This window comes from Cupriavidus necator N-1 (assembly GCF_000219215.1).
GTDB lineage: Bacteria > Pseudomonadota > Gammaproteobacteria > Burkholderiales > Burkholderiaceae > Cupriavidus > Cupriavidus necator.
Genome location: NC_015726.1, coordinates 3717733 through 3775403 on the forward strand (window position 1 = coordinate 3717733; position 57671 = coordinate 3775403).

Below are 57671 nucleotides of genomic sequence, written 5' to 3' on the forward strand. Positions count from 1 at the left end.
AATACTGGCCTTCACAGAACGGCTCGCCACTTGCGCACCGGTCGGTGCATCCAGCGCCGCGTAGCCGACACCCGTGGGGGAAGATCATCATGAAGCAATGCCCGCATCGCAAGCTGTACCGTGGCCTCGGCGTACTGGCGGCGGCCATCGCGCTGACCCCGACGCTGATCCCGGCCCAGGCCATGGCGCAGAACAAGCCTATGGCCTATCCGGCCAAGGGCCAGAGCCAGCAACAGCAGGCCAGCGACGACGGCGCCTGCTACAGCTGGGCCAAGCAGCAGACCGGCGTGGATCCGGCACAGGCCGCCAACGCCCCACCGCCGGCCCAGGCACAGAGCGGCCAGCGGGTACGGGGTGCCGCGGGCGGCGCCGCGGCGGGTGCTGTGGTGGGCGCGATGGCAGGCGATGCCGGCAAGGGTGCGGCGGTCGGCGCTGCAGCGGGTACGGTGGGGGGCGGCGTGGCGCACCGGCAGTCGCGCCGCCAGGCGAACGCGGCCAACCAGCAGGCGGCGGCCAATACCAGCCAGGCGATGGGCTCGTACTACCAGGCTTGGGGCGCCTGCATGCAGGGGCGCGGCTACAGCGTCAAATAAGACAGGGGCAGCCCGGCGCAGGCTCAGGCAGCCCACCGGTCACACGCCTTGCGCACCGTTTCACGCTGGCTGCGCGCATCGGCATCGACCTGGCGCAGCCACTCGGCATCGCCGTCGCGGCGCTCGGCCAGCGCGCGGATATTGGCGAGCGCCTCCAGCGAGCCGAGTGCCTCGGCGTGCGGCACCAGCGCGTCGCAGATCGACAGGATATGGTCGGCGATCGGCATGCGCGTCAGTTCGTTGGGATGCACGTACTCCCCCTCCAGCCCGAAACGGCAGGCCTGGAAGCGGTTGAAGGTGTACACCAGGTAATCGTCTTCCTGCGGCATGAAGGGACGCGACAGCAGCAGGTAGCGCGCCAGCATCTGGATATAGGCGGCGATATCGCAGGCGCGCTGCACCGTCAGCGGCGTGTCCATCACGCGGACCTCGATGGTGCCGAACTCCGGCTTGGGCCGGATATCCCAGTAGAAGTCCTTCATGCTCTCGATCACGCCGGTATTGCGCATCTTCTCGAAATACGCGGTGAAGGCGTCCCATGTCAGCAGGAACGGCGCACGCCCGCTCATCGGGAAGGCCGCGACTGAATTCAGCCGCGCCGAGGCAAAGCCGGTATCCACGCCCTGCACATAGGGCGAGGATGCCGCCAGCGCCACAAAGTGCGGCACATAGCGGCCGATGGCGTGCAGCAGGAACAGCGATTCGTCGGCGCTGGGGCAGCCGATATGCACATGCTGGCCGAACACGGTGAACTGCTTGGCCAGGTAGCCGTACAGCTCGGAGATGTACTGGTAGCGCGGCGAATCCGAGATGGTACGGTCGGCCCACTGCTGGAACGGGTGGGTGCCGCCGCCGGCAATGCCCAGGTTCAGCGAGCGCGAGGCCGCCACCATCAGGTCGCGCATCACGGTCAGTTCTTCCAGCGCCTGCTGGTAGCTGTGGCAGATCCCCGTGCTGATCTCGATCATGGACGGGCTGATCTCCGGCTTGATGTCGCCGGCATGCTCGGCGCCCTTGAGCGCGCGCAGCAGGTCGGGCGCGAATGGCGCCAGGTCATAGTCATGCCGGTTGACGAGCTGCAGTTCCAGCTCCACGCCGAAAGTCAGCGCTTCTGAGTGCTTGAACGGTTCGAGCGACATCAGCGCCCTCCTCCATTGGCCCGGATGTCGACGCGGACTTCGCCTGCGTAGCGCAGCGCCCAGGCCGCGATCACCGGACCGAAAAGTTGTTCGATGGCCAGCGCGCACAGGATGATGGCCGCCAGTGGCTGGCCGGTACCGGGGTAGAGGCGCGCCACGTCATGCATCAGCAGGAATGCCAGGCCCGACATCGGCGCCAGCGCCAGCCCCAGGGCCATGCACTGGCGCAGGCTCAGGCCCGAGAACGAGCCCAGCGACACCACTCCCGCCAGCTTGGCCACATGGCGCAGCACCACCAGCGCGATAGCGTAGACGCCGCCCACGGCCCAGTCCTGTGCCGTCAGCGGCAAGCCCAGCGACACCACCATGACGATGATCAGCAGGCTGCCCGCGCTGCCGAAATGCGGCGGCCATACATGCGGCTGGTTGTCCTGGTGCTTGAACACGACACCGGCCAGCATCAGCGTCAGCGGCATCGACAATTTTAGTACCCGGGTCAGCGCCAGCGTGAACAGAACCAGGCCCACCAGCACCAGGAAGCTGTAGTGATCGTCGGCCGACATGCGGTCATAGATGGCATGGCCCAGCTTGCCCACCACCCATGCCAGCAGGCACGAGCCCACCAGCAGGTACAGCGGATGCAGCAGCGCCGCGCCCAGGTTGCCGTATTCCGAATGCAGCCAGCCGGTGGCGACCTGCACGATGGCGGCGGCGTAGATGCTGTTGAGCGCAGCCATCGCCATCAGGCGCTCAGTGACCTGGCCGTCGGCGCGCAACTCATTCTTGAGCTGCAGCACGATGGTGGGCGAGGTGCTGACCGCGATGCCGCCGGCCAGGATCGCCACACCGGGCGAGGCGCCAATCCATTGCAGCACCGCCGCCACCAGGCCCCAGGTCAGCAGGCTTTCAAAGGCACTGGTCAGCAGCAGCCAGCGGTTGGCGCGCAGCCAGGTCAGCGAGAGGCGATGCCCGAGTTCGAACAAGGCCAGCGCCAGCGCCATATCGATCAGGATACGGGTCTGGTTGATCATGTTCTCGTCGACGATGCTGCGCCCCAGCATGCCGGCGCAAAGCCCCGCCGCGGCATACCCGACGATGCGCGGGCAGCGCAGCCAGCGCCGGCTCAGCTCACCGGCCAGGCCGGCGCCGACCAGCGCCAGCCCGACCCAGAACAGGCCGCCGGGCGCGAGCGGGAGGCTTGGAAAAAGTTGGCTCAGTCCATTCATGGCGACATGGTAATGTAAGCACTTCACAATCCATGTCAGTGATTGTCCGACACCGCACAAAACACGCGCACAACTTCTGTCATCTGCATGTAAAAAACGCCATCTACAGATGGCGTTTTTTACATCCCTTACATAGTCAGACCGTTCGCGGGTCCGGAGCGTCGTTTCAGACGCCCCAGACTTTCCACATCGGCCGGGTTGCCTTCAGCGCGGCTTCCACCTGTGCGTATAAAGTGCGCGTCGAGCCCTGCGCGGCACTGCGGGCACGGGCCTTCTCGAAATACCCCAGCGCGGTTTCACGCTGGTCCAGGCCAAGCGCCGACTGCACGGCACGCAGGTACACCTCGGCATCCCAGTCGTCACGCACGGCGAAGGCGGCGACAAAGTCGGCCAGCGCGGCATCGTGGCGCCGCGCTGCGTTGTGGACCAGTCCGCGCTGCACGCGCGGGCCGGCCTGGTCCAGCGGATCGCCCTCGGTCAGCGCCACGGCCTGCTCGAACAGCGGCAGCGCGCGCTCGGGCTCGCCCACGTCGCGCCAGACCTGGCCGAAGCGGTTGTACAGCCAGGCGTCCTCCACCAGCAGCGCGCGGCGCTGCTGGGCCTCGATCTCGGCCAGGGCATCGGTGCGGTCGTGCTCGTCCATGCCGGCCACCTGCGCCTGCAGCAGCGCGGCAAAGTGCGCGCGCGCATGCGCCATCGGGTGCGCGGCCTCGCTGCGGGCTTCCACCGGCAGCGCATCCAGTCGGGCATCCATATGCATCATCGCGGCGCGCGCGGCCTCGGTCGGCTCGGCGCCGCCCATGGCTTTCCAGGCCGCGATCATGCGGCTGAAGGCCCAGGTCACGTCGGCCGGATTGCGCTCCAGCGGGTAGCGGTTGAGCACCTCGCCGGCCAGCTCGGCCACCTTCTGGTGCTGGCCCGCGTCGGCGTGGCAGTCGAGCAGGTCGATCCAGTGGTCGATGAACTCGCTGGCGGCCATGCCCTGCTGGTGCAGCGCGATGCGCTCGTCCACGTGCGCGGCGTCGGCCGGCAGGCTGCGCGACAACAGCCGGCACAGCAGCGAATAGACATGCGGGTCGGCATTGCCGCCGTGCCCCGCGGCATCGCCCTGGCCGGTGGCGAAGTACTGGTCGAAGCGCGCCACGCCGGCACGGCCGGCCTGCACCAGCACCGGCCGCAGCGCGGCCTCGGCGGCCGGCACCTCGTCGATGAACTCGCCCAGCGCCATGGCGGCGCGGTAGTAGCCAGCACCGTCGTCGGACTGGTCAGTCAGCGTGAAGCGCAGCCACGGCTCGCGATCGGCCGGCTGGGTGCTGTCGGCGCGCTGCGCCAGTTGGTGGCGCCAGGCCAGTTCGCGTACCTGGCTCTGCGGGTCGGGTACCTGGCGCAGGTAGACCGCCAGGTCGTCCAGTGCCCCCTGGACGTCGCCCACGCCGTGGCGCAGCGGTGCACGCAGGCGGCGCGCCTCGGGGTGGTCAGGGTGCTCGGCCAGCACACGGGCGGCCTGGTCGGCGGCCACGGTGTCACCGGCGGCGGGATCGAGCTCCAGCAGATGCGGGTTGTCCAGCGCCACGCGGCCCAGGCAGACGCGCATCAGCGGCTCCACCGGCACGCCGGCGGCCTCGGCCCGGGCGATGTAGTCCGTCACCAGCGGTGCGATGTCGTCGGCGCCCAGGTCGGGATTGCGGACCATCAGGTCATGCCAGTAACGCGCCGCGGCGGCCATGTCGCCCATGCGCAGGGCAGCCAGGCCGGCGTGGAAATGCGCGGCCCATTCGCCCGTCAGCAGGCCGCTGCGTTGCGCGGCCTCATGCAGCCACGGGAGCGCCTCGGCATCGCGGCCCAGGCTCATCAGCATGGCGCCGTAGCGGTGCGCGATCACCCCGCGCGAGGCCCAGCGGTGCGGCGGCTGCAGCGGCTGCGTGTCCAGCCGCGCCAGCGCCTCGTCCAGCACCGCCAGCGCGGCGTTGGCGTCACCGTTGTCAAAGTGCAGCCGCGCCCGCAGCGTGACGAAATCAACCACCTCGGGGCGGGCCTGCGACAGCTGGTCGGCAATCTGCAGGGCTTCGGTGAAGCGCCCCTGGTTGGCTAGCCCGATGGCGTGGTCGTAGCTGGCTTCCTGCTCGGACACGTACTGCTCCTATGGATTGAAAAAATGTGCGAGTGCGGGATTATGCGCCAACGGGGGAGATACGGAATTGTTTGGGGGCTTGGCGCCGTGGCGCCATCCCCCCCAAAAGGAAAAACGCCACCCAAAAGGCGGCGTCCCCCATAACCAGCAACAACAGCCAGCAGCTTACTTCCCGCCAACCGTCTCCAGCACCGTCCACTTGCCACCCACCACCTTATAGACAGTGATACCACCATCCTTCAGGTCGCCACGCGCGTCATACGCCAGCATCTTGGTGGTCACGCCCTGCATATTGGTAGCGGCCAGCACCGGCAGGTAACGCACCGGATCGGTCGACCCGGCCTTGACCATGGCGGACATCATCGCGGTGGCGCCGTCATAGGCGTACGGCGAGTAGGTCTGCACCTTCGAGCCGAAGCGCTTCTCGTACTTCTTCTCATACGTGGAGCCGCCAGGCATCTGGTCCAGCGGCAGGCCGGCCAGCGACACCACGGTGCCTTCTGCAGCCGGGCCGGCGAGCTTCAGGAAGTTGTCGGTCTTGGACATTTCGCCCGACACCAGCGGGGCCTTCATGCCCAGTTCCTTGACCTGCTTGGCCATCGGCGCGGACTGGGTCTCGGCGCCACCGTAGAAGATGATGTCCGGGTTGCTGCGCTTGATGTTGGTCAGCACGGCCTTGAAGTCCACCGCCTTGTCGTTGGTGAACTCGCGGCGCACGATCTTGCCGCCGGCGGCCTTGGCGGCCTTCTCGAACTCGTCGGCCAAGCCCTGGCCGTAGGCGGTGCGGTCATCGACGATAGCGATGTTCTTCGCGCCCAGCTTCTTCACCACGAAGGCGCCGATCACCGAACCCTGCTGGGTGTCGGAGGTCATCATGCGGAAGGTGGTCTTGAAGCCCTGCTTGGTGTATTCCGGCGCGGTCGCCATGGCGATCTGCGGGATGCCGGCGCGGTTATAGACCATCGACGCCGGGATGGTGGTGCCCGAGTTGAAGTGGCCGAGCATGCCCTGGATGCCGTTATCCACCAGCTTCTGCGCCACCACCGAACCGGTCTTCGGGTCGGCCTGGTCGTCTTCGGAGACCAGCACGAACTTGACTTCCTTGCCGCCGATCTTGGGCTTGGTGGCGTTCATGTCCTCGATCGCGAGGACGATGCCGTTCTGCATGTCCTTGCCGTACTGCGCCTGGCCGCCAGTCATCGGGCCGGCAAAGCCCAGCTTGATTTCCTGGGCCTGCGCGAACGCGGCCGAGGCGGCGGTCAGGCCAGCCAGGGTCAGGGCAACGGTCATTGCCGTCTTGTGGAATGTCGAGTTCATCAGATCTCCTTGGGTCCCAAATGGTGCCGATGTGGTGCCGTTGCCGGCAGTTATATTGGCGCGGCCTGGCAGTGCCGCGCCTTGCTTCCTGTGCGCAACGGGGCGGGATCGCCGCCACCGCTGCGCGCTTCGACATGACGACGTCCGAGGGTTGCCTCAGCCGATCGTCATCAAACTGGCATTGCCGCCCGCGGCCGCGGTGTTGACCGAGAGCGAGCGCTCGATCAGCAAACGGTCGAGCGCGATATTCGGTTCACCTTGCGCCAGGCCCTGCACGCCGATGATCGGACCGGGGCGCACTGCCACCTGTTCGCACACCGTGCGCAGCTGGTCGGAGTCGCCGTGGTGCAGCACCGCATCGATAGCGATGTCCGCCGCGGTCCAGTCGGCCACCATGCGGACGCGCGATTGTACGCCCTTAGGCAGGCGCGCAAACAGCCCCCGGCTGACAGGGTTTTCCGGCCATACGACGTCGGCGCCGACGGTCAGCACGGCGCCCAGCTGCAGGGCCAGGTCGGCCTCTTGCGTGGCCAGGCACAGCACGCGCTCGCGCGGCAGCAGGGTGTAGGTGTTGCGCTCGCCGGTGGGGCCGGGCAGCGTCACGGTCAGGCCCGAGGGCGATGCCGCGGCCAGGCGCTCGCAGGCGGCGGCTACCACCGGCAGCTCGGCCGCGGCCCAGGCCTGGAAGGCCGCTGCGGCCTCGTCGCGCAGCGTGGCCGCCTCGCCGCCGCCTGCTTCCGACGCGCGCACGCTGCGTACCACCGCATCCTGCGGGCAGACCGACAGCAGGCGGTGCAGGTACAGCGGGCCGCCCGCCTTGGGGCCGGTGCCCGACAGGCCTTCGCCGCCAAAGGGCTGCACGCCCACCACGGCACCGACGATATTGCGGTTGACATACAGGTTGCCCACATGGGCACGGCTGACGATGTGCGAGATGGTCTCGTCGATGCGGGTATGGATGCCCAGCGTCAGGCCGTAGCCGGTGGCATTGATCTGGCTGACCATGGTGTCCAGCGCCGCGCGCGGGAAGCGCACCACGTGCAGCACCGGGCCGAACACCTCGCGCTTGAGTTCCTCGATGCTGTCCAGTTCAATCAGCGTCGGCGGCACGAAGGTGCCGTTGCGGCAGCTGGCGCCCTGCGCGGCGTTGGGGTCGGCCTGGTGGACACGGCGGCCCTTGGCGCGCATGGCGTCGACATGGCGCACGATATTGCCGCGCGCTTCTTCGTCGATCACCGGGCCGACGTCGGTCGACAGCCGGTCCGGGTTGGCCATGTTCAGTTCCTGCATGGCGCCCTTGAGCATTTCCAGCACGCGGTCGGCCACGTCTTCCTGCAGGCACAGCACGCGCAGTGCCGAGCAGCGCTGGCCGGCCGAATCGAAAGCGGAGCTGAGGACATCGCCCACCACCTGTTCAGCCAGCGCCGACGAGTCGACGATCATCGCGTTCTGCCCGCCGGTCTCCGCGATCAGCGGGATCGGGCGGCCGGCGGCGTCCAGGCGGCCGGCGACGTTGCGTTGCAGGATGCGCGCGACTTCGGTCGAGCCGGTGAACATCACACCCTTGACGCGGGCATCGCCCACCAGCGCGGCGCCCACGGTCTCGCCGCGGCCCGGCAGCAGCTGCACCGCGCCGGCCGGCACGCCGGCTTCGCGCAGCAGGCGCACCGCGGCGGCGGCGATCAGCGGGGTCTGCTCAGCGGGCTTGGCCAGCACCGGGTTGCCGGCGGCCAGCGCCGCGGCCACCTGGCCGGTAAAGATCGCCAGCGGGAAATTCCACGGGCTGATGCAGACCACCGGGCCCAACGGGCGGTGGGTCTCATTGTCGAAGCTGCGGCGCACCTCGGCAGCGTAGTAGCGCAGGAAGTCCACGGCTTCGCGCACTTCGGCGATGGCATTGGAGAAGGTCTTGCCGGCCTCACGCATGATGATGCCCATCAGCGACTGCATCTGGGCTTCCATCAGATCGGCGGCGCGTTCCAGCGCGGCCGCGCGCACGTCCGGCGGCGTCGCCTGCCAGATCGGCGCGGCATTGACGGCGGCCTGCAGCGCGGCGTCGACGTCGGCCTGGCTGGCCTCGGTGACATGGCCGACCACGTCGCGGTGGTCCGCCGGGTTCAGCACCGGCGCGGTGATGGCGTCGGCAGCGCGCGGCACCTCGGCGCCCAGCAGCGGCTCGGCCACGGCGCGTTCGCTGGTGCCGGCGAGCAGCGCCGACGACAGCGAGGCCAGCCGGTGCTCATTCGCGAGATCGATGCCGGCCGAGTTGGGACGGCTCTTGCCGTACAGCGTGCGCGGCGACGGGATGCGCGGGTGCGGCAGGCCCAGCACGCCTTCGTCGCGGTGCATCGCCTCGACCACGGCGACCGGGTCGGCCACCAGCTCGTCCAGCGAGATGGTGTCGTCGGCGATGCGGTTCACGAACGAGGTATTGGCGCCGTTTTCCAGCAGGCGGCGCACCAGGTACGCCAGCAGCGTCTCATGCGTGCCGACCGGCGCGTAGATGCGGCACGGGCGGTTGAACTTGCCGTCCGCGGTGGCGCCAACCACCTGGTCGTACAGCGGCTCGCCCATGCCGTGCAGGCACTGGAACTCATACTGGCCGGGGTAGTAGCTATGGCCGGCGATCTGGTAGATGGCCGACAGCGTATGCGCATTGTGCGTGGCGAACTGCGGGTAGATCGCGTCCGGCACCGACAGCAGCTTGCGCGCGCAGGCGATGTACGACACGTCGGTGTAGACCTTGCGCGTGTAGACCGGGTATCCCTCCAGGCCGTCGACCTGGCCGCGCTTGATCTCGCTGTCCCAGTACGCGCCCTTAACCAGGCGGATCATCAGGCGGTGGCGGCTGCGGCGGGCCAGGTCGATCAGGTAGTCGATCACGAACGGGCAGCGCTTCTGGTAGCCCTGCACCACGAAGCCGATGCCGTTCCAGCCGGCCAGCTCGGGCTCGAAGCACAGGCGTTCCAGCAGGTCCAGCGAGATCTCGAGGCGGTCTGCTTCCTCGGCGTCGATATTGATGCCGATGTCGTACTGGCGCGCCAGCAGCGTCAGCGACTTCAGGCGCTCGTACAGCTCGCCCACCACGCGCTCATGCTGCGCGCGGCTGTAGCGCGGGTGCAGCGCCGACAGCTTGATCGAGATGCCCGGGCCTTCATAGATGCCGCGCCCGCGCGAGGCCTGGCCGATGGCGTGGATGGCCTGCTCGTAAGAGGCCAGGTAGCGCTGCGCGTCGGCCTCGGTCATGGCGGCCTCGCCCAGCATGTCGTAGGAGTAGCGGAAGCCTTCGGCCTCGTACTTGCGCGCGTTGGCCAGCGCCTCGGAGATGGTCTCGCCGGTGACGAACTGCTCGCCCATCAGGCGCATGGCCATGTCCACGCCCTTACGGATCAGCGGCTCGCCGCCCTTGCCGATGATGCGCGTGAGCGCCTTGGTCAGGCCCGATTCGGTATGGGTGGCGACCAGCTTGCCGGTCAGCAGCAGGCCCCAGGTGGCGGCGTTGACGAACAGCGACGGGCTCTGGCCCAGGTGCGACTGCCAGTTGGCGCCGCTGATCTTGTCGCGGATCAGCGCGTCGCGGGTGGCCTTGTCGGGAATGCGCAGCAGGGCCTCGGCCAGGCACATCAGCGCCACGCCTTCCTGCGACGACAGCGAGAATTCCTGGATCAGGCCCTGCACCAGGCCCTCGCGACCGGTGCCGACCTTCTGCTCGCGCAGCCGCGTGGCCAGGGTCTTGGCCATCTTGATGGCGGCCTCGGCTTGCTGCAGCGGCAGGCGGGCCTGCTCCAGCAGCACCGGCACGCAATCAGTTTCCGGACGACGATAGGCAGAGGTAATGGCGGCACGCAGCACCGATTGCGGCTGGATGCTTTGGGCGAACTCCAGGAACGGCTGCGGCGCATCGCCATGGACCAGCTCGGCTCCGTCGGCGCCATCCGCGTCGGCGCTACCGGCGGCGCCGGTCTCGTGCGGCAGGTGGCCGCGCTCGATCTGCTCGAGGTAGGTGAAGATGGCCTGCTTGATCAGCCAGTGCGGCGTGCGGTCGATGGATTGGGCAACGCGCTTGAGGCGGTCGCGCGAGGCGTCGTCGAGCTTGACGCCGAGAGTGGTGGTGGCCATGCGGGCAATTCTCCGAAAGACTGGAGCCGCCGCCGGTGCTACCTCGTCCATGCCGGCAGGCACGGGCGCGCGACCGGCCGCAGCCTGTGAGCTGGCGCGATCTTACTCCCGAAAATCATCAAGGTGCAACCTAGTGCAACCCTATCGAAAACCCTAATGCCAGGGTTGCACCTTTTCTTTGCCACGCTGGCCGACTCAGATCCGCAACGGATCGATCTCAAGCTGCCAGCGCACCCCTTTTGCCTCCGTCCCTACATCTGCGAAAGTCTGTACCCACTCAGCCACAAAGCGTTGCAGCACAGGCCGCGAGGTGGCCTCCACCAGCATCTGCGCACGTTCCCGGTTGAAGATGCGCACCATCGACATCGGCACTGGGTCGTGCAGTTGCACCTCGGCTGCCAGCGCGCAGGTTTCGGCATGCCGGCGCGCCACTTCCAGGAACTGCAGCGCCCGTTCCAGCTGGCCGTGCTCGGCGGTCACCAACACCTGGTAGCAGAACGGGGGCAACCCGGCCTGGCGCCGCTCGCGCAACTGGCTGGCCGCGAATCCATCATAGTCGTGGCGCGTCAGCGCCTGCAATGCCGGGGTGTCCGGGTAGCGCGTCTGGATCAGCACCTCGCCCGGCAGGCCGGCCCGCCCTGCCCGCCCGGCCACCTGCATCAGCGAGGCGAACAGGTGCTCGGCGGCGCGGAAGTCGTGGCTGAACATGGCCGCGTCCGGATGGACGATGCCGACCAGGGTCACGCGCTGGAAGTCGTGCCCCTTGGCCACCATCTGCGTGCCCACCAGGATGTCGACTTCGCCGGCATGGACTTCGTCGAACATGGCCTGCGCGCTGCCCTTGCGGCGCGTGGAATCTGCGTCGATGCGGGCGATGCGGGCCTGCGGGAAGCGCGCCGCCAATGCCTCTTCGATACGCTGCGTACCGCGCCCCAGCGGCGCGATGTCGACATTGCCGCAGTCCGGGCAGTGATGCGGCACCGGCGCCTCCAGGCCACAGTGGTGGCAGCGCAGGCGCCGCTCTGGGCGGTGCAGCACCAGGTACGCCGAGCAGCGCGGGCAGCCCGACAGCCAGCCGCAGCTGTCGCAGGCAATCACCGGCGCGTAGCCGCGGCGGTTCAGGAACAGCAGGCTCTGCTCGCCGCGCGCCAGGCGCGCGTCGATGGCTTCCAGCAGCGGCACCGACAAGCCTTCGAACAGCGTGCGCTGGCGCTGGCGCTCGTGGTTCAGGTCGACCAGGCGCACCGTCGGCAGGGTCGCTTCGGCCTGGGCGCGCTCGCGCAGCACCAGCTTGCGGTAAGTGCCCTGCCCGGCCCGCCACCAGGTCTCCATCGACGGCGTGGCCGAACCCAGCACCACGGCAATGCCGCGCTGCTTGGCGCGCCACACCGCCAGGTCGCGCGCGGAGTAGCGCAGCCCTTCCTGCTGCTTGTAGGAGGTGTCGTGTTCCTCGTCGACCACGATCAGCGCCAGCGCCGGCAGCGACGCCATCACCGCCATGCGCGTGCCCAGCACGATGCGGGCCTCGCCGCGGTGGGCGGCCAGCCACTGCAGGCTGCGCTCCTGGTCGGCCAGGCCGCTGTGCAGCACCGCCAGCGGCAGGTGCGGGAAGCGCGCCGCGATGCGAGCCTGCAACTGCGGGGTCAGGTTGATTTCGGGCACCAGCATCAGCACCTGGGCCTGGGTGTCGCGTTCGAGCACCGCCTGCATCGCATGCAGGTAGACCTCGGTCTTGCCGCTGCCGGTCACCCCGTGCAGCAGGAACGGCGCAAAGCCTTCGGCCTCGGCAATGGCCTGCACCGCGGCGCGCTGCTCGTCATGCAGCGGCGGCGCGGCCGATGGCGGCTGGGCGGGGCCGGCCGGCAGCAGGGTGCGCGCGGTGCGGCTGGCGTCGACCCAGCCGGCGGCCTGCCATTCGGCCAGCCGCGCCGGTGCCGCTGCGCACAGCACGCGGGCGTCGGCCAGCGTCAGCGGCTCGGCCGCGGCGGCGCGCTCGGCCAGCGCCTGCGCCAGGGCGCGCACGCTGCGTGCGCGTGGCGGCACGGCAGCCAGCAAGGCCTCTGCATGCCCAGGCAACAGGCGGTATTCGTCGGTGCGGGCACGCTGGGCCAGGCCTGACCAGCTCTCGGCCTCACGCAAGGCCGGCGGCAAGGCCGGCAGCATCACTTCGCCCAGGCGGCGCTGGTAGTAGCGCGCGGCAAAGGCGGCCAGCTCGATCCAGTCGGGCTGCAGCGGCGCCATCCAGTCCAGGCGCTGCGCCACCGGGCGCAGCCGGTCGGCGGGCACATCGGAGTGGTTGGCGTACGCCACCGCCACGCCGACCATGCTGCGGCGGCCGAACGGCACCACCACCAGGTCACCCGGGGCGACCTCGGGCGTGGCGAGATAGTCGAAGCAGTCGTCGGCGGGGGTGTCCAGCGCGACCCGGATGACCGGCTGGGCGGCGGCGGACGGCATCACGGCGCCCTCCGCCGTGCTGCCCTCGACCAGTGGGAGCGCGCCGCTAATTGGCGCCATGGGGCCCTTCCTGGTGCACCGCCTTTGCGCAACCTTTGTGCAACGGGCGGCAGGCGTAATGAGGGTGTAAATCTAGTGTGCGGCGCAACATCAACTTAAAGTAAAACTTCAAATGTGGCCCTAAGTCGATGATAGATGACTGGTTTTCCACTTATTCCACCGCCCCTGTGGATAACTTTGTTGAAAAGTCGCACTGGCTGACCGGAAAGCCCCGAGAAACAAGGGATCCACCGGCATCGGACCTTCCTTTGCAATTCTTCCAAAGCCTTAAAAATCAAAGGCTTGCAAACATCCCCCGGATAGGTTAGGGAATAACCCTGTTCCGCACTGCGGCAAACCTATCGGTGTGCATAAGTCAAGTGCCGCCAGTCAAGTCCGAGCACCTTTTTGGCGAATGCTGGCGAAAAAGTTAACTTGACAGGGTCTGGCGGCGCGGCTCCCGCAGCACTGGGTACGCTGGCGCGCCGGCGCGCTGCAGCGCGGGGCGCCGCAGCAGCAGCCAGGCCTACCGCATCCTGTCACCGTCACTTCTGCTCAGCGCGCAGCTTGCGGCTGTGGCGATGCACTTCATCCACCAGCACCGAGACGTTCTCCGGCGGCGTGAACTGCGAAATGCCGTGGCCCAGGTTGAATACGTGACCATCACTGCCCCCGGCGGCAGCATAGCTGTCCAGCACGCCGCGCACCTGCTCGCGGATCGCGGCCTCGGGGGCGAACAGCACGGTCGGGTCGATATTGCCCTGCAGCGCCACGCGCCCCCCGGTGCGCCGGCGCGCTTCGGCCAGGTTGACGGTCCAGTCCAGCCCGATCGCGTCGGCGCCGGTGTCAGCCAGCGCCTCGAGCCACAGGCCGCCGCCCTTGGTAAAGACGATCGCGGGCACCTGCTGCCCATCGTGTTCGCGCTTCAGGCCGGCCAGCACCCGGCGCATATAGGCCAGCGAAAACGTCTGGTACATGCCATCGGCGAGCGCCCCGCCCCAGGTGTCGAAAATCATCACGGCCTGTGCGCCGGCTTCGATCTGGGCATTCAGGTATGCCGTCACCGCCTGAGCGTTGATCTCGAGAATGCGGTGCATCAGGTCCGGGCGGCCGTACATCATCGCCTTGACCGTGCGGAAGTCGTCCGAGCCGCCACCTTCAACCATGTAGCACGCCAGCGTCCAGGGGCTGCCGGAAAAGCCGATCAGCGGCACGCGCTGGCGGCCGTCCTGGACCAGTGCGCGGCGGATCTCGCTCACCGCGTCAAAGACGTACTGCAGCGACGCCATGTCCGGCACCGCCAGTTTCTGCACGTCGGCTTCGGTGCGCAGCGGATGCGCAAAGCGCGGGCCCTCGCCCTGCGCGAACGACAGGCCCAGGCCCATCGCGTCGGGCACGGTCAGGATGTCGGAAAAGAGAATCGCCGCGTCCAGCGGATAGCGGTCCAGCGGCTGCAGTGTCACTTCCGTGGCGTAGGCCGGGTTCTTGGCCAGCCCGAGAAAGCTGCCGGCGCGGGCCCGCGTGGCGTTGTACTCGGGCAGGTAGCGGCCCGCCTGGCGCATCAGCCATAGCGGCGTGTATTCGGTCGGCTGGCGGCGCAGCGCGCGCAGGAAGGTATCGTTCTGCAGTGCGGTCATGGTCATCCTCGTAAGACCGCCATTCTAAGGGATGGCTGCGGGCGGATGCCGCTCAGACGTCGTCGATCATCCCGGCGAAGGCCGCTGCGGCACGCCGCATCCATTCGCGCGCGCGTTCGGCATCGGGCTGCAGCCGCGCGAAGCCGTGGGTCATGCCGCCGGCCTCGATGGTAATCACCGGGGCGTCGTGGCGCACCAGGAAGTCGGCATAGGCCAGGCCGTCGTCGCGCAGCACATCATGCGCGGCCACCATCAGCACGGTGGCAGGCGGGCGCACCGGCGGCGCGGCCATCAGGTACACACGGGGGTCGGGATGGGCGGCGCCCTGCGCCAGGGCCTTGCCGCCGATGAAATGGGCCCAGAACCAGGCCATCTCGTCACGCGTCAGGCCAGGACCGTCGGCAAAAGCGCGGTAGCTTTCGGTGCTGAGCACCGGCGCCGTCACGGGATAGATCAGCAGCTGCGCATCGACCCGCGCCGCGCCGCCGCTGTTGAGTTGCTGCGCTGCCTGCGCCGCCAGGTGGCCGCCGGCGCTGTCACCCGCCACGGCCACGAAGTCGGTCGCCAGCCCGAGTGCCTGGCGTTGACCGGTGAACCACTGCACGGCCTCGACAGCATCGTCGCAGGGAGCAGGGAACGCGTGCTCGGGGGCGAGGCGGTAGTCGACGCTGGCCACCGCGCAGCCCGTGTCGGCCGCCAGCAAGGCGGCAACCGTATGGTGCGTCTGCGCCGAGCCGATCACCCAGCCGCCACCGTGGAAGTAGACCACCAGCCGCGGCGCGGTCTTGCCGGCCGGGCGGAACAGCCTGGCGCCCAGCGTGCGGCCAGCGAGCGCAAGCTCCAGGTCCTGCACCGTGATGCCTGGCGGATCCGGCAACAGCGACGCCGCCGCAATCTCGGCGAAACGGGCCCGCTGCGCGGGAATGTCGGCCGGCGCGGGCGCATTGGCGTAACGCTCCGCCAGGCGGCGGTAATAGGCAAGCAGTTGCGGATCGATGGCCATGGTTGGCGGCTGAAGGGAAAGCGGAACGTAGAAGCGGTGCCTGACGGGAATCAGTCCAGCCCGAGCTGGTGCGTCAGCTCGACCTTGCTGCAGCAATCCTGCACCGCCAGCAGGCCGGCATCGGAAGCGCGGCGCACTGCCTGGTCGTTGACGATGCCCAACTGCAGCCAGACACCCTGTGCGCCAACGGCGATGGCCTCATCGACCACGCCGGGCGTTTCCTCGGCACGGCGGAAGATGTCCACCCACGCGATGGGGCTGCCTGCTGCCGCGGCAGCGTCGGCGGCTTCGCGCAGCGTGGCGTGGCAGGTCTCGCCCAGAATGCGTTCGCCGGCATGACGCGGATTGACCGGCACGATCCGGAAGCCGTGGTCCTGCAGGAATTCCGCAACCTCATGGCTGGGACGCTCCGGGCGGTCGGACAGGCCGACCACGGCCACGGTCTTCATCGCCAGCATGGCTTGTATGGCTTGCTGCATCTCAGGGCGCATCGCGTCTCCGGGTGGACAAGGGCGGGCCCGCGGACATGCAAAAACGCAACGCGAAGGCCTCAGGCGTCCTGAATCGTAACCGGAATTGTCACGCAGAGATTGGTGGGGGAGCGAACACGTAAATCGCGTCATTAAAGATAATGCAACGGCACCTTTCTGCGGTTAACGTGACGTGAACGCGTGAAAATATGCCGAACACGCCAGATCCCGGCACCTCTGGCTTTCAACTTCTTGCAAAACGATACATTTTGTTACTGCCATGCCGGGGAGTTTCCCCCACAATGCATTGACACACCCGCTGTCCGCGGCGTGTGGCGCCCCAGTGAATAAGGCTGTTCAGACTTAAAGGGGCGTGGTGAAGAAAGCCTTTTTGAAGCAGTAACCGATTTTCCGATCCAGCAGATCGCCGCTGGACCGGAGCACCAGGTAGACCGTTGCAGCGCGTGGCCTTTGCGGCCTCTGGTCGGATATTGGATATCCGTTGCGCCTTGATTGTCGGCCTGGACCGAACCCGTTCCTTCGAATTGACCCCTCGAAGGGATTTTCCCGTCCGCGCGGAGCCTCCCCGGCCCGCGCGCTTTTTTTTGTCCAGGCAGGACAAAAGCATATCGCCACGCCCAAAAAAAAGGCAGCCATGGGCTGCCTTTTTTCATTGTCGCGCCAGAAAAACAACAGCGCGACAACCGACTAATTGCTTACTTCTTACGACGCAGGCGGGCGATGGCAGCCAGTTGGGCAGCCGCCACGGCGAGCTCGCTCTGAGCGCGCGCCAGATCCAGATCGCTGCTCTGGTTCTGCATCAGCTCTTCGGCAGCACGCTTGGCTTCCCGCGCCTTGGCTTCGTCCAGGTCGCCACCGCGGATAGCGGTGTCGGCCAGCACGGTGACGTGCTTGGGCTGGACTTCGAGAATGCCGCCGGCAACGAACACGAACTCTTCGCTGCCGTCTTCCTTCTCGATCCGCACCGCACCCGGCTGGATGCGCGTGATCAGCGGCGTGTGACCCGGCAGAATGCCCAGTTCACCCGACTCGCCCGGCAGCGCCACGAACTTCGCCTGGCCGGAGAAGATCGACGTTTCCGCGCTGACGACGTCTACAAGAATGGTTGCCATATCAGATCCTTTCTCCTGAAAGCTTTGGCTTCCCGTTTCCGGGAAGCAAGTATTTCGCCTTCGTGCCAGGCGCGGCCGCCGCAGACAGTAGATTAACTACGGCAAGGCAGCCGCAACGACGCATGAAGGCGAAAGACGCCGCTTACTGGAGCTTCTTGGCCTTTTCGAAGGCTTCGTCGATCGAGCCGACCATGTAGAACGCCTGCTCGGGCAGGTGATCGCACTCGCCATCCACCAGCATCTTGAAACCACGGATGGTTTCCTTCAGCGGCACGTACTTGCCCGGCGAACCCGTGAACACTTCGGCCACGTGGAACGGCTGCGACAGGAAACGCTGGATCTTACGAGCGCGGTTCACGGCCATCTTGTCTTCCGGCGACAGTTCGTCCATGCCCAGAATCGCGATGATGTCGCGCAGTTCCTTGTAGCGCTGCAGGGTCTGCTGTACGGCGCGCGCAACGTTGTAGTGCTCCTGGCCAACCACTTGCGGGTCCATCTGACGCGAGGTCGAGTCGAGCGGGTCCACTGCGGGGTAGATACCGAGAGCGGCAATGTCACGCGACAGCACCAGGGTCGAGTCCAGGTGCAGGAAGGTGGTAGCCGGCGACGGGTCGGTCAAGTCATCCGCAGGCACGTAGACGGCCTGGATCGACGTAATCGAGCCAGTCTTGGTCGACGTAATACGCTCCTGCAGCTTGCCCATTTCTTCAGCCAGCGTCGGCTGGTAGCCCACGGCGGAAGGCATACGGCCCAGCAGTGCCGACACTTCGGTACCAGCCAGCGTGTAGCGGTAGATGTTGTCGACGAAGAACAGGATGTCACGGCCCTCGTCGCGGAACTTCTCGGCCATGGTCAGGCCGGAAAGTGCCACGCGCAGACGGTTGCCCGGCGGCTCGTTCATCTGGCCGAACACCATGGCCACCTTGTCGAGCACGTTCGAGTCCTTCATTTCGTGGTAGAAGTCGTTCCCTTCACGGGTACGCTCGCCCACGCCGGCGAACACCGACAGACCGCTGTGCTGCTTGGCGATGTTGTTGATGAGCTCCATCATGTTGACGGTCTTGCCCACGCCTGCGCCACCAAACAGACCCACCTTGCCGCCCTTGGCGAACGGGCAAATCAGGTCGATCACCTTGATGCCGGTTTCGAGCAGGTCGGTGGAAGGCGACAGTTCGTCGAACTTCGGCGCCTTCTGGTGAATCGCGCGCCGCTCGTCGGAAGCGATCGGGCCAGCTTCGTCGATGGGGCGACCCAGGACATCCATAATGCGGCCCAGCGTGCCTTGACCCACCGGCACCGAGATCGGCGCGCCGGTGCTCTTCACCGGCATGCCGCGGCGCAGGCCGTCCGACGAACCGAGGGCAATGGTACGGACCACGCCGTCACCCAGCTGCTGCTGGACTTCGAACGTCAGGCCCTTTTCGGCGAACGACGTTTCGCCGCTGTCTTCCAGCACCAGCGCGTCGTACACCTTCGGCATCGCGTCGCGCGGGAACTCGATGTCCACCACGGCGCCGATGCACTGCACAATATTTCCGATACTCATTTCGTATCTCCGATAGCTTGAATTCTTAACGCCTCAGACCGCTGCCGCACCGCTGACGATCTCTGACAATTCCTTGGTGATCGCTGCCTGCCGGGTCTTGTTGTAGTCCAGCTGCAGTTCGCCGATCACGTTCTTGGCATTGTCGGATGCCGCCTTCATAGCCACCATGCGCGCCGACTGTTCGGACGCCATGTTCTCGGCCACGGCCTGGTACACGAGCGCCTCGACGTAGCGAACCAGCAGCTCTTCCACCACGGTCTGCGCGTCAGGCTCGTAGATGTAGTCCCACGAGTAGGCGCGCTTCTCTTCCGCCGTCTGCGACAGCTTGTCGGCGGCGAGCGGCAGCAGTTGCTCAACCATCGGTTCCTGCTTCATCGTGTTGATGAACTTGGTGTACGCGATGTACACCGCATCGACTTCACCATTGGTGAATGCGTCGAGCTGGACCTTGATCGCGCCGATCAGCTTTTCCAGGTGCGGGGTGTCGCCGAGCTGCACCACATTCGAGGCCACCTTGGCGCCGATGCGGCTCAGGAACTGCATGCCCTTGCTGCCGATGGCAGTGGCTTGCACAGCCACGCCGCGACCCTGCAGGCTCTTCAGCTCGTTGGTCACCGCACGCAGCACGTTCGTGTTCAGACCGCCGCACAGCCCCTTGTCGGTCGTGACCACGATCATGCCGACGCGCTTGACTTCGCGCTCCTGCATGAACGGGTGCTTGAACTCGGGGTTGGCCGAAGCCAGGTGCGCCGCGATGTTACGCACTTTCTCGGCATAGGGACGGGCATTGCGCATCCGTTCCTGCGCCTTGCGCATCTTGGATGCGGCGACCATCTCCATCGCCTTGGTGATCTTGCGCGTGTTCTGCACGCTCTTAATCTTGGTTCGAATCTCTTTCGTTCCGGCCATACTTTCCTCTCCGTCCGAACCAGCGCCGCGCCGGCGTTAGCCAGGCGCGGCGGCGGTATCGGAGAATTGCGCGGTTAGAACGCGGCGGACTTCTTGAAATCCTCGATCGCGGCACGCAGGGCGGGTTCATCTTCCTTCGAGAGCTGCTTGGTCTCTTCGATACGGTTGATGAGGTCGGCGTACTTGGTCTTCAGATGGTCGTGCAGGCCCTTCTCGAACGGCAGAATGTCCTTCACTTCCACGTTGTCGAGGAAGCCGTTGTTGGCGGCGAACAGCGACGCGGCCAGCTGCCACACCTGCTGCGGCTGGTATTGCGGCTGCTTCAGCAGCTCGGTCACGCGGCGGCCGCGCTCCAGCTGCTTGCGGGTGGCATCGTCCAGGTCCGAAGCGAACTGCGCGAAAGCAGCCAGTTCACGGTACTGGGCGAGGTCGGTACGGATACCACCGGCCAGGTTCTTCACCACCTTGGTCTGGGCAGCACCACCGACGCGCGACACCGAAATACCGGCATTGATGGCGGGACGGACACCGGCGTTGAACAGGTCGGTTTCCAGGAAGATCTGGCCGTCGGTAATCGAAATCACGTTGGTCGGCACGAACGCGGACACGTCGCCGGCCTGCGTTTCGATCACCGGCAGCGCGGTCAGCGAACCGGTCTTGCCCTTGACGGCGCCGTTGGTGAACTTCTCGACGTACTCGGCGTTCACGCGCGCGGCACGCTCCAGCAGGCGCGAGTGCAGGTAGAACACGTCGCCCGGGTACGCTTCACGGCCCGGCGGGCGGCGCAGCAGCAGCGACACCTGGCGGTAGGCCCAGGCTTGCTTGGTCAGGTCATCATAGACGATCAGCGCGTCTTCGCCGCGGTCGCGGAAGTACTCGCCCATGGTGCAGCCGGCGTAGGCAGCCAGGTACTGCATGGCGGCCGAGTCCGAAGCGGCGGCGGCCACGACGACGGTGTATTCCATCGCGCCGTGCTCTTCCAGCTTGCGCACCACGTTGGCGATCGTCGAAGCCTTCTGGCCAATGGCGACGTACACGCAGTACATGCCCTTGCCCTTCTGGTTGATGATCGCGTCGACAGCCACGGCGGTCTTGCCGGTCTGGCGGTCGCCAATGATCAGCTCACGCTGGCCACGGCCGATCGGCACCATCGAGTCGATCGACTTCAGGCCGGTCTGCACCGGCTGGCTCACCGACTGACGCGCGATCACGCCCGGGGCGACCTTCTCGATCACGTCCGTTTCCTTGGCGTTGATCGGGCCCTTGCCGTCGATCGGCTGGCCCAGCGTGTTGACCACGCGGCCCAGCAGTTCCTTGCCCACCGGCACTTCCAGAATGCGGCCGGTGCACTTGACCGTGTCGCCTTCGGAAATGTGTTCGTAGTCACCCAGCACCACGGCGCCGACCGAGTCGCGCTCGAGGTTCAGCGCGAGGCCGAAGGTGTTGCCGGGGAATTCCAGCATCTCGCCCTGCATCACGCCGGACAGGCCGTGCACGCGGCAGATGCCATCGGTCACGGAAATCACCGTGCCGGTGTTGCGCACTTCAGCTTCAGCGCCAAGGCCCGAGATGCGGGTCTTGATCAGCTCGCTGATTTCTGAGGGGTTCAGTTGCATCACAATGCTCCTAATTCTTCAATCCGTCGGCCGGTGCGGTCAGGCGGTCAGCGTGGCTTGCATGGCAGCCAGGCGCGTACGCACGGAGGTGTCGAGCACTTCGTCGCCGACCTTGACGCTCACGCCGCCGATCAGGGACGGGTCCACCGCCACCTTCGCGTACAGCTTGCGGCCGAACTTGCGTTCGAGTGCAGCGACCAGGTCGTTCAACTGCGAACCTTCCAGCGGGAATGCGCTGGTGATCTCGACATCCGACGACCCTTCGCGGGCGTTCTTGAGCACATGGAACTGCTCGGCGATTTCCGGCATCACCGTCAGGCGGCCGTTATCCACCAGCAGCTTGACGAAGCGGCGAGCCTCGTCATTCAGCGGGGACTTCAGCACCGACAGGAACAGTTCGGCCAGCTTCTTGCCGGGAACGTTCGGATCGCCGGCTACCGCCTTCATGTCGGGATTGGCAGCAACCTGCCCCATCTCCGACACCAGCTCGGACCATGCACCCAGATTGCCTGCGCTCGATTCGCTGGCGACGCGGAACAGCGCCTCAGCGTAGGGACGGGCAATGGTTGCGGTTTCAGCCATGATTAGAGCTCAGCCTTGAGTTGATTGAGCAGGTCGGTGTGGACCTGCGCGTTCACTTCACGCTTGAGGATCTGCTCGGCACCCTTGACGGCCAGCACGGCAACCTGGTCACGCAGTTCTTCGCGTGCACGGGTAACCTGCTGGTCTGCTTCGGCCTTGGCCTGGGCAATGATGCGTGCGGCTTCTGCCTGGGCGTTTTGCTTGATCTCGTCCGCCGTCAGCTGGGCGCGCTTCTCGGCGTCAGCGACGCGTTGTGCACCCTCGGTGCGGGCTTCGGCCATAGCCTGGTCCACACGCTTGTTGGCGAGTTCGAGCTCGGCCTTGCCCTTCTCGGCAGCGGCGAGGCCATCGGCGATCTTCTTTGCGCGTTCGTCGAGCGCCTTCACCAGCGGCGGCCAAATGAATTTGGCAACAACCCACCACAGGATGAAGAACACGACCATCTGCGCAAAAAACGTTGCGTTCAGATTCATGGTGTGTTCCTTTCGGTAATCAAACTACAGATAAATGCGCAAGGGCGGCCAGGCTAGTGGCCCGCGCCGCCCGTCAGCATCATGCAGACCGAAAAGAATTACTTGATGACAGCCAGCAGCGGGTTGGCGAAGGCGAACAGCATTGCAACACCCACGCCGATCAGGAATGCAGCGTCGATCAGGCCAGCCAGCAGGAACATCTTGGTTTGCAGCGGGTTCATCAGCTCAGGCTGACGTGCGCAGGCTTCGATGTACTTGCCACCCATCAGGGCGATACCCAGGCAGGCGCCGATAGCGCCCAGGCCGATGATGATGCCGATACCGATGGCGGTCAGACCCTGGATGTTGGCGAGAAATGCTTGCATGATGACTCCTTTAATTTAGAGAGACTTAGAACCAAAAAACCAAAAAACCAAAAACCGGAAATCAGTGGTGATCGTGAGCCTGGCCGATATACACCAGCGTCAGCATCATGAAAATGAAGGCCTGGAGCAGGACGATCAGGATGTGGAAGATCGCCCATACCGTGCCGGCCACCACGTGGCCGACAAAGCCCAGCGCGGACAGGTCGGCGCTGAACGTCCAGATGGAACCCAGCAGCGCGATCAGCAGGAACACGAGTTCGCCGGCGTACATGTTGCCGAACAACCGCATGCCGAGCGAAACGGCCTTGGCCAGGAATTCAATCAGGTTCAGGACCAGGTTGAACGGGGCCAGGTACCACTTGGCGCCGAACGGGGCCGAGAACAGTTCGTGCATGAAGCCGCCCGTGCCCTTGATCTTGAAGCTGTAGTAGATCATCAGGACCAGCACCGAGCACGACATGCCCAGCGTGCCGTTCAGGTCGGCCGTGGCCACTGCGCGGTGGTGGGGAAGGTGAATGTGGAAGACGCCGAGCAGGCTGTTCAGGCCGGTGACCCAGTCGACCGGAATCAGGTCGATCGCGTTCATCATGGTGATCCAGCAGAACACCATCAGCGCCAGCGGCGCAATCCACGAACGGTCGCCGTGGATGATGCCCTTGGCCTGGTCGTCGACCATCTCGACGATCATCTCGACGAAGGCTTGGAAGCGGCCCGGCACGCCGGCGGTGACGCGGCGCGCGGCGACGTACAGGAACAGCACGGCGATGGCGCCGCACAGCACGGACCAGAACACCGTGTCGTAGTTGAGCACGGAGAAATCGACCACCGACGCTTGCTTGCCGCCGACCGAGTTCAAGTTCTGCAAGTGTTCGGCGATATAGCCGGAGGGTGTCAGCGCGTGTTCGGCGCCTTGGGTAGCATCAGACATGTCGATACGAACGGTATATTGCGAAATCTTCAGGCCGCGCGCCGCCACTGTCTGGCAAACGCCCGGTACGCGTCTTGCATTGCCTTCGGCGGATTCGCCGGTCACCGCGATGCAAGCGGGGTCCAACCTTGGCCGTGTCCGGTGTCACTGCGATGAAACCCGCGGTGAAACCGTCACGGAAAACTCTTGATATTCCGTTTCGGTGCCCCACCTCCGGGTGAAGCACCGTTTTCGAGCGGCTGGCCTAGCGCATCGCCAGGGCCACCACCCAATATGTCTTTAGCGCCAGCAGGAACGTGACCAGCATCGGCACCCAGCGCAGATCCCGGTACAGCACCACGACCAGCACCAGCAGTGCCACGGTGCCGAAGACCTTGATCGCCTCACCCAGCACCAGCCCGCCGACCGACGCCCGGTCGCGCGCCAGCCACAGGCGCAAGGCGAAGAATCCGCTCGGCACGAAGCACACCATGCCGCCGAACAGCGCCGACCACCCATACGGCCCCGCCTCTTTCGCGAACAGCGCCCAGCACAGTGCCGACAGCAGGGAAACCACCACCTGCGCCAGGACAACCTTGCCCGGGGTCATGCGCGAAGGGCGCAACGCACGCTCGCCAAACAGCGTCACCGCCTCGGCGTGCGACAGCGGATCGACAGCCTCTTCCTCACGTTCTGCGCCTTCTTTCCAGTCATCCCAGTCATCTTCCTGACGGGACCCGGCGCCTCGCTGCTGACGGTCTTGAACCACTACCTGCCTGCCTCATTCCAGGCCGGAACTTTTCGGCCCGACCAGAATTCAAACCGCACGATTTTAAGGGGAACTACTGATTGGCGTCAATCCGCTTACATTTACCTTGCAGTGCGTTGTGCACAACGGTTGCCATCACGATGGCATGATGGCCGCGCAAAAATTGCGCAGCAATGATGTTTGACGTAATTGGATTGCGCAGCGAACCCTGCGCATGATGAGGGATTACCGGGCACGCCGTACGTATACCTGCCCTTGGAACGACCACTGCAGCGTACACGCAACAGTCATCGCCGCAATGTCCGTTAATCGCACCGAATTGCGCACGCGAAGTTACGTGCGCCTTCGCATCTTGCCTCAGGCGACCTTCTGCTTTTCAGTGGATTCGCGCAGGCGCACGAGCACACCTTCCAACGCGTCGTTGTCGCTGAAGTGGATGGTGAGCTGGCCCTTGCCGCGCGTGCCCAGCTTGATCTGTACCGCCAGGCCCAGCGCATCGGACAATTCTTCTTCCAGCCGTGCCACGTCGCGCACGTTGTTGGCGCCCTTCTGCTTGAGCGACTTCAGGTCAAACGGCTTGAGCGTGGAGGCCACCAGCTTCTCGGTCTCGCGCACCGACAGCCGCTTGTTCACGATCTGGTTGGCCAGCGTGATCTGGTTGGCGCCGTCCACCGCCAGCAGCGCGCGCGCGTGGCCCATGTCGAGGTCGCCCGCCATCAGCATGGTCTGCACCGGCGCGGCCAGGTTCAGCAGGCGCAGCAGGTTCGACACCGCGCTGCGCGAACGGCCGACCGACTCGGCCGCCTGCTCATGCGTGAAACTGAATTCGCGGATCAGGCGCATGATGCCCTGCGCTTCTTCCAGCGGGTTCAGGTCTTCGCGCTGGATGTTCTCGATCAGCGCCATCGCGGCCGCGGCTTCATCGGCGACGTCCTTCACCAGCACCGGCACCTTGTCCAGGCCGGCGAGCTTGGACGCGCGGAAGCGCCGCTCGCCCGCGATGATTTCATAGCGGTCCGGCTCGGCCACGCGGCGCACCAGGATCGGCTGCATCAGGCCCTGCGCGCGGATGCTGGCGGCCAGCTCCTGCAGCGCGCCTTCATCCATGCGCGTGCGCGGCTGGTACTTGCCCGGCTGCAGCTGGCTCAGGCGCAGCACCGTGGGTGCACCCTCCTGCTTCACCGATTCAACGATTTCGGCCGGCCCGCCCAGCAACGCTTCGAGGCCGCGGCCCAGGCCCTTTTTCTTTGCAGTGCTCATGCTTGCCCTCTCCTTCAGCCCAGCTGCCTGACGCGCGCGATCATCTCGGCGCCGAAATCCAGGTACGCTTTTGCGCCCTTCGATGACGGATCGAACGCCACGCCCGGCATGCCATAGGACGGCGCCTCGGCCAGGCGCACATTGCGCGGAATCAGGGTCTTGAAGACCTTTTCACCGAAGTGCGATTCCAGCTGCGCCGACACCTGCTGCTGCAGCGTGACGCGCGGATCGAACATGACGCGCAGCAGGCCAATCACCTGCAGGTCGCGGTTCAGGTTGGCGTGCACCTGCTTGATGGTGTTGACCAGGTCCGACAGCCCTTCCAGCGCGAAGTACTCGCACTGCATCGGCACGATCACGCCGTGCGCGGCGCACAGGCCGTTCAGCGTCAGCAGCGACAGCGACGGCGGGCAGTCGATCAGCACGAAGTCATATTCGTCATTGACCTCTTCGATGGCCTGCCTGAGGCGGCGCTCGCGCTGGTCCAGCTCGACCAACTCCACTTCCGCGCCGGCCAGTTCGCGGTTGGCGGGCAGCACGTCGTACCTGCCGGTCTCGGAACGCTGGCGCGCCTGCTTGATGCTGGCCAGGCCCACCAGCACCTGGTACACGCTGTGCTCCAGCGCCTGTTTGTCGATGCCCGAACCCATCGAGGCATTGCCCTGCGGGTCCAGGTCGACCAGCAGCACGCGCTGGTCCTGCGCGGCCAGGCCGGCGGCGAGGTTCACCGTGGTGGTGGTCTTGCCTACCCCGCCCTTCTGGTTTGCGATCACGAATACCTTGGCCATAAGCTACTGAGGCTCCTGCTTCAATTCATCCGGCCAGCGCGGGGCTGGCAGTTCGTGGCGCTGCACGCAGCGCCACGGCGTACATCATGCGTTGGCGCTTGCGCGCCGCGACAGCACCACCAGGTGGCGCTCGGCATCCAGCCCGGGCACAGTGATGTGGGGCACCGCATCGACCTGCCATTGCGCCATCAGCCCGGCAGCTTCCATGCGGTCCAGCTCGGCCTGTGGATAAACACCCTTCATGGCGATCAGCTTGCCGTGCGGTGCGAGGAGCTGGCCCGACAGGTTCACGAAGTCAGTCAGCTCGGCAAACGCGCGCGAGGTGATCACGGCAAAGCCATCGTCATCGTCCAGCTTCTCTACCGGCCCCCAATGCGCCGCGGCATTGGAAAGCCCGAGTTGCGCACGGCACTGGGTCAGGAAGGCGGTCTTCTTCTGCACGATGTCCACCATCAGCACCGACACGTCGGGACAGGCGATGGCCAGCGGCAGGCCGGGCATGCCGCCGCCCGAGCCCACGTCCAATACCCTGCCCCGCGCCGGCGTGCCTACCTCTGCGGCGCGCGCGGCTTCGGCCAGTGCCGGCACGGCGGCAAGCGAGTCCAGCATGTGATGCGTAAGCATCTCATCGGGGTGGCGGATTGCGGTCAGGTTGTAGACGCCGTTCCACTTGCGCAGCAGCGCCAGGTAGGCAAACAAGGTGTCGATCTGGGCCGGCGCCAGCGCCAGCCCGATCTCGGCCAGACCGGCTTCAAGGCGACGACGCTGCGCGGCGTCGTCGGTCATGGTGTGTCGCGGACCGGGCACTCAGGCGGCCTCTTCGGAGTTGCCGGAAGGTGCGCCCGACTCAGCGCGCATGCGCCCCAGCCCCTTCTTCTTCAGGTGCACCAGCAGCAGCGAGATCGCGGCCGGCGTCACGCCGGAAATGCGCGAGGCCTGGCCCAGCGTTTCCGGACGATGCTGGTTCAGCTTCTGACTGACCTCGAAGCCCAGGCCACGCACTTCGGTGTAGTCCAGCCCTTCCGGCAGGCGGGTCGACTCATTGGCTTCCAGCTTGTCGACCTCGGCCGCCTGGCGGGCGATATAGCCGTGGTACTTGATGCCGATCTCGATCTGCTCGCGGATCTGCTCCGCCAGCATCGGCTCGGCGTCCAGCGGCGTTTCCGGGGCATGGCGGCCGCCCTGCAGCGCCATCAGTGCTTCATAGCGGACTTCGGGCCGGCGCAGCAGGTCGGCCAGGCTGTACTCGCGCTCGATCGGCTTGCCCAGCAGCGGCATGGCATCTTCGGCCGGCAGCATGGCCGGGTTGACCCATGTGCTCTTCAGGCGCTCTGTTTCACGTGAAACAGCGTCGCGCTTGCGGTTGAAGGCATCCCAGCGCGCATCGTCGACCACGCCCAGTTCACGGCCGACCTCAGTCAGGCGCATATCGGCATTGTCTTCCCGCAGGCTCAGGCGGAATTCCGCGCGGCTGGTGAACATGCGATACGGCTCGGTCACACCGCGGGTAATCAGGTCGTCGACCAGCACGCCCAGGTAGGCCTGGTCACGGCGCGGCGTCCACGCATCGCGTTCGCGCACATAGCAGCCAGCGTTGATGCCGGCCAGCAGGCCCTGCGCGGCGGCTTCTTCATAGCCGGTGGTGCCATTGATCTGCCCCGCAAAGAACAGGCCGCGGATCGACTTGCTCTCCAGCGATGCCTTCAGCCCGCGCGGATCGAAGTAGTCATACTCGATCGCATAGCCGGGACGCAGGATATGCGCGTTCTCCATCCCGCGGATCGAGTGCACCAGTTCCAGCTGCACGTCGAACGGCAGGCTGGTCGAGATCCCGTTGGGGTAGAACTCGTTGGTGGTCAGGCCTTCGGGTTCCAGGAAGATCTGGTGGCTTTCCTTGCTGGCAAAGCGATGGATCTTGTCCTCGATGCTCGGGCAGTAGCGCGGCCCTACCCCTTCGATCACGCCGGTGTACATCGGCGAGCGGTCCAGCCCGCCACGGATGATGTCGTGGGTACGGCTGTTGGTATGGGTGATCCAGCATGGCAGCTGTTGCGGGTGCTGCTCCGGACGGCCCAGGAAGGAGAACACCGGTACCGGATCCAGGTCGCCAGGCTGCTCTTCCATCACCGAGAAATCGATGGTGCGGCCGTCAATACGCGGCGGCGTGCCGGTCTTCAGGCGGCCTTGCGGCAGCTTCAGGTCCTTCAGGCGCGCCGACAGCGACACCGCTGCCGGGTCGCCGGCGCGGCCGCCGGTGTAGTTGTCCAGCCCGACGTGGATCTTGCCGTCCAGGAAGGTGCCGGCGGTCAGCACCACCGCGCGGGCGCGGAAGGCGATGCCGACCTGCGTCATAGCGCCGACTACGCGGTCGCCCTCCACCATCAGGTCGTCCACGGCCTGCTGGAACAGCATCAGGTTCGGCTGGTTCTCCAGCCTCGTACGGATCGCCTTGCGGTATAGCACGCGGTCCGCCTGGGCGCGCGTGGCACGTACCGCCGGGCCCTTGCTGGAGTTGAGGATGCGGAACTGGATGCCGGACTCGTCCGTGGCTGCGGCCATGGCACCGCCCATGGCGTCCACTTCCTTGACCAGGTGCCCCTTGCCGATGCCCCCGATGGACGGGTTGCAGCTCATCTGGCCCAGCGTCTCGATGTTGTGAGTCAGCAGCAGCGTCTGGCAGCCCATACGGGCCGCGGCGAGTGCAGCTTCAGTGCCGGCATGGCCACCGCCGACGACGATGACATCGAATTCTTTTGGGTAAAGCATGGGACACCTCCTCCGGGAGGCTGGCGGGAAAATACGGGAATGCGAAATTATAGCGGCAATCGACAAGCCGCTTTCCGACGGTAACCATGTTTCACGTGAAACATGGCGTTGGCGATACCCGGCGAGTCGCTTGAAAGCGACGTTTTGTTCCACGTGAAACAAAAAGGCCGGGCACATGGCCCGGCCGGATGTTTCACGTGGAACAAGCGCCTCAGAGTTGCGCGCGGATGTAGCCCGCAACCTGCTCGGTCAGCTTGCCAAGATCGCGCTGCAAGGTGGTGAACCCGGCATTGCGCTCGCGTGTCACCTCGTCCATATACAGCGGCCGCCGAATCTCAATCTGCAGGCTATTGCGCCGCTCGGCCGGCCGGCCGATCTGTGCGATCAGCTGCACGCCCTTGTATGGGTCGTTGCGCGCCACCGTGTAGCCCATGCCGCGCAGTTCCCGTTCGACCAGGTCGACCAGCCCCGGCTCGCAGGTGGTGCCGTCCCGGTCGCCCAGCACAAAGTCCGCCAGCGGGTGTGGGCTGTCGATCTTGAGCCGCTCGTAGGCGTTATTGGGCATGGAGTGCAGGTTCAGGTGCCAGAGCACGCCAAAGCGCTGGTAGGCGCTCTCCACGGCCTCGGCCAGCGCCGCATGGTACGGCCGGTAGTAGCCGTCGATACGGCCCTGCACTTCCGCTACGGACAGGCGCCGGTCATAGATCGGCGTGCTGGCATCGATCCGGCTCCAGATCAGGCCGTAGCCCAGTTGCGTCTTCGGCCCTGGGGCCAGCGCTGTCGACCAGGCGCCGTCGAGCTGGGCCGGATCGATATCGTCGGCCATCCGGTTCGGGTCGATATAGACGCGCGGGAAAGTCGCCGCCAGCAGCGTACCGCCTGCTGCGGGCACGGCCTCCCACAGAGCGTCGACGTGTGTGTCCTCGCCCCCGCGCAGGCGCGCGGCAGGGATCGCAGCGCCGAAGTCGGCCGGGTAGGCGGTGCCGCTGTGCGGCGAGTCGCACACCAGCGGTAGCACCTCCCCTTCCGGCAGGCGCACAATGACCGGCGGCAGCGCGGCGGCCAGGTGATTCGCTTCAGCCATGTGTCAGTCCAGTTGGATGTTGGCGGCCTTGGCAACGCGGGCATAGCGCGCCATGGCCTGCTGGATCTGGGCCTTGAACTGCTCCGGCGTGGTCGGCACCAATGTGCCGCCGGACTCTTCCACCTTGCGCTTGAATTCAGGGTTCTGCATGGCCTTGTGGATGGCCTGGTTCAGCCTTGCCACGATGACGGGCGGCGTGCCCGCGGGCGCGACGATGCCGAACCAACCGCCGTCGCCCATCTCCTTGTAGCCCAGTTCCGCATAGGTGGGCACGTTTGGCAACTGCGGCGAGCGCGTGGCGCCAAGCACCGCCAGCGCGCGCAGACGGCCCGACTTCACGTGAGGCAGCGCGGAAGCCAGGTTGTCCGAGATGGCATTGACCTGCCCCGCCACCGCATCATTGAGCCCAAGGCCGGCGCCCTTGTACGGCACATGCAGCAGCTCGATCTTCGCCAGCATCTGGAAGTTCTCAAGGTTTACGTGGCCGAGGGTCCCTGTGCCCGGCGAGGCAACCGAATACTTGCCCGGATTGGCCTTGGCCAGTGCGATGAACTCCTGCATGGTTTTCGCCGGCACGCTCGGGTGCACCGTGAATACGCTTGGCATCGACACCACGTTGGTGACCGGGGCAAAGTCCTTGATCGGGTCGTACTTGAGCTTCGGGTATACAGCGGGGTTAGAGCCGTGCGTGCTGACCGTGGCCATGCCGATGGTGTAGCCATCCGGCGCGGCGTTGGCCACCTGCTCCATGCCCACCGAGCCGCCGGCGCCACCCTTGTTCTCGACCACGATCGTCTGGCCCAGCTCGCGGCCGGCAAACTCGGCCACCAGGCGCGCCGACAGGTCAGTGGAGCCGCCTGCCGCAAACGGCACGATCAGGCGGATCGGGCGCGTCGGGTAGTTGCCTTGCGCGAAGGCGCTACCGGCAAAGGCCAGCGTGGCCGCGGCAGCGGTGCCGGACAGCAGCAGCTGGCGGCGGGATATCCGGGCTCGGATCATGGGGTTTCTCCTGTTGGTTATGTGCATGAACCGGGCGAGTGTCAGCCGTTTACCGGCTGTGCACAAACGACTATATTGCACGTTTGCATTACCAAAGATCATTCTTGCGGCGTCCGCTCCGGAAGTTAACTTCCCCCCGGCCCCGCCCTCCCCGCCATGCGGCTGCATTCCCCATCGATGTCCGAACTGCACGCCTTTGCCGCCGCGGCACGGCTGGGCAGCTTCACGCGCGCAGCCGACGAGCTGTGCGTGACGCAAGGTGCTGTCAGCCGCGCCATTGCACGGCTGGAAGCGCACTTCGCCCAGCCGCTGCTGCAACGCAATGCGCACCGCCTGATGCTGACCGATGCCGGCCAGCAATTGCTCGATGCCGTGGCCGAGCCGTTGGCCGCGATCGAGCACGCCAGCGCCGCCTTGCGCGCCGGCGACCGCCGGCACCACCTGACACTATCGATCGTGCCCACGCTGGCCAGCGTCTGGCTGGTGCCGCGCCTGCCGGACTTCCACCGCCGCCATCCGGAAATCCGGCTGGACTTCGTCCCGTACCAGCGCGACGAGGACCTCTCCGGCCCGTCACCGGACGCCGCCATCCTGGCCGGTGAAGCCAGCAAGTGGCCGAGCCTGCAGGTCGACTACGTGGTGGGACGTGAAATGGTGCCGGTCTGCCATCCGGACCGCGCGCGGGCACGGCGCGAGGCCGGCCGCTGGCAGTCTCCCGCGGAGTTGCTGGACGAGCCCCTGCTCTACCACACCACCGCGCCGGCGAACTGGCAAAACTGGCTGCAGGCCGCCGGCGTACCCAACGCTGCGCCAAGGTTATCCACAGCGTTCGACCAGGTCTCGATCCTGATCCAGGCGGTGCGCGCCGACATGGGCGTCGCCGTGCTGCAGCGGTGCCTGGTACGCGACGAAATTGCCGCCGGACGCGTAACGGCGCCGTTTGACCTGCCAATTTCGCTGCAACGGGGCTATTTCCTGTGTGCGCCGAAGGAACGGCGCGATCATCCGGCGCTGACCTGCTTCCGGGATTGGCTGCTGGAGACCGCAGCGAAAGATACAGGCAGCGGCGCCAATACTTTATTCACCAGATGACTTGTAGAACAAAAATTCTGCAAAAGTGCATTCATCCTACAGATAAAATTCCGCAAATTATTATCTGCATGGATGTTATTCCGTAAATTGGATTGGCAAAAATCATTCCAATAGATACTGGCGTACCTACATCAGCGCACCGGTGCCGACACCCGTCCGAAGCGCCTCGGAATTGGGTTATCCCCAAAGTTATTCACACCACCAATAGAAAAGGGCCTGCATCCGCAGGCCCTCATTCCTCTGGCGAAAACCGAGCGGATCAAGCCGCCTTTTTTGCCAATCCAAGATATGTTTCGATCACCTTCGGATTCGCCGCCAACTCGTCGGCCGGCCCTTCCATCGCCATATCGCCGGTCTCGATCACATAGCCGTAGTCCGCCACCTGCAGCGCGGCGCGTGCGTTCTGCTCGATCAGCAGCGTGGCCACGCCGGTCTGGCGCAGGTTGCTGATGATGTGGAAGATCTCCTTCACGATCAGCGGTGCCAGGCCAAGGCTGGGCTCGTCCAGCATCAGCAACTGCGGCTTGGCCATCAGCGCGCGGCCCACCGCAAGCATCTGGCGCTCGCCGCCGGAGAGCGTGCCGGCGTCCTGGCGGGCGCGCTCGCGCAGGCGCGGGAACAGGTCGTAGACCACGTCCATCTGGTCCAGGTAGTTCTTCTCGCCGGCGCGCTTGCGGCGGAAGGCCCCCAGCTGCAGGTTGTCCTCCACCGTCATCGACGCGAACAGCTCGCGCTTCTCCGGGACCAGGCACATGCCGCGCGCAACGCGCCCCTCCACCGGAATGCCGGCCATGTCGTGGCCGAGGTAGCTCACCGAACCGTTCGACGACCCCGTCACCGGCAGCGCACCCATGATCGCATTGAGCATGGTCGACTTGCCGGCGCCATTGGGGCCGATCACCGTGACGATCTTGCCGGCCTCCACCTTCAGGTTGGCGCCGTGCACCGCTTCCACCTTGCCGTAGCGGACGTGGAGGTCCTTCACTTCGAGAATCAGGCTCATGTCCGGTCCTTACTCCACGCCACCCAGATAGGCTTCCAGCACCGCGGGGTTCTTCTGCACTTCCTCAGGCACGCCCTCGGCAATGCGCGTGCCGAATTCCATCACCACCAGCCGGTCGGTCAGGTTCATCACGAAGTCCATGTCGTGCTCGACCAGCAGCACGCTCATGCCCTCGCCCTTGAGCTTGCGCAGCAGCTCGGCCAGCGCCTGCTTCTCCTTGTAGCGCAGACCCGCTGCCGGCTCGTCCAGCAACAGCAGCGCCGGGTCGCAGCACAGTGCACGCGCGATTTCAAGAATCCGCTGCTGGCCCAGCGCGAGGCTGCCTGCTTCCATATACATGCAATCGGCCAGGCCCACGCGCTCAAGCTGGCGCTTCGCTTCGAACAGCAGCTTCTCTTCCTCGGCCTTGTTCATGCGCAGGATCGCGGCCGAGACGCCGCCCTGTGCGCGGAAATCGCCGCGCAGGTGCGCGCCGATGGCCACGTTCTCCAGCACCGTCATGGTCGGCAGCAGGTGCACGTGCTGGAAGGTGCGGCCGATGCCGCGCTTGACGATCTCGCGCGACGGCAGGCCCGATATCACTTCACCACGGTAACGCACCTCCCCGCGCGTGACCGGCAGCACGCCCGTCACCAGGTTGAAGGTGGTGGACTTGCCGGCACCATTGGGACCGATCAGCCCGATGATCTCGCCCGCGCGCACCTGGAAGCTGACATCGTTCACCGCTACCAGCCCGCCGAACTCCTTGCGCGCAGCGCGAACATCCAGGATCAGTTCGCCGGCGTCGGGCTTCTGGCGCACGGCCAGGGCCTCGGCCTGCGCCGGCGCCAGTACCGGCGGACCCGAAGGAACCAGATGCCGCAGGAACGGCCAGATGCCATCGCGCGCGTATTGCAGCAGCAATACCAGCAGCACGCCGAAGACGATGATCTCGAAGTTGCCATTGGCACCGAGCAACTTGGGCAGCACGCCCTGCAGCACATCCTTCAGGATGGTCAGGATGCCCGCGCCCAGCACCGCGCCCCACACATGGCCCACGCCGCCGACCACGGCCATGAACAGGTACTCGATGCCGTAGTTCAGGCCAAACGGCGTCGGGTTCACCGCGCGCTGCAGGTGCGCGTACAGGAAGCCCGACACGCACGCCAGCACTGCCGCCACTACGAAGATCACCACCTTCATCCACGCGGTGTTCACACCCATGGCCTCGGCCATCACGCCGCCGCCCTTGAGCGCGCGGATGGCGCGGCCCGGGCGCGAGTTCAGTAGGTTCTGCATCGCCAGCACGGCCAGCAGCACTACCGCCCAGATCAGGTAGAACATCGAGCGGCCCGACTGCAGTTCGATGCCGAAGAACGACAGCACCGGGATCCCGTTCAGGCCGTCATACTTGCCCAGGAACTCCAGGTTGCCGAACAGGAAGAACAGCGACAGGCCCCAGGCAATGGTCGCCAGCGGCAGGTAGTGGCCAGACATGCGCATCGTGATCAGCCCGATCACATAGGCCGATGCCATCGTGATCACCAGCCCCACCAGCAGCCCGAACCACGGCGACAGCCCGAACTGCGTGGTCAGGTACGCAGTGCTGTATGCGCCCAGCCCCACGAACGCCGCCTGCCCGAACGAGGTCATGCCGCCCACCCCGGTCAGCAGCACCAGCCCGATCGCGACGATGCTGTACAGGCCGATGTAATTGCCCAGCGTGATCCAGAACTCCGGCGTCGGCAGCGCCGGCAGCAACACCAGCACCACAATGAAAGCCAGCACCAGGACCCGGTTGCGGTTCAGCCGCGCACGGCTGCCTGCCTCGGCACTGGTCACCGCCGCCTGCTTGTCGGTCAGCATGGTCATGGCTTATTCCTCCTCCTCGACATGCTTGCTCGTCAGCGAGCGCCACAGCAGCACCGGAATGATCAGTGTGAAGACGATGACCTCCTTGAACGCGCTGGCCCAGAAGGACGAATAGGATTCGAGCAGCCCCACCAGCAGCGCACCCAGCGCCGCCACGGGGTAGCTCACCAGCCCGCCGACGATGGCGCCGACAAAGCCCTTCAGGCCCACCAGGAAGCCCGACTCGTAGTACACGGTGGTCAGCGGCGCGATCAGGATGCCGCACAGCGCACCCATCGCCGCGGCCAGCGTGAACGACAGCCGCCCCGCCTGCGTGGTGCCGATGCCGACCAGGCGCGCACCCAGCCGGTTCACCGCGGTCGCGCGCAGCGCCTTGCCCTGCAGCGTGCGCTCGAAATAGAAGTACAGCGCGCCGATCAGCAGCGCCGACACGCCCACGATCCACAGGCTCTGGCCCGAGATGCTGAGCGCCCCCACGTCGAAGCGCGCGTCCGAGAACGCATTGGTGCGCGAGCCCTCCGCGCCGAACATCACCAGGCCCAGCCCCACCAGCGCAAAGTGCACGCCGACCGAGACGATCAGCAGCACCAGCGTGCTGGCTTCGGCCAGCGGCTGGTAGGCGAGCCGGTACAACATCGGCCCCAGCGGGATGATGATCAGCAGCGTCAGCGCGATCTGCGCCAGCATCGGCAGCGGCTGCGCGCCATACTGCTGCGCCAGCCAGTGCACCGCGAGCGGGAATACCAGGTACTTGCCGGCCAGCACCGCCAGCCGCTGGCCCAGCGTGCGGCGCAACTCAGCGCTGCGCAGCACCGCGACGGTTTCATAGACGAAGGTCAGCGCCCCCATCGCCAACAGCAGCCAGCTGGTCTGCGGCGCGTGCCCGGCCTGCATCGCCGCCAGCGTCAGCGCACCGTAGGCAACAAACTCCCCTTGCGGGATGAAGATGACCCGGGTCACCGAGAACACCAGCACCAGGGCCAGCGCCAGCAGCGCGTAGATCGCGCCCGAGGTGATGCCGTCCTGGGCCAGGATGGCAGCGATTGATAAGTCCATTGTCTCCCCGTCTTTTGGAAATACCTGCCTGCATCATATGGGGGCCGACAGGGTGCTATGCGCTTTGGGATTTACGCAATAGTAAACGGATTGTCCATTGTGGAAGTACAGGACAAGCCCTAACGAGAGGCGTGTGGCGGGCGTGGGCTGTCCAGCGATATCGCATCAACGCCTTCGGCTGCGCTCCGCGCAAGCGCCCAATGCCGTCAGCGCATTTTGGGTCTGCGTAGCAGCCGTAGGCCTCCCGCGATGCCGTTAGCAGCAGGCGGCCTACACCCTGCATGGGGATCGTTCAATAGTGGGTTAACGCAGGCACTGCGCCACACTCACATGGCGCAGCAGGGTCGAACGGGCAACCACGCCCCAACGGCAAGCACCACCGTGCGAACGACCAACGCCCTGGAATTGATTGCCAGCCGCATAGGCGACGCGTTTTTTGGTCACTTTTTGTCGCTCGGACAAAAAGTGACTCGCCGGCTACGCCGGCGAAACAGCAGCGCTTGCCACGAGCGACACCCAACCGCATAGCACCACGCCGCCCCCCCAACCGTCACTTAGTCAGCAACTTCCACTTCCCATCAACAATCTGCACCATCACCCGCGCCCGCTGATCGAAGCCAAGGTGGTCGGTAGCACTCATGTTCATGATCCCATGCGACACCGGCAGATTCTTGGTCTGCTCCATCGCCTCCCGCAACGCCTTACGGAATTCCTTGCTACCCGGCTGACCCTTCTTCAGCGCCTCGGGAATGGCATGCTGCAAGATCAGCCCCGCATCCCAGGCATGACCGCCGAAGGTCGAGACCTGGCCGCCGAAGGCCTTCTCATAAGCAGTCTTGTAGGACATGGCCGGTTTCTTCACCGGATTGCTGTCCGGCAATTGCTCAGCCACCAGCAGCGGTCCAGCCGGCAGGAAGGTGCCTTCGCAATCCTTGCCGCACACACGCAGGAAGTCGGCATTGGCCACGCCATGGGTCTGGTAGATCTTGCCCTTGTAGCCACGCTCCTTGAGCGTCTTGGCCGGCAGCGCCGCGGGCGTACCCGAGCCTGCGATCAGCACGGCGTCGGCGTTGGCGCTCATCATCTTCAGCACCTGGCCGGTGACCGAGGTATCGGTACGGGCAAAGCGCTCGTTGGCGACCACCTTGATCTTGCGCAGCTCCGCCACCTTGGCAAATTCCTGCGCCCAGCTGTCGCCATAGGCGTCCGCGAAGCCGATGAAGGCCACCGTCTTCACGTTGTTGTTGGTCATGTGCTCGGCAATGGCGGTCGCCATGTGCGAGTCATTCTGCGGCGTCTTGAAAACCCAGGCGCGCTTGGCGTCCATCGGCTCGATGATGCGGGCCGAGGCGGCCATGGTGATCATCGGCGTCTCGTTCTCGGCCACCACGTCAACCATCGCCAGCGAGTTTGGCGTCACGGTGGAACCCACCACCACGTCGACCTTGTCTTCGCTGATCAGCTTGCGGGTGTTCTTGACCGCGGTGGTGGTGTCGGAGGCATCGTCCAGCACGATGTACTCGATCTTCTTGCCCGCGATTTCCTTGGGCATCAGCGTGAAGGTGTTCTTCTCCGGAATACCCAGCGATGCCGCCGGACCCGTCGCCGACACCGTCACCCCGACCTTGACCTGTGCCTGGGCTGCACCGGCAACCAGGCTCGCCGCAGCGATTGCCAGCAGGCTGGCGCGCTTGAAATCCATCTTGTCTCCTTCGGTTCCTGAAACGGAAAGGCATCCGTCCGGCGTCCACCGGCGGATGCCCGTTCTTGGATCGACCCCTCGGGTCAACGCAGGCACATCGCCGGCACCTGCGCTACAACCAGGAACGACGCGAGGCCGCTCCCCAATTTCCCCGTCCGCACCACTCCCCCGGATAGGCGCGCTCCGGCTATTCACCGACCGATCGGTCGGGAATGCGGATCGAGTCTAGCACAGCGACCTAGTGCGAAAAGGGAGGATTAACCCGCATCGCGCGCGCCGCCTGCCGTCAGCGCAGGAACGCGTCCCAGGCGGTCTTCAGGATCAGCGCGCTCACCACCACGATAAACACCTTGCGCACGAAGGCGCTGCCGTGGCGCAGGGCCAGCTTGCTGCCCACCTGGCTGCCGGCGATGTTGGCCACTGCCATCACCAGGCCCAGTTGCCACCAGACATGGCCCTTGCTGGCCAGCAACAGCAGCGCCGCCAGGTTGGTGGCAAGGTTGACCACCTTGGTCGAGGCCGCCGCGTGCAGGAAGTCATAGCCGAACACCCGCACGAACGCGATCATCAGGAAGCTGCCGGTGCCCGGGCCAAACACGCCGTCATAGAAGCCGATGGCAGCCCCAGCCAGCAGCGCCGCGACGCGCTCGCGCGACCCCGACAACGTCGGCGCATGTTCCGTGCCCAGGTCCCTCTTGGCCACGGTGTAGACCAGCAACACCACCAGCACGAACGGCAGCGCCTTGCGCAGCGGCTCCGCCGGGATCCTGGTCAGCGCCCAGGCACCGGCCATCGAGAAGATAAGGGCCGCCACCACCGCGGGCGCGGTCGCGCCCCAGTAGATGCGCACGCTGCGGCCGTAGCGCAGCGCCGCGTTGGCGGTGCCCGCGATCGAGCCCATCTTGTTGGTGCCCAGCAGCGTGGCCGGCGCGATATTGGGATAGGCCGAGAACATTGCCGGGATCTGTACCAGGCCGCCGCCGCCGGCGACCGCGTCGATCAGGCCGGCGAGAAAGGCGGCAACCGCCAGGAATGCGAATTCCGTCATTGCAGGAAGCAGGGAAGCGAAAAGGGAAAGATCGGAGGAGATCGGTGCGGGCAGCCGGGCGGCGCCGGTTCAGCCCAGCACCTTGGCCGCCGGCACCAAACTGCGGTGCCACATGCCGTTGCCATGCGGGCTGAAGCCCGGCGGCGCGCCGCCATGCCCTGCCACCAGCCCCGGCGCCAGCAGCGCGTGGCGGATACCGTGGGCGCGGCCCCAGTCGGCCAGCGTGGCGCAGCAGGCCTCAAGGCAGGCACGGCGGGACCCGCCGTCCAGCCCGGGCCGTACCCACCATTCGATGCCGCAGGCGGCCAGCCCGGCAAGCTCCAGGCTCGGGAGCAGCGCCACCGGCAGGCACGCCAGCAGATTATGTGGAGCCTGCGCCTCGCCCACCAGCAGGCAGATGCCGCGACCGGACTGGGCCAGCAGGTCGTCCAGCATCAGCCGGCGCGCGCGGGCGGCGGGCACCGGCAGTGGCTGCACCGTATCCAGCCAGGCCTCCAGCATGGCTGCGTCGGCACCCAGCCCGAGGCGTACCAAGCCCTGCGGCGCGGGTGCGTGAGGACGATCCGGAACGGCTGGGGAGTCAGGGGAATCAGGGATGGCAGGCATGGCGGGCAGCGAGAGCGCCCGCATTGTCGCATGTGGAGGATAGCCAGGTGACGCCGATGCGGCCTGGATGCCCCATGATGGGGCGAAAGCGCCACAGGAGGCGTTGGGAAGCGCAAATGAAAAAAGCGTTGCCGAGGATCACCCGGCAACGCCCTTTATTTATAACGCTGCTACCCGACACCGGGTGCGCGCCTGTCGTCTCCTCGCTTCCGCCTCCATTTAACCTGCGAAAACCGTATATGGAATGTAACGAAGCGGTGCATCGAGGACAAGCTAGAAAAAACCCTAGCCCCAGAATCGGGCATGTCGACCCGCAGTCACTCCTGCATTTACTCCCGCTTGCCCGAGTGGCCCCCGAAGCGCGCCAGCAGTTCGCCCATGATGCCACGGCGGAAAGTCAGCACGCAGATCACGAAGATCACACCGGTCACCATTGTCACCGACTCGCCCAGCGTGCCGAACCAGGAGATGCCGGTGACCGACGCCAGGAAGTTGCCGATATCGCCCAGCTTGTTCTCCAGCGCGACCACCACGAAGGCACCGACAATCGGGCCCGACAATGTGCCCAGGCCGCCGACCAGCGTCATCAGGATGACCGAGCCCGACATCGACCAGTGCACGTCGGTCAGCGTCTCGAAGCCCAGCACCAGCGCCTTGATCGAGCCGGCCAGCCCCGACAGCGCCGCCGACAGCACGAAGGCGGTCAGCTTGAAGCGGTCGACGTCATAGCCCAGCGAGATCGCGCGCGGCTCGTTCTCCTTGATCGCCTTCAGGATCTGCCCGAACGGCGAATGCACCGTGCGCACGATCAGCGCAAAGGCGGCCACAATGATCGCCAGCGCGACGTAGTACAGCGTCAGGTCGTCCGACAGCGGCAGCAGCCCGAACAGCTTGCCGCGCGGGATGCCCTGCAGGCCGTCCTCGCCGCCGGTGAACGGCGCCTGCAGGCAGATAAAGAACAGCATCTGCGCCAGCGCCAGCGTGATCATCGAGAAGTAGATGCCCTGCCGGCGGATGGCCAGCGAGCCCACCACGTAGCCGATCAGCGCGCCCGCACCGGTGCCCAGGATCAGGCCGATTTCCGGGGTCACGCCCCAGACCTTCATGGCATGGCCGGCGGCATAGCCAGCGCCGCCGAAAAAGGCCGCATGGCCGAACGACAGTAGTCCGGTATAGCCGATCAGCAGGTTGAAGGCGCACGCAAACAGCGCAAAGCACAGCACCTTGAGCACGAACACCGGATACGCACCGGCCAGCGGCGCGGCCACCAGTGCCAGCAGCAGCAATCCGTACAACAGTTTCTTCTGCACGCCTTGTCCCTTTCCTGCGTTGCCCGCGTTGGCCGCCACCGTGGATGGCGTCGATGATGTGGAGGGTGTGCTCATCACTTCTCCTTCCCGAACAGCCCGGCCGGGCGCAGCAGCAGCACGATCACCATGATGAAGAACACCACGGTCGACGACGCTTCCGGATAGAACACCTTGGTCAGCCCCTCGACCACGCCCAGCCCCAGGCCGGTCAGGATCGAACCCATGATCGAACCCATGCCGCCGATCACCACCACCGCGAACACAATAATGATCAGGTTCTGCCCCATCAGCGGCGAGATCTGGATCACCGGCGCCGCCAGCACGCCCGCGAACGCGGCCAGCGCGACGCCGAAGCCGTAGGTCAGCGTCACCATCAGCGGCACGTTGACGCCGAAGGCCTCGACCATCTTGGGGTTCTCGGTGCCGGCGCGCAGGTAGGCGCCCAGCTTGGTCTTCTCGATCACGTACCAGGTGGCGAAGCACACCACCAGCGACGCCACCACGACCCACGCGCGGTAGTTGGGCAGAATCATGAAGCCCAGGTCGGTCGCGCCCTGCAGCGCGTCCGGCGTCGAGTACGGCAGCCCGGAGACGCCGTAGATCGAGCGGAAGATGCCCTCGACCACCAGCGTGATGCCCAGCGTCAGCAGCAGGCCGTAGATATGGTCGAGCTTGTAGATCCAGCGCAGCATGGTCTTCTCGATCACCACGCCCAGCGCGGCGACGACCAGCGGCGACAGCAGCAGCATGATCCAGTAGTTCAGCCCGGCGTACTCCATGCCCATCCAGGCCAGCACCGCGCCCAGCATGAAGAGCGCGCCGTGCGCGAAATTGATGACGTTGAGCAGGCCGAAGATAACCGCCAGGCCCAGGCTCAGCATCGCATAGAAGGCGCCGTTGACCAGCCCCAGCAAGAGCTGGGAAAGCATGGCCGGCAAGGGGATTCCGAAGATGTCCATCGCGGAGTGCCGTTGATACCGCCGTTGTATGGCGGGGATTGCTGCGGTTGGTGCCAGGTAATGCGAACGCTGCGGCGAACACCGTTGGCGAACACCGCAGCAAGGAACCGCGTCCGATGCCGGTGGCACGCAGGTGGCGCGCCGCCGGCGGATCTCACATCAGCTTATTTCTTCAGCATTGCGCACTTCGACTCGGCCACCGTGGTAAAGGCCTGGTCGCCCGGGATGGTCGCGACCACCTTCAGGTAGTCCCACGGCTTCTTCGACTCTGCCGCGGACTTCACCTGCATCAGGTACATGTCGTGGATGCCCCGGCCGTCCTGGCGGATATAACCCTTGGTGTAGAAGTCGTTGATCTTCATCTTCTTGAGTTCAGCCATGACCTTGTCCGGATCGTCGGTCTTGGCTGCTTCCACCGCCTTCAGGTAGGTGCTGGCCGCCGAGTAGTCCGCCGCCTGCAGGCTGCTCGGCATCTTCTTCATCTTGCCGAAGAAGCGGTTGGCGAACTTGCGGGTGTCGTCGTTCATGTCCCAGTACCAGCTGTCTGTCATCAGCAGGCCTTCGGTGTTCTTCAGCCCGAGGCTGTGCACATCGTTGATGAACATCAGCAGGCCAGCGATCTTCATCGACTTGGTAATGCCGAATTCCTTGGCCGCCTTGATCGCGTTGATGGTGTCGCCGCCGGCGTTGGCCAGGCCCAGGATCTGCGCCTTGGACGACTGCGCCTGCAGCAGGAACGACGAGAAGTCCGATGCCGACAGCGGATGGCGCACCTGGCCCGCCACCGAGCCGCCGTTGGCCTTGACCACGGCCGCGGTGTCGCTTTCCAGCGAATGGCCGAAGGCGTAGTCGGCGGTCAGGAAGAACCACGACTTGCCGCCTTGCTTGACCACCGCGCTGCCGGTGCCCTTGGCCAGCGCCACGGTGTCATAGGCGTAGTGCACCGTGTACGGCGAGCACTCTTCGTTGGTCAGGCGCGCCGTGCCGGCGCCGATGTTGATGTAGACGCGCTTCTTCTCTGAGGCCACCTTGTTCATGGCCAGCGCGGTGCCGGAGTTGGTGCCGCCCAGCAGCATGTCCAGGCCCTGCTGGTCCATCCATTCGCGCGCCTTCGAGGCGGCGATGTCGGCCTTGTTCTGGTGGTCGGCCGAGACGATTTCGATGGGCTTGCCCAGCACCTTGCCGCCGCGGTCCTCGACCGCCATCTTGATGGCTTCCAGGCCGCCGGGGCCGTCGATGTCGGCGTACAGGCCCGACATGTCGGTGATATAGCCGATCTTCACGGTGTCGCCGGACACCTGGGCAACGGCGCTGAAGGAAACCGCACCCATGGCAATGGCAGCCATCGCGGCCGCGAGCCGAGTCTTTTTCATCTCTATGTCTCCTGATTTGCGGCGGCGTGCGCGCCACCCGTTCCTGCCAAACATCAACCCATGATCCGTGCGGATCAGACCCCGAGCAGTTCGTGCAGCACCGGCATCTTGGCCTGCAGCTCATTGGCCGCGAAGCGCTCGACGATGCTGCCGTGCTCCATCACGTAGAAGCGGTCCGCCAACGGCGCGGCGAAGCGGAAGTTCTGCTCCACCATCACCACCGTGTACCCCTTCTGCTTGAGCATCAGGATCATGCGCGCAAGCGCCTGCACGATCACCGGTGCCAATCCTTCCGAGATTTCATCGAGCAGCAGCAGGTTGGCGCCGGTGCGCAGGATGCGCCCGACCGCCAGCATCTGCTGCTCACCGCCGGAAAGACGCGTGCCCTGGCTCTGGCGGCGCTCCTTCAGGTTCGGGAACATCTCGTAGATATCGGTCTCGCTCATGCCCTTGCTGGTGTCGGCGCCCTTCAGCACCGGCGGCAGCATCAGGTTCTCTTCGCATGAGAGGCTGGAGAAGATCGCCCGTTCTTCGGGGCAATAGCCAATGCCGTAGTGCGCGATCTTGTGCGTGGGCAGGCTGATGGTCTCGTGGCCATTGACCTTGATCGAGCCCTTGCGCGTGCCGGTCAGTCCCATGATCGCGCGCAGCGTGGTGGTGCGGCCAGCGCCGTTGCGGCCCAGCAGCGTGACCACTTCGCCGCGGTTCACGGTCAGGTCCACGCCGTGCAGGATGTGCGATTCGCCGTACCAGGCGTGCAGGTCCCTGATCTCGAGCGCGGGTGTGTTGGATGTCGTCATCTCATTGGTCTCCCGGCTCAGTGCGCGCCCTGCAGTTCCGCGTCGACGGTGCCCATGTAGGCCTCCATCACGCGCGGATCCTTCGAGACTTCCGCATACGGCCCTTCGGCCAGGATCGCGCCACGCTGCAGCACGGTGATCTTGTCGGCGATCGACGAGACCACGCTCATGTTGTGCTCCACCATCAGGATGGTGCGGCCCGCCGAAACCTTCTTGATCAGCTGCGTGACGCGGTCCACGTCTTCGTGGCCCATGCCCTGCGTGGGTTCGTCGAGCAGCATCAGCTCGGGCTCCATTGCCAGCGTGGTGGCAATCTCCAGCGCGCGCTTGCGGCCGTATGGAAGGTTCACCGTCAGCGTCTGCGCGAACTCGGTCAGGCCGACCTGTTCGAGCAGCTCCATGGCGCGGTCATTGAGCACGTCCAGCGAGCGCTCGCTGCGCCAGAACTGGTACGCCGTGCCGAGCTGCCGCTGCAGCCCGATGCGCACGTTCTCCATCACCGTCAGGTGCGGAAATACCGCCGAGATCTGGAACGAACGGATCACGCCGCGCCGCGCGATCTGCGCGGGCTTTTCACGGGTGATGTCGATGCCGTTGAAAAGGATGGTGCCGGTGGTCGGCTCCAGGAACTTGGTGAGCAGGTTGAAGCAAGTCGTCTTGCCGGCGCCGTTGGGGCCGATCAAGGCATGGATCGACCCGCGGCGTACCCGCAGGTTGACGTCGCTCACCGCCGTGAACCCCTTGAACTCCTTGGTGAGGTTCCGCGTTTCCAGGATGGTTTCCTGCTGGTTCATGTCTCCTGCCCGCCCTCTTGCTGAACTGCCGGGGTGATGCCCGGCACTGACAATGGTCCGAACCGGCCTTGTAGGCCCTTGCTGCCGCTTGTTCCGTCAGGCTGGCCATGGTTGCGGCCCGGCCTGCGGCTTTCTGTTTTGGTGCGGGGCGGCTCCCGCGCAGGTTGCGGCGATGGCTTCGATGTGCTGCCGACGCACCCTGTGAGGCGTCTATTGTGTGCGCCTGTTGCATCGCAAAACATCGGGGTTTGCACTATGAAACATGAACCAAGTGTCAGTTTTTTTGCGATCGCACATGAGCAGGATGCGCCACTTGATCACGACCCCGCCCGCGACCAAGTGGCGCGCTCATGTCAGGCGCCTGCAGCGGCTGCCGCCGGCGCTGATTGCACCAATACTTCTGCCGCGGCCAGGCCCTGCCGGCGGTCTTCGCGGATCAGGTCGCTGGCGCGCTCGGCGATCATGATGGTCGGCGAATTGGTGTTGCCCGACGTGATCAGCGGCATCACCGAGGCATCGACCACGCGCAGGCCGTCGATGCCCAGCACGCGCAGGCGATGGTCGACCACGGCCATCGGGTCGTCGGCGCGGCCCATCTTGCAGGTGCCCACCGGATGGAAGATGGTGGTGCCGATATTGCCGGCCGCTTCGGCCAGCTGTTCGTCGGTCTGGAATGCCGGACCCGGCAGCCATTCCTCGGGCTGGTACGGCGCCAGCGCCGGCGACGCCACGATACGGCGCGTGAGCCGGATGGAGTCGGCCGCGACTTTCCGATCCTCGTCGGTCGCCAGGTAATTGGGCGCGATCACCGGCGCCTGGCGGAAATCCGCGCTGCCGATATGCACGCTGCCGCGCGAGGTCGGCCGCAGGTTGCAGGCACTCGCGGTAAAGGCATTGAACGCATGCAGCGGGTCGCCGAACTTGTCCAGCGACAAGGGCTGCACGTGGTACTCCACGTTCGGCCGCGCCTGAGCCAGGTCAGAGCGCGCAAAGGCGCCCAGCTGCGACGGCGCCATGCTCATCGGACCGCTCTGGTTGAAGGCGTACTGCACGCCGATGCAGAACTTGCCCCACAGGCTCGCGGCGCGCGTGTTGAGCGTGCGCACGCCGCTGACCTTCACCACGGAGCGCAGCTGCAGGTGGTCCTGCAGGTTCTCGCCCACGCCGGGCAGCGCATGGCGCACCGGGATACCGAGCGCCTGCAGGCGCTCGGCCTGGCCGATGCCCGACAGTTCCAGCAGCTGCGGCGTATTGACCGCGCCCGCGGCCAGGATCACTTCCTGCCTGGCCACCGCAGTCTGCGCCCGGCCGCCGCCGATATAGTTCACGCCAGTGCAGCGGCGCCCGTCGAAGGTCAGCCCGCTCACCTGCGCCCCGGTGACGATGGTCAGGTTGGGACGCTCAGACGCACGCCGCAGGAAGGCCTTGGCCGTGTTCCAGCGGATGCCGCGGCGCTGGTTCACTTCGAAATAGCCGACGCCGAAGTTGTCGCCGCGGTTGAAATCCTCTGTGCGCGGAATCCCCGCCTCTTCGGCGGCATCAGCAAAGCGCTCCAGGATGTCCCAGCGCAGGCGCTGGCCTTCCACGCGCCATTCGCCGCCGGCGCCATGGAATTCGCTCGGGCCGCGGTGGTGGTCCTCGCTGCGCTTGAACAGCGGCAGCACATTGTCCCAGCGCCAGCCATCGTCGCCGGTCAGCCGCGCCCACGCGTCATAATCCTCGCGCTGGCCGCGCATATAGATCATGCCGTTGATCGACGAGCAACCGCCCAGCACGCGCCCGCGCGGATAGCCCAGCGAGCGGCCGTTCAGCCCGGCCTCGGCCTCGGTGCGATAGAGCCAGTCGGTGCGCGGGTTGCCGATGCAGTACAGGTAGCCCACCGGGATATGGATCCAGTGGTAGTCGTCCTTGCCGCCGGCCTCCAGCAGCAACACGTTGACGTCCGCATCCTGCGTCAGGCGGTTCGCCAGGACACAGCCGGCTGAACCGGCCCCCACGATGATGTAGTCGAATGTCTCCATCGCTGTTCTTGTCATCATCGTCGCGGCCTATTTCGCCACCGGCATGGTGAACTCAGCGCCCTTGGCAATCGAATCCGGCCAGCGCTGCATCACGCTCTTGTAGCGCGTGTAGAAACGCACGCCCTCTTCGCCATAGGCGTGATGGTCGCCAAACAGCGATCGCTTCCAGCCACCGAATGAATGCCATGCCATCGGCACCGGAATCGGCACGTTGATGCCGACCATGCCGATCTGGATCTGCCGCGCGAACGCGCGCGCGATGCCGCCGTCGCTGGTGTAGCACGATACGCCGTTGCCGAATTCATGCGCATTGATCAGCGCCACGGCTTCGGCAAAGTCATGCACGCGCACCACCGACAACACCGGACCGAAGATCTCTTCCTTGTAGATCGTCATATCCGGCTTGACGTTGTCGAACAGCGTGCCGCCGACATAGAAGCCGTTCTCATGGCCGGGTACGGTGTGACCGCGGCCATCGGTCACCAGCGTCGCGCCTTCTTCCACGCCCTTGGCGATATAGCCCTCCACCTTGGCCTTGTGCGCAGCGGTTACCAGCGGACCCATTTCGGCGTCGGACTCCATGCCGTTGCGGATCTTCAGCGAGCTGGCGCGTTCGGCGAGACGCGGCACCAGCTTGTCGGCGACGTCGCCCACCGCTACAGCGACCGAGATCGCCATGCAGCGCTCGCCGGCAGAACCATACGCGGCACCGATCAGCGCATCGACCGCCTGGTCGAGATCGGCATCCGGCATCACCACCAGGTGGTTCTTGGCGCCGCCCAAGGCCTGCACGCGCTTGCCGTGCTTGGTCCCTTCCGTATAGATGTACTCGGCGATCGGCGTCGAGCCGACGAACGACAGCGCCTGGACGTCCGGATGCGCGAGCAGCGCGTCCACGGCTTCCTTGTCGCCCTGCACGACATTGAACACGCCATCGGGCAATCCCGCCTGGCGCAGCAGATCGGCAATCAGCAGGCTCGGCGACGGATCGCGCTCCGACGGCTTCAGCACGAAGGTATTGCCGCAGGCGATTGCCACCGGGAACATCCACATCGGCACCATCACCGGGAAGTTGAACGGCGTGATGCCGGCCACCACGCCCAGCGGCTGGCGCAGGTTCCAGTTGTCGATGCCGCCGCCGATGTTGTCGGTGAAATCGGTCTTGAGCAGGTTGGGGATGCCGCAGGCGAATTCCACCACCTCGATGCCGCGCGTGACTTCGCCCTTCGCATCCGAGAACACCTTGCCATGCTCGCGCGTGATCAGCGCGGCCAGGTCATCGTGGTGCTGGTCGAGCAGTTCCTTGAACTTGAACAGGATGCGCGCGCGGCGCAGCGGCGGCGTGTCGGCCCAGGCGGGGAACGCGGCCTGGGCGGCGGCGACGGCATCGGCCACGTCCTGCGTGGTGCCAAGCGCCACGCGTGCTGCGACTTCGCCGGTGGCGGGGTTATAGATATCGGCCAGACGCTGCGATGCGCCGCGTGTCTGCCGGCCTGCGATGCTATGGCCGATGATGGTCTGCACTGCGCTGGCTTCTGCAAGGATGTCTTCCACTTCCGCTCCTGAATGCTGGGTCGCTGACGGCATGCGGCTTGCCCGATCTTTGCGTCTGGTGAAGACACTGGCGCAAACATCCGCCAGCATCGCACTGGCATCGCTGCCGCGCGGCACAAGGCGTGCCGGGCCGTATTGAGCGCAAGCTTGGTGCAGTTGCGCGGCCCCGTCCAATGATTTATCGTCAATCGCAATATAAGCTCCGCAAAATATTGCGCCGCACCACGCCACGCTCCGGCGCCACCTTTCGCCCCGACACCGCCTTGGACCTCCACCACCTGCGCGCCTTCGTTGCCGTCGCGCGCGAGGGCAACCTGACCCGCGCCGCGCAGCGGCTGCACCTGACGCAGCCCGCAGTGAGCCTGCAGTTGAAGGCGCTGCAATCGGCGTGGCGCATCCGGCTGTTCGAGCGCACTGCCGCGGGCCTGACGCTGACCGCCGACGGCGCCGCATTGCTGCCGCTGGCTGAGCGCATCCTCGATGGCGTGGGCGACCTGCAGCACACCGTCAGCGCGATGCATCACACCGTGCGCGGCCGGCTGGCGATCGGCACCATCCTCGACCCGGAATTCACGCGGCTTGGCCCGATGCTGCGCACGCTGGTGGAACGCCATCCGCAGATCGGCACCGAACTGCGCCACGGCATGTCGGGCTGGGTGCTGCAACAGGTACGCAGCGGCGCGCTCGACGTGGGCTTCTACCTGGGCCAGCCGCCCGACGCCGGCTTCCATGCGCTGACGCTGACGCCCTTCTCTTACTATGTGGTGGCGCCCAAGGGCTGGAAAGAGCGCACCGCGCTGCGCTCATGGGCGCAGCTGGCAACACTGCCATGGATCTGGACGCCACCGGAATCGGCGCACAACCGGCTCTTGTCGGCGCGCTTTGCGCAGGCCGGCGTCGATCCGGCCGGCGTGCCCAAGGTGGCGCATGTCGACCAGGAGGCGTCGATGCTGGACCTGGTGCGCTCCGGCGTGGGGCTGTCACTGGTGCGCGACGCGATCGCGCTGCGCGAATCGCATGCGCACGGGCTGGTGATCGTGGAAGGGGTCTCGGTGCAGACCGAGCTGACGCTGGTATGCCTGGCCACGCGCCGCGACGACCCGGTGGTCGCGGCAGTGTTCGGCGTGGCCGAGTCGGTGTTCCGGACCTAGCTTCCGTGCTGCTGCAGGTGGCGCTGCAGCCAGCCGGTCAGCGCCGCGAACACTTCGCCGCGCAGCGGCTGCGCTTCATTGAAGATCTCGTGGTAGCCATGCTCGAACCAGACCTGTTCGCGCAACGCCGGCGGCGCGTTGTCGAAGAAGCGGCGGCTGCCGGCCGGGTCCACCACGCGGTCGGCGCCGCCGACCAGCATCAGCGTGGGGGCCTCCAGCAGCGCGGCATCGGCCTGGGCCTGCGCCATGCCGCCGATAAAGCTCTCCAGTACGCTGGCGGTGATGGTCGTCTGCACCAGCGGATCCGAGCGGTAGGCGGCCACCACGGCGGGGTCGTGCGACAAGAGCCGCGCATCGATCGGATTGGGCACGCGCAGCCGCGGTGCCAGCGCCAGCAGCACGCGGTGCAGCGCCAGCATCGGTCCCGACAGCCGCAGCGCCAGCGCGGGCGAGGACAGCACCAGCGCGCGTACCGGGCGCACGCGCGCGGTGGCAAAGCGTGCCGCAATCAGCCCGCCCATGCTGTGGCCAAGCAGGATCGGCAACTCGTGCCAGCCAGGCACCGCGGCATCGTAGATCTCGGCGAGGTCGTCCAGGTAGGCATCCTGATGGTCCGCCACCATGCGCGCGCCGCCGCTGGCACCATGGCCGCGCAGGTCGTGCGCACGCACGCGCAGGCCCAGCCCGCACAGCACATCGGCCACATGCTGGTAGCGTCCGGCATGCTCGGCAAGCCCATGCACCAGCAGCACCGAGCCGAGCGGCTCGGCAAAGCGCGCCGGATCGGGCTGCCAGGTGCGCAGCAGCAGCTCGGTGCCGTCGCGCATGCGCTGGCGGCTCTGCACCGGCGCATGCGTGCCGGCGGGGGTATCGGCAGGCATGCCGGCAACACCGGCAATAGCAGGATCGTCCGTCATCGGTTGTTCCATTCGCGCAAGTCTCCTCCCGGCACGGAGCGCCAGCAAAGCGCTTGCGCCGGCTGTCATTATTCTTTGTATTGCTGCCTGCTGCCTGCTTTGCCTTGCACTGTCTGTCCCGCTCAACTGTGGCAGGCAAGCCTGCCCTGCGCTTCCGGCTGCGCCATATCGGCCAGGATCGGGCAATCCGGCCGGTCATCGCCGCTGCAGTGCTGCGCCAGCTCGCGCAGCGTGTCGCGCATGGCGGCCAGTTCGGCGATGCGCAGCTCCAGGTCGGCCACATGCCGCAGCGTCAGTGCCTTGACGTCGGCGCTGGCGCGGCCGCGGTCATGCCATAGCGACAGCAGGTTGCGGATCTCGTCGAGCGAGAATCCCAGATTACGGGCGCGCCGCACGAAGCGCAAGGTATGCACCGCGCGTTCGTCATAGCGGCGGTAGCCGCCCTCGGTGCGCGGCGGTGCCGCCACCAGCCCGATCGATTCATAGTGCCGGATCATCTTGGCCGACACGCCCGACGCCTGCGCCGCTTCGCCGATATTCATCACTCGCCTCCCTGTGCCGTGGCGGCCCCGGCCTGCGGACGCCAGCGGCGCAGCAGCAGCGCATTGCTGACCACGCTGACACTGGAGAACGCCATCGCCGCACCCGCCACCACCGGGTTCAGCAACCCGGCCGCGGCCAGCGGAATGCCCACCACGTTGTAGAAAAAAGCCCAGAACAGGTTCTGCCGGATCTTGCGCACGGTGCGGTGCGAGACCGCCAGCGCATCGGCCACCAGCGCCGGGTCGCCGCGCATCAGCGTGATGCCGGCGGCGTGCATGGCCACGTCGGTGCCGGTCGACATGGCAATGCCCACGTCCGCCGCCGCCAGCGCCGGCGCATCGTTGATGCCGTCGCCCACCATCGCCACCACCGCGCCATCGCGCCCCAGGGCCTGCACGCGGGCAGCCTTGTCTTCGGGCAGCACCTCAGCCTGCACATCGTCCAGCCCCAGCGCCTGCGCCACGCGCGCCGCCGCGCCGGCGTTGTCGCCGGTCAGCATCACGGTGCGCACGCCGGCCGCGCGCAGCCGTGCGATCGCCGCCGGCGCGCCCGGCTTGATGGCATCGCCGAACGCGACCAGCCCGGCCACGCGCGGCGGCGTGGTCTCGACCAGCCACGACACGGTGCGGCCGTCCGCGCGCAACTGGTCCGCCAGCGTTGCCAGCGTGCCTGCCGCTGCGCCCAGCATTTCACGCAGGCGCTCGCTGCCCAGCTGCAGCGCATGGCCGTCCACCACGCCGGCAATGCCGCGGCCCGGCAGGGCCTGCACCTCGGTGGCCTGCGGCACGGCAATGCCGCGCGCCTGCGCGGCGGCCAGCACGGCGCGAGCCAGCGGATGCTCGCTGCCGGCCTGCAGCGCGGCCAGCCGCGCCAGCAGCGCGCTAGCATCGGCATCGGTGGGATCGGCCGCATGCAGCGCCACCACTTCCGGCTTGCCGACCGTGAGCGTGCCGGTCTTGTCGAATGCCACCACGCTGACGCGGTGCGCCACCTCCAGCGCCTCGGCGTCCTTGATCAAGATGCCGGCGCGTGCGCCGGCGCCGGTACCGGCCATGATCGCCGTGGGCGTGGCCAGGCCCAGCGCGCACGGGCAGGCGATCACCAGCACCGCCACGGCGTTGAGCAATGCGGTTTCCCAGTCGCCGGCAAAGAGGCCCCAGCCCAGCACCGTCACCAGTGCAATGCCCAGCACCACCGGCACGAACACCGCGCTGACCTGGTCGACCATGCGCTGGATCGGCGCCTTGGCCGCCTGTGCGTGCTCGACCATGCGGATGATGCGTGCCAGCACGGTCTCGGCGCCTACCGCCTCGGTGCGCGCAACCAGCAGCCCTTCGAAATTGATGGCACCGCCGGTGATGCGGTCGCCGGGCTTCTTCGGCACCGGCACGCTTTCACCGGTCAGCATCGATTCGTCCGCGTGGCTGCTGCCTTCGATCACCTCGGCGTCCACCGGGATGCGCTCGCCGGGGCGCACTACCACCTCATCGCCCACGCGCACTGCCGCCAGCGGCACGCTCTGCTCCACGCCGCCGCGGCGCACGCGGGCGGTATCGGGACGCAGCGCCGCGAGCGCGCGGATGGCATCGGCAGTCTGGCGCTTGGCGCGGGTCTCCAGCCACTTGCCCAGGCGCACCAGGGTGATCACCACTGCCGCGCTTTCGAAGTACAGGTGCGGCATGGCGTCGGCCGGCGTGCGCCACATCAGCCATAGCGACAGCCCATAGGCCGCCGTCGTGCCCAGCGCCACCAGCAGGTCCATATTGCCGGCGCCGGCGCGCACCGCCTTCCAGCCAGCCTTGTAAAAGCGCCAGCCGAACACGAACTGCACCGGGGTGGCCAGCAGCCACTGCACCCATGCCGGCAGCATCCAGTGCACGCCAAACCATTCCAGCACCATGGGCGCCACCAGCGGCAGCGACAGCGCCGCCGAGAACGCCACCGGCCAGGGGCCGTCCCAGAAGGCAGTGCCCTGCCCGGCCTGCGGCGCCTGCGATGCGGCATCGGCCACCGGCGTCGCGCCATAGCCGGCGCGCGCTACCGCGGCCACCAGCGCCGCGGCATCCACCGCGCCGCGCAGCAGGGTGACGCTGGCGCGCTCGGTTGCCAGGTTGACTTGTGCGTCCATCACGCCCGGCACGGCGCGCAGCGCCTTTTCGACCCGGGTCACGCACGAGGCGCAGGTCATGTCGGCAATATTCAGTTCGATGGTGTCCTGCGGCACCGTGTAGCCGGCATCGGCCACGGCACGGGCGGCGGCCGGCAGCACCGCGCCCGAGTCGGCGCGCAGCGTCGCGGCTTCCGTGGCCAGGTTGACGGCCACGTCGCGCACGCCCGGCACACGCGCCAATGCGTTCTCCACGCGGCGCACGCACGAGGCGCAGGTCATGCCGTCGACCGGCAGCCGCCATTCGGGCATTTCGTCGGCCGGCCGGACAGGTTGTGACGCGAGCACAGCGCTGGAATTTGGCATGGTTCTGAGTCATCCACAGTGTCGATGTCAGCATCATGGACCTTACCATCATTGGAAGGTCAAGGCCGAATGCGCAGGGTGTTACCGTCACATTGGCGCCAACAAATTCCTCTTGCGCTTCCCACCATGGGAAGGTTCAAACTATGTCTGTCGCGGCACCCTGCCGCCTTTTCCATCCTGTCCAGGAGAGTCCCATCATGATCCAGTTCCAGGTCGAAGGCATGTCATGCAACCACTGCGTCGGCGCCATCACGCGTGCCGTGCAGGCGGTCGACCCGGCCGCGCGTGTCAGCGCGGATGTGCCCGCCCAAGCCGTGCGCGTCGAGAGCGGTGCCGACGCCGAGGCCCTGCGCGATGCCATCGAAGAGGCTGGCTATCCGGTCAAGTCGGTGGCATAAGCTGGCCACCGCAGCCGCGCCAATAAGAAAGGGCACCCCCGGGTGCCCTTTCTGCTGTCAGTGTGCCGCGCTCAGAAGCGGTAGCCCACGTTCAGGAACGTCACCACCGGATCGATCTTGATCTTGGTGTGCGACTGGATCGTCACCGGGCCCGCCTGGGTGGTGAAGGACGCGCGGGTCGACAGCGGCACGTACGATACCGACAGGCCGACAAACCAGTTGTCGTTGATGGCGTAGTTGGCGCCAATGTTGAACACCGGGTTCCACGACGCCTTGGCGCTGGCGGTCATGCGCGCACCCGGCGCGAACTCGCGGTTCACGAAGTTCTGGTTGCTGATGGTCTCGTCGGTGAACCACGTGTAGTTCACGCCGATGCCGACATAGGGACGGAACTTGGTCTTGGCATCGAAGAAGTGGTACTTGACCAGCACCGCCGGGCTCCACTGCTTGACCGAACCGAGCTTGCCATACTGCGCATAGTTGCCGGTGCCCTTGACGTCGTGCTTGGGCGGAATGCCCGCGATGATTTCGCCGGAGATGTTGTCGGTGAAGTAGTGCGAGAAGGCCAGTCCCAGCGTGTCGGCGGACTCGATCTCCGCGCCGGTGTTCGGCCGGGTCATGCCGACCGGGCGGCCGTTGATGCTGTCGACGGTCAGCGGGTCGGCGGAGCTGTTCGGCATCACGCGGAACCAGCCCAGGCTGACGATATTGCTGCCGGCCGATTGCGCGTGTGCGGCTCCGGCCAGCGCCATGACAGCGCCTGCCGCCAGCATCTTCTTATAGGTGAATTTCATAGTCCTCTTACTCCTCATTCGGTTACTGCCGTGTGCATTATCCGGCCAGCCGGCGCACGACTGTTTCACCGATGACACTGATTCGTAGAGGACGCCCCCTAAAGGGAGGGTTAACCACTAAAAAATCCGGACGGAAATGGCTCACAAGACTCTTTGCCGCAGCATCGGCGCAACGGTTTATGTTCACGCGCCGGAAGAAACCCTCGAATAAGCGAGGTTTTATGGGGCTGGCGCGCAACAGAAGCTGCCTGCCAGCCCCACCCCGATGCCGTCAGGGCGTCACGATGCTGAAGTTCGGCTCGGACTTGTCCATCAGCACCGTCCACGCCGCCAGCGCCTGCGGGTCGCCGTCCACGCGGGCGCGGCCCGCCTGAGTCTCGGTCTGCAGCGTGGTCTGGCCGGCCAGCACCCCCATCAGCACGGCGCGCGGCATGGTCAGCGTGGCCTGCGGGGACGCGTGCTGCGCGTCGGGCTTGTAGCGGAACACGCCGTTCTCCACCGTCAGCGCAAAGCGCTTGCCGGTGTCCGGCTGTACCCAGTTCAGCGCCAGCGTCTTGCCCGCAGCGCGGTCGCCGTTCAGGCTGATCGCCAGGAAATCCAGGAACATGGTGTCGGTCATGGCGCGCAGCACGTCCGGGCTGCCGGCGCGGCGGCCGGCCGGGGGCGGGCCACTGCGCAGTTCGGCGGCACCGGTCAGGTAGGCATTGCGCCAGGTCGAGGATTCGGCCTGGTAGCCGAGTTGCTCCAGCGCGTCGGCTTCCAGCTGGCGGGCAGCCTGGTTGGACGGATCGGCAAAGACCACGTGCTTGACCACCTCGGCCACCCAGCGGTATTCGCCACGCGCGTACGCCGCGCGCGCCTGCTCCAGCACGCGCGCCGCGCCGCCCATGAATTCGACGTAGCGCTTGCCAGCCTCTTCCGGCGGCAGCGGGTTCAGGTTGGCAGGGTTGGCGTCATACCAGCCGAGGTAGCGCTGGTACACCGCCTTGGCGTTGTGGCTGACGGTGCCGTAGTAATCGCGCAGATGCCATTCGGCCGCCAGCGACGGTGGCAGCTTCACGCGCTCGGCGATCTCGGCCGGCACGTAGCCCATGTTGGCCAGCCGCAGCGACTGGTCGTGGATGTACTTGTAGCCGTCGCGCTGCTTGCCCAGGTAGGTGACGATGTCCTGGCGGCCCCAGGTAGGCCAGTGGTGCTGGGCGAACAGGACCTCGGCGCGGCCGCCGAAGCGGTCGATGGTCTCGTCCAGCGCGCGCCACCACTGGTTGGCGTCGCGCACCTGGGCGCCGCGGATGGTGTACAGGTTGTGCAGGTTGTGGGTGGCGTCCTCGGCGGCACATAGTGCCCTCCACTGCGGGAAGTACATCAGCATCTCGGCCGGGGCCTCGGTGCCCGGCGCCATCAGGAATTCGATCTGCACGCCGTCGATGGTGCGCGTGTCACCGGTCTTGTGGATCAGGTCCGTCGGCGGGATCAGCGTCACCGTGCCGTGCGCCACCCCCTTGCCCAGCCCCGCATCCACCTGCCCGGTGGCCGAGCGCGGCAGGTTGAAGCCATACATGTACTGCGCGCGGCGGCTCATGGCGTTGCCGGCGAAGACGTTCTCGCTGACAGCCTCTTCCATGAAGCCTTCCGGGGCCACCACCTTGACCCGCCCGGCCTTGACGTCGTCTTCGCTGACGACACCCTTGACCCCGCCGAAGTGGTCGCCGTGGCTGTGCGTATAGATCACCGCGACCACGGGCTTCCTGGGCCGGTGCTTGAAGTACAGGTCGAGCCCGGCGCGAGAGGTCTCCATCGCGGTCAGCGGATCGATCACGATCAGGCCGGTATCGCCCTCGATGATCGTCATGTTGGCAATATCGAAGCCACGGATCTGGTAGATCCGATCCGTCACCTGGAACAGCCCGTTGTGCATGTTCAGCTGCGCCTGGCGCCACAGGCTGGGGTTCACGGTGGCCGGCGCCCGGTCTTGCTTGAGGAAGCCGTAGGGATCCAGCGCCCACACCACATTGCCCTTGGCGTCGCGGATCTCGGTGTTGTCCAGCGTGCCGATAAAACCACGGCGCGCGGCCTCGAAGTCACGCCGGTCCTGGAACGGCAGTTGCTGCAGCACGGCCGCATTGGCATGCGCGGTAGCATCGGTGGCGGGATTGCCCGCGGTGGCCGGGGCAGGTGCGGCGCCGGCGGTGCCGGCAAAGCTCATGGCGGCTGCAGCCAGCGCGGCGGCGGCGGCTGCGGCAATGGCAGTCGGGTACGACATCCTGGTCTCCTGGAAATCCTGGGCCGGATGTCCGTATCCGGCCTGCAATGCTTCTGTAATTGTGCTGAACGTTCAGTACAATACTGGAGTTTGCTGGCAGACCCCGGCCGCTGTCAAATAGGCATCCGGCCCGAATATTCCTGATTTGCCGCCGGCACCACCTGTCTTTCGCCCCCGCCCATGCCACCGACCCGCCCGGCCGCACAAAAGCCTCCAGCCTCCGTCACCAAGAACCGCCGCGGTCTGGAAACCCGCGAACGCGTCATTGCTGTGACGCGCGGGCTGATCAGCGCGCACGGCTACGCCGAGGTGACCCTCGACCAGATCTCCGCCGAGGCCGGCGTGGCCAAGAGCAGCCTGCTGTGGCATTTCGGCAGCAAGGAAATGCTGCTGGCGGAAGCCGCAACCAGCTTGTTCCGGGATATCGGCGAGGGGCTGGGCGCAGAGCCGCACCGGGGCAAGACCGCGGCGCGGCGGCTGGAAAACGCCTTCGACCGGGTGGCCGACTATTTCACGGCCAATCCGGAAGCCAAGGGTGTCGTGCTGGCCCTGCTGTTCTCAGGCAGCGTACCGCCCAGCGTGCGCGAGGAGATCCGCCGCAGCTGGGACGCGCATATGCAGGACCTGGTCGATGC

General features: G+C 66.2%; 47 protein-coding genes (1 of these 47 running past the window's edge). 5 read left to right on the forward strand and 42 right to left on the reverse strand.

What is annotated here, in order from left to right; genetic code table 11:
* Nucleotides 1–89 precede the first annotated feature (89 nt).
* A complete protein-coding gene (locus tag CNE_RS17485; RefSeq protein WP_013958373.1) occupies nucleotides 90–593 on the forward strand; it encodes a YMGG-like glycine zipper-containing protein in 504 nt (167 codons plus the stop codon).
* A 23-nt stretch (nucleotides 594–616) separates the two neighbouring features.
* On the opposite strand, the gene CNE_RS17490 is transcribed toward CNE_RS17485, so the two are convergent.
* The 24 genes from CNE_RS17490 to CNE_RS17605 form a co-directional block, all read right to left on the reverse strand.
* Nucleotides 617–1732 carry a YbdK family carboxylate-amine ligase gene (locus CNE_RS17490; protein WP_013958374.1) on the reverse strand — a complete coding sequence of 372 codons (1116 nt, stop codon included), beginning with the start codon at nucleotides 1730–1732 and terminating at the stop codon, nucleotides 617–619.
* Nucleotides 1732–2958, reverse strand: a complete 1227-nt coding sequence (locus CNE_RS17495; protein WP_013958375.1) for a cation:proton antiporter — start codon at nucleotides 2956–2958, stop codon at nucleotides 1732–1734. Before CNE_RS17495 ends, CNE_RS17490 begins: the two co-directional genes overlap by 1 nt.
* A 166-nt stretch (nucleotides 2959–3124) precedes the next feature.
* Nucleotides 3125–5089 carry a tetratricopeptide repeat protein gene (locus tag CNE_RS17500; protein WP_013958376.1) on the reverse strand — a complete coding sequence of 655 codons (1965 nt, stop codon included), beginning with the start codon at nucleotides 5087–5089 and terminating at the stop codon, nucleotides 3125–3127.
* A 165-nt stretch (nucleotides 5090–5254) separates the two neighbouring features.
* Nucleotides 5255–6406: a branched-chain amino acid ABC transporter substrate-binding protein gene (locus CNE_RS17505; RefSeq protein WP_013958377.1), complete on the reverse strand. Its 1152-nt coding sequence runs from the start codon at nucleotides 6404–6406 to the stop codon at nucleotides 5255–5257.
* Between the two features lie 156 nt (nucleotides 6407–6562).
* The gene (gene putA / locus CNE_RS17510) at nucleotides 6563–10525 is read right to left on the reverse strand and encodes a trifunctional transcriptional regulator/proline dehydrogenase/L-glutamate gamma-semialdehyde dehydrogenase (protein ID WP_013958378.1); all 3963 of its coding nucleotides are present in this window, start codon (nucleotides 10523–10525) and stop codon (nucleotides 6563–6565) included.
* A gap of 195 nt (nucleotides 10526–10720) precedes the next feature.
* On the reverse strand, nucleotides 10721–13042 hold the full coding sequence (locus tag CNE_RS17515) for a primosomal protein N' (protein WP_013958379.1): 2322 nt from the start codon (nucleotides 13040–13042) through the stop codon (nucleotides 10721–10723).
* A 524-nt stretch (nucleotides 13043–13566) separates the two neighbouring features.
* Nucleotides 13567–14658: a uroporphyrinogen decarboxylase gene (gene hemE / locus CNE_RS17520; protein ID WP_013958380.1), complete on the reverse strand. Its 1092-nt coding sequence runs from the start codon at nucleotides 14656–14658 to the stop codon at nucleotides 13567–13569.
* A 52-nt stretch (nucleotides 14659–14710) separates the two neighbouring features.
* Nucleotides 14711–15661, reverse strand: coding sequence for an alpha/beta hydrolase (locus CNE_RS17525; RefSeq protein ID WP_013958381.1), 951 nt, complete (start codon nucleotides 15659–15661; stop codon nucleotides 14711–14713).
* Between the two features lie 50 nt (nucleotides 15662–15711).
* Complete coding sequence (locus CNE_RS17530; protein ID WP_013958382.1) at nucleotides 15712–16152, reverse strand: CoA-binding protein; 441 nt, start codon at nucleotides 16150–16152, stop codon at nucleotides 15712–15714.
* 695 nt (nucleotides 16153–16847) lie between these two features.
* Nucleotides 16848–17264 (reverse strand): F0F1 ATP synthase subunit epsilon, encoded by a 417-nt coding sequence (locus tag CNE_RS17535; protein ID WP_013958383.1) that lies wholly within the window; start codon nucleotides 17262–17264, stop codon nucleotides 16848–16850.
* 142 nt (nucleotides 17265–17406) lie between these two features.
* Nucleotides 17407–18810 (reverse strand): F0F1 ATP synthase subunit beta, encoded by a 1404-nt coding sequence (gene atpD / locus CNE_RS17540; RefSeq protein WP_013958384.1) that lies wholly within the window; start codon nucleotides 18808–18810, stop codon nucleotides 17407–17409.
* 33 nt (nucleotides 18811–18843) lie between these two features.
* Nucleotides 18844–19719 carry a F0F1 ATP synthase subunit gamma gene (gene atpG / locus CNE_RS17545; RefSeq protein WP_013958385.1) on the reverse strand — a complete coding sequence of 292 codons (876 nt, stop codon included), beginning with the start codon at nucleotides 19717–19719 and terminating at the stop codon, nucleotides 18844–18846.
* 74 nt (nucleotides 19720–19793) lie between these two features.
* Entirely contained in the window at nucleotides 19794–21335 is a 1542-nt protein-coding gene (gene atpA, locus CNE_RS17550; protein WP_013958386.1) for a F0F1 ATP synthase subunit alpha, read from the reverse strand.
* Nucleotides 21336–21374: 39 nt separating this feature from the next.
* On the reverse strand, nucleotides 21375–21917 hold the full coding sequence (locus tag CNE_RS17555) for a F0F1 ATP synthase subunit delta (protein ID WP_013958387.1): 543 nt from the start codon (nucleotides 21915–21917) through the stop codon (nucleotides 21375–21377).
* 2 nt (nucleotides 21918–21919) lie between these two features.
* On the reverse strand, nucleotides 21920–22390 hold the full coding sequence (locus tag CNE_RS17560; RefSeq protein WP_013958388.1) for a F0F1 ATP synthase subunit B: 471 nt from the start codon (nucleotides 22388–22390) through the stop codon (nucleotides 21920–21922).
* A 98-nt stretch (nucleotides 22391–22488) separates the two neighbouring features.
* Nucleotides 22489–22755, reverse strand: coding sequence for a F0F1 ATP synthase subunit C (gene atpE, locus CNE_RS17565; RefSeq protein WP_013958389.1), 267 nt, complete (start codon nucleotides 22753–22755; stop codon nucleotides 22489–22491).
* A gap of 61 nt (nucleotides 22756–22816) precedes the next feature.
* Nucleotides 22817–23683, reverse strand: a complete 867-nt coding sequence (gene atpB, locus CNE_RS17570; protein ID WP_026201048.1) for a F0F1 ATP synthase subunit A — start codon at nucleotides 23681–23683, stop codon at nucleotides 22817–22819.
* Between the two features lie 244 nt (nucleotides 23684–23927).
* Nucleotides 23928–24431 carry an ATP synthase subunit I gene (locus CNE_RS17575; protein ID WP_013958391.1) on the reverse strand — a complete coding sequence of 168 codons (504 nt, stop codon included), beginning with the start codon at nucleotides 24429–24431 and terminating at the stop codon, nucleotides 23928–23930.
* A gap of 357 nt (nucleotides 24432–24788) precedes the next feature.
* Complete coding sequence (locus CNE_RS17580) at nucleotides 24789–25691, reverse strand: ParB/RepB/Spo0J family partition protein (protein WP_013958392.1); 903 nt, start codon at nucleotides 25689–25691, stop codon at nucleotides 24789–24791.
* Between the two features lie 14 nt (nucleotides 25692–25705).
* Nucleotides 25706–26479: a ParA family protein gene (locus CNE_RS17585; RefSeq protein WP_013958393.1), complete on the reverse strand. Its 774-nt coding sequence runs from the start codon at nucleotides 26477–26479 to the stop codon at nucleotides 25706–25708.
* An 84-nt stretch (nucleotides 26480–26563) separates the two neighbouring features.
* The gene (rsmG, locus tag CNE_RS17590; RefSeq protein WP_013958394.1) at nucleotides 26564–27265 is read right to left on the reverse strand and encodes a 16S rRNA (guanine(527)-N(7))-methyltransferase RsmG; all 702 of its coding nucleotides are present in this window, start codon (nucleotides 27263–27265) and stop codon (nucleotides 26564–26566) included.
* A 21-nt stretch (nucleotides 27266–27286) separates the two neighbouring features.
* Entirely contained in the window at nucleotides 27287–29245 is a 1959-nt protein-coding gene (mnmG, locus tag CNE_RS17595; RefSeq protein WP_013958395.1) for a tRNA uridine-5-carboxymethylaminomethyl(34) synthesis enzyme MnmG, read from the reverse strand.
* Between the two features lie 211 nt (nucleotides 29246–29456).
* Nucleotides 29457–30329, reverse strand: coding sequence for an N-formylglutamate amidohydrolase (locus tag CNE_RS17600; protein ID WP_013958396.1), 873 nt, complete (start codon nucleotides 30327–30329; stop codon nucleotides 29457–29459).
* A gap of 3 nt (nucleotides 30330–30332) precedes the next feature.
* Entirely contained in the window at nucleotides 30333–31328 is a 996-nt protein-coding gene (locus CNE_RS17605; protein ID WP_013958397.1) for a tripartite tricarboxylate transporter substrate binding protein BugE, read from the reverse strand.
* A gap of 156 nt (nucleotides 31329–31484) precedes the next feature.
* Here CNE_RS17605 and CNE_RS17610 point away from each other — a divergent pair, with 156 nt between their 5' ends.
* Nucleotides 31485–32420, forward strand: a complete 936-nt coding sequence (locus CNE_RS17610; protein WP_013958398.1) for a LysR substrate-binding domain-containing protein — start codon at nucleotides 31485–31487, stop codon at nucleotides 32418–32420.
* 259 nt (nucleotides 32421–32679) lie between these two features.
* Here the strand turns inward: CNE_RS17610 and CNE_RS17615 are convergent, their stop codons facing one another.
* The 13 genes from CNE_RS17615 to CNE_RS17675 all read right to left on the reverse strand — a co-directional run bounded on the left by CNE_RS17615 (nucleotide 32680) and on the right by CNE_RS17675 (nucleotide 48530).
* Complete coding sequence (locus tag CNE_RS17615) at nucleotides 32680–33423, reverse strand: ABC transporter ATP-binding protein (RefSeq protein WP_013958399.1); 744 nt, start codon at nucleotides 33421–33423, stop codon at nucleotides 32680–32682.
* A 9-nt stretch (nucleotides 33424–33432) separates the two neighbouring features.
* Complete coding sequence (locus CNE_RS17620) at nucleotides 33433–35274, reverse strand: branched-chain amino acid ABC transporter ATP-binding protein/permease (protein WP_013958400.1); 1842 nt, start codon at nucleotides 35272–35274, stop codon at nucleotides 33433–33435.
* 3 nt (nucleotides 35275–35277) lie between these two features.
* Nucleotides 35278–36330: a branched-chain amino acid ABC transporter permease gene (locus CNE_RS17625; protein ID WP_013958401.1), complete on the reverse strand. Its 1053-nt coding sequence runs from the start codon at nucleotides 36328–36330 to the stop codon at nucleotides 35278–35280.
* Between the two features lie 550 nt (nucleotides 36331–36880).
* Complete coding sequence (locus tag CNE_RS17630; protein WP_013958402.1) at nucleotides 36881–38032, reverse strand: ABC transporter substrate-binding protein; 1152 nt, start codon at nucleotides 38030–38032, stop codon at nucleotides 36881–36883.
* Nucleotides 38033–38318: 286 nt separating this feature from the next.
* A complete protein-coding gene (locus CNE_RS17635; protein ID WP_013958403.1) occupies nucleotides 38319–39080 on the reverse strand; it encodes a sulfite exporter TauE/SafE family protein in 762 nt (253 codons plus the stop codon).
* Between the two features lie 69 nt (nucleotides 39081–39149).
* Complete coding sequence (locus tag CNE_RS17640) at nucleotides 39150–39686, reverse strand: hypothetical protein (protein ID WP_238553019.1); 537 nt, start codon at nucleotides 39684–39686, stop codon at nucleotides 39150–39152.
* A 329-nt stretch (nucleotides 39687–40015) separates the two neighbouring features.
* A complete protein-coding gene (locus CNE_RS17645) occupies nucleotides 40016–41071 on the reverse strand; it encodes a branched-chain amino acid ABC transporter permease (protein WP_013958405.1) in 1056 nt (351 codons plus the stop codon).
* Nucleotides 41071–41955, reverse strand: a complete 885-nt coding sequence (locus CNE_RS17650; protein ID WP_013958406.1) for a branched-chain amino acid ABC transporter permease — start codon at nucleotides 41953–41955, stop codon at nucleotides 41071–41073. The genes CNE_RS17645 and CNE_RS17650 overlap by 1 nt, the downstream gene beginning before the upstream one ends.
* 164 nt (nucleotides 41956–42119) lie before the next feature.
* Nucleotides 42120–43328, reverse strand: a complete 1209-nt coding sequence (locus CNE_RS17655) for an ABC transporter substrate-binding protein (RefSeq protein ID WP_013958407.1) — start codon at nucleotides 43326–43328, stop codon at nucleotides 42120–42122.
* Between the two features lie 74 nt (nucleotides 43329–43402).
* Complete coding sequence (locus tag CNE_RS17660) at nucleotides 43403–44128, reverse strand: ABC transporter ATP-binding protein (protein ID WP_013952151.1); 726 nt, start codon at nucleotides 44126–44128, stop codon at nucleotides 43403–43405.
* Between the two features lie 17 nt (nucleotides 44129–44145).
* Entirely contained in the window at nucleotides 44146–44922 is a 777-nt protein-coding gene (locus CNE_RS17665) for an ABC transporter ATP-binding protein (RefSeq protein WP_013958408.1), read from the reverse strand.
* 353 nt (nucleotides 44923–45275) lie between these two features.
* Nucleotides 45276–46943: a GMC family oxidoreductase gene (locus CNE_RS17670; RefSeq protein ID WP_041228243.1), complete on the reverse strand. Its 1668-nt coding sequence runs from the start codon at nucleotides 46941–46943 to the stop codon at nucleotides 45276–45278.
* A 27-nt stretch (nucleotides 46944–46970) separates the two neighbouring features.
* On the reverse strand, nucleotides 46971–48530 hold the full coding sequence (locus CNE_RS17675; protein WP_238553021.1) for a CoA-acylating methylmalonate-semialdehyde dehydrogenase: 1560 nt from the start codon (nucleotides 48528–48530) through the stop codon (nucleotides 46971–46973).
* Between the two features lie 230 nt (nucleotides 48531–48760).
* On the opposite strand from CNE_RS17675, the gene CNE_RS17680 reads away from it, so the two are divergent.
* Complete coding sequence (locus CNE_RS17680; protein ID WP_010811291.1) at nucleotides 48761–49648, forward strand: LysR family transcriptional regulator; 888 nt, start codon at nucleotides 48761–48763, stop codon at nucleotides 49646–49648.
* Here the strand turns inward: CNE_RS17680 and CNE_RS17685 are convergent.
* The 3 genes from CNE_RS17685 to CNE_RS17695 all read right to left on the reverse strand — a co-directional run bounded on the left by CNE_RS17685 (nucleotide 49645) and on the right by CNE_RS17695 (nucleotide 53581).
* The gene (locus CNE_RS17685; RefSeq protein WP_013958411.1) at nucleotides 49645–50577 is read right to left on the reverse strand and encodes an alpha/beta hydrolase; all 933 of its coding nucleotides are present in this window, start codon (nucleotides 50575–50577) and stop codon (nucleotides 49645–49647) included. The genes CNE_RS17680 and CNE_RS17685 overlap by 4 nt on opposite strands.
* A gap of 110 nt (nucleotides 50578–50687) precedes the next feature.
* On the reverse strand, nucleotides 50688–51107 hold the full coding sequence (gene cueR, locus CNE_RS17690; protein WP_013958412.1) for a Cu(I)-responsive transcriptional regulator: 420 nt from the start codon (nucleotides 51105–51107) through the stop codon (nucleotides 50688–50690).
* Nucleotides 51107–53581: a heavy metal translocating P-type ATPase gene (locus CNE_RS17695; protein WP_013958413.1), complete on the reverse strand. Its 2475-nt coding sequence runs from the start codon at nucleotides 53579–53581 to the stop codon at nucleotides 51107–51109. The genes cueR and CNE_RS17695 overlap by 1 nt, the downstream gene beginning before the upstream one ends.
* A gap of 197 nt (nucleotides 53582–53778) precedes the next feature.
* On the opposite strand from CNE_RS17695, the gene CNE_RS17700 reads away from it, so the two are divergent.
* Nucleotides 53779–53979 carry a heavy-metal-associated domain-containing protein gene (locus CNE_RS17700; protein WP_041228245.1) on the forward strand — a complete coding sequence of 67 codons (201 nt, stop codon included), beginning with the start codon at nucleotides 53779–53781 and terminating at the stop codon, nucleotides 53977–53979.
* A 71-nt stretch (nucleotides 53980–54050) separates the two neighbouring features.
* On the opposite strand, the gene CNE_RS17705 is transcribed toward CNE_RS17700, so the two are convergent.
* Both CNE_RS17705 and CNE_RS17710 read right to left on the reverse strand, forming a co-directional pair.
* Nucleotides 54051–54773 carry an OmpW/AlkL family protein gene (locus CNE_RS17705; protein WP_013958415.1) on the reverse strand — a complete coding sequence of 241 codons (723 nt, stop codon included), beginning with the start codon at nucleotides 54771–54773 and terminating at the stop codon, nucleotides 54051–54053.
* Nucleotides 54774–55044: 271 nt separating this feature from the next.
* Nucleotides 55045–57036 carry an alkyl/aryl-sulfatase gene (locus CNE_RS17710; RefSeq protein WP_013958416.1) on the reverse strand — a complete coding sequence of 664 codons (1992 nt, stop codon included), beginning with the start codon at nucleotides 57034–57036 and terminating at the stop codon, nucleotides 55045–55047.
* A gap of 180 nt (nucleotides 57037–57216) precedes the next feature.
* On the opposite strand from CNE_RS17710, the gene CNE_RS17715 reads away from it, so the two are divergent.
* Nucleotides 57217–57671 carry the 5' portion of a TetR/AcrR family transcriptional regulator gene (locus tag CNE_RS17715; protein WP_013958417.1) on the forward strand. Its footprint extends 178 nt past the window's final position, so only the first 455 of its 633 coding nucleotides appear in the window; its start codon is at nucleotides 57217–57219; its stop codon lies off the right edge, out of view.

What these genes read in the sequence shown, in the direction of transcription:
- CNE_RS17560 (WP_013958388.1), bottom strand. Translation starts at nt 22,390, where the DNA reads ATGAATCTGAACGCAACGTTTTTTGCGCAGATGGTCGTGTTCTTCATC.
- CNE_RS17685 (WP_013958411.1), bottom strand. Translation starts at nt 50,577, where the DNA reads ATGGAACAACCGATGACGGACGATCCTGCTATTGCCGGTGTTGCCGGC.
- CNE_RS17640 (WP_238553019.1), bottom strand. Translation starts at nt 39,686, where the DNA reads ATGCCTGCCATCCCTGATTCCCCTGACTCCCCAGCCGTTCCGGATCGT.
- CNE_RS17665 (WP_013958408.1), bottom strand. Translation starts at nt 44,922, where the DNA reads ATGAACCAGCAGGAAACCATCCTGGAAACGCGGAACCTCACCAAGGAG.
- atpB (WP_026201048.1), bottom strand. Translation starts at nt 23,683, where the DNA reads ATGTCTGATGCTACCCAAGGCGCCGAACACGCGCTGACACCCTCCGGC.
- CNE_RS17535 (WP_013958383.1), bottom strand. Translation starts at nt 17,264, where the DNA reads ATGGCAACCATTCTTGTAGACGTCGTCAGCGCGGAAACGTCGATCTTC.
- CNE_RS17485 (WP_013958373.1), top strand. Translation starts at nt 90, where the DNA reads ATGAAGCAATGCCCGCATCGCAAGCTGTACCGTGGCCTCGGCGTACTG.
- CNE_RS17620 (WP_013958400.1), bottom strand. Translation starts at nt 35,274, where the DNA reads ATGACCATGCTGACCGACAAGCAGGCGGCGGTGACCAGTGCCGAGGCA.
- atpA (WP_013958386.1), bottom strand. Translation starts at nt 21,335, where the DNA reads ATGCAACTGAACCCCTCAGAAATCAGCGAGCTGATCAAGACCCGCATC.
- CNE_RS17610 (WP_013958398.1), top strand. Translation starts at nt 31,485, where the DNA reads ATGCGGCTGCATTCCCCATCGATGTCCGAACTGCACGCCTTTGCCGCC.
- CNE_RS17625 (WP_013958401.1), bottom strand. Translation starts at nt 36,330, where the DNA reads ATGGACTTATCAATCGCTGCCATCCTGGCCCAGGACGGCATCACCTCG.
- CNE_RS17650 (WP_013958406.1), bottom strand. Translation starts at nt 41,955, where the DNA reads ATGGACATCTTCGGAATCCCCTTGCCGGCCATGCTTTCCCAGCTCTTG.
- atpE (WP_013958389.1), bottom strand. Translation starts at nt 22,755, where the DNA reads ATGCAAGCATTTCTCGCCAACATCCAGGGTCTGACCGCCATCGGTATC.
- CNE_RS17710 (WP_013958416.1), bottom strand. Translation starts at nt 57,036, where the DNA reads ATGTCGTACCCGACTGCCATTGCCGCAGCCGCCGCCGCCGCGCTGGCT.
- CNE_RS17630 (WP_013958402.1), bottom strand. Translation starts at nt 38,032, where the DNA reads ATGGATTTCAAGCGCGCCAGCCTGCTGGCAATCGCTGCGGCGAGCCTG.
- atpD (WP_013958384.1), bottom strand. Translation starts at nt 18,810, where the DNA reads ATGAGTATCGGAAATATTGTGCAGTGCATCGGCGCCGTGGTGGACATC.
- CNE_RS17605 (WP_013958397.1), bottom strand. Translation starts at nt 31,328, where the DNA reads ATGATCCGAGCCCGGATATCCCGCCGCCAGCTGCTGCTGTCCGGCACC.
- CNE_RS17515 (WP_013958379.1), bottom strand. Translation starts at nt 13,042, where the DNA reads ATGGCGCCAATTAGCGGCGCGCTCCCACTGGTCGAGGGCAGCACGGCG.
- CNE_RS17675 (WP_238553021.1), bottom strand. Translation starts at nt 48,530, where the DNA reads ATGCCGTCAGCGACCCAGCATTCAGGAGCGGAAGTGGAAGACATCCTT.
- CNE_RS17555 (WP_013958387.1), bottom strand. Translation starts at nt 21,917, where the DNA reads ATGGCTGAAACCGCAACCATTGCCCGTCCCTACGCTGAGGCGCTGTTC.
- mnmG (WP_013958395.1), bottom strand. Translation starts at nt 29,245, where the DNA reads ATGCTTTACCCAAAAGAATTCGATGTCATCGTCGTCGGCGGTGGCCAT.
- CNE_RS17705 (WP_013958415.1), bottom strand. Translation starts at nt 54,773, where the DNA reads ATGAAATTCACCTATAAGAAGATGCTGGCGGCAGGCGCTGTCATGGCG.
- CNE_RS17495 (WP_013958375.1), bottom strand. Translation starts at nt 2,958, where the DNA reads ATGAATGGACTGAGCCAACTTTTTCCAAGCCTCCCGCTCGCGCCCGGC.
- CNE_RS17635 (WP_013958403.1), bottom strand. Translation starts at nt 39,080, where the DNA reads ATGACGGAATTCGCATTCCTGGCGGTTGCCGCCTTTCTCGCCGGCCTG.
- CNE_RS17525 (WP_013958381.1), bottom strand. Translation starts at nt 15,661, where the DNA reads ATGGCCATCGATCCGCAACTGCTTGCCTATTACCGCCGCCTGGCGGAG.
- CNE_RS17700 (WP_041228245.1), top strand. Translation starts at nt 53,779, where the DNA reads ATGATCCAGTTCCAGGTCGAAGGCATGTCATGCAACCACTGCGTCGGC.
- CNE_RS17530 (WP_013958382.1), bottom strand. Translation starts at nt 16,152, where the DNA reads ATGCGCCCTGAGATGCAGCAAGCCATACAAGCCATGCTGGCGATGAAG.
- hemE (WP_013958380.1), bottom strand. Translation starts at nt 14,658, where the DNA reads ATGACCGCACTGCAGAACGATACCTTCCTGCGCGCGCTGCGCCGCCAG.
- CNE_RS17490 (WP_013958374.1), bottom strand. Translation starts at nt 1,732, where the DNA reads ATGTCGCTCGAACCGTTCAAGCACTCAGAAGCGCTGACTTTCGGCGTG.
- rsmG (WP_013958394.1), bottom strand. Translation starts at nt 27,265, where the DNA reads ATGACCGACGACGCCGCGCAGCGTCGTCGCCTTGAAGCCGGTCTGGCC.
- cueR (WP_013958412.1), bottom strand. Translation starts at nt 51,107, where the DNA reads ATGAATATCGGCGAAGCGGCGCAGGCGTCGGGCGTGTCGGCCAAGATG.
- CNE_RS17505 (WP_013958377.1), bottom strand. Translation starts at nt 6,406, where the DNA reads ATGAACTCGACATTCCACAAGACGGCAATGACCGTTGCCCTGACCCTG.
- CNE_RS17600 (WP_013958396.1), bottom strand. Translation starts at nt 30,329, where the DNA reads ATGGCTGAAGCGAATCACCTGGCCGCCGCGCTGCCGCCGGTCATTGTG.
- CNE_RS17660 (WP_013952151.1), bottom strand. Translation starts at nt 44,128, where the DNA reads ATGACGACATCCAACACACCCGCGCTCGAGATCAGGGACCTGCACGCC.
- CNE_RS17580 (WP_013958392.1), bottom strand. Translation starts at nt 25,691, where the DNA reads ATGAGCACTGCAAAGAAAAAGGGCCTGGGCCGCGGCCTCGAAGCGTTG.
- CNE_RS17645 (WP_013958405.1), bottom strand. Translation starts at nt 41,071, where the DNA reads ATGAGCACACCCTCCACATCATCGACGCCATCCACGGTGGCGGCCAAC.
- CNE_RS17585 (WP_013958393.1), bottom strand. Translation starts at nt 26,479, where the DNA reads ATGGCCAAGGTATTCGTGATCGCAAACCAGAAGGGCGGGGTAGGCAAG.
- CNE_RS17670 (WP_041228243.1), bottom strand. Translation starts at nt 46,943, where the DNA reads ATGGAGACATTCGACTACATCATCGTGGGGGCCGGTTCAGCCGGCTGT.
- atpG (WP_013958385.1), bottom strand. Translation starts at nt 19,719, where the DNA reads ATGGCCGGAACGAAAGAGATTCGAACCAAGATTAAGAGCGTGCAGAAC.
- CNE_RS17655 (WP_013958407.1), bottom strand. Translation starts at nt 43,328, where the DNA reads ATGAAAAAGACTCGGCTCGCGGCCGCGATGGCTGCCATTGCCATGGGT.
- CNE_RS17615 (WP_013958399.1), bottom strand. Translation starts at nt 33,423, where the DNA reads ATGAGCCTGATTCTCGAAGTGAAGGACCTCCACGTCCGCTACGGCAAG.
- putA (WP_013958378.1), bottom strand. Translation starts at nt 10,525, where the DNA reads ATGGCCACCACCACTCTCGGCGTCAAGCTCGACGACGCCTCGCGCGAC.
- CNE_RS17695 (WP_013958413.1), bottom strand. Translation starts at nt 53,581, where the DNA reads ATGCCAAATTCCAGCGCTGTGCTCGCGTCACAACCTGTCCGGCCGGCC.